Source organism: Bradyrhizobium sp. KB893862 SZCCT0404 (genome assembly GCF_018130885.1).
Taxonomy (GTDB): Bacteria; Pseudomonadota; Alphaproteobacteria; order Rhizobiales; family Xanthobacteraceae; genus Bradyrhizobium; species Bradyrhizobium stylosanthis.
This window is the reverse complement of record NZ_JAFCLT010000002.1, coordinates 1-57671: the sequence shown is the minus strand read 5'-3', so window position 1 is coordinate 57671 and position 57671 is coordinate 1. Positions and strand designations below refer to the sequence as shown.

At 66.4% G+C, this 57671-nt stretch carries 44 protein-coding genes (1 of these 44 running past the window's edge); 25 read left to right on the top strand and 19 right to left on the bottom strand.

Annotated features, from left to right (window positions below):
• From mctP to JQ617_RS09105, 3 genes are all read left to right on the top strand, one after another.
• On the top strand, positions 1 to 588 hold the final stretch of the coding sequence (mctP, locus tag JQ617_RS09115) for a monocarboxylate uptake permease MctP (RefSeq protein WP_212026039.1). Its footprint begins 903 nt before the window's first position; only the last 588 of its 1491 coding nucleotides appear in the window; its start codon lies beyond the left edge, outside the window; the stop codon is at positions 586 to 588.
• A gap of 146 nt (positions 589 to 734) precedes the next feature.
• Positions 735 to 4277, top strand: a complete 3543-nt coding sequence (locus JQ617_RS09110; protein WP_212026038.1) for a hybrid sensor histidine kinase/response regulator — start codon at positions 735 to 737, stop codon at positions 4275 to 4277.
• Positions 4274 to 4927 (top strand): response regulator, encoded by a 654-nt coding sequence (locus tag JQ617_RS09105; RefSeq protein ID WP_212026790.1) that lies wholly within the window; start codon positions 4274 to 4276, stop codon positions 4925 to 4927. Before JQ617_RS09110 ends, JQ617_RS09105 begins: the two co-directional genes overlap by 4 nt.
• A 72-nt stretch (positions 4928 to 4999) precedes the next feature.
• Here the strand turns inward: JQ617_RS09105 and JQ617_RS09100 are convergent, their stop codons facing one another.
• On the bottom strand, positions 5000 to 10714 hold the full coding sequence (locus tag JQ617_RS09100) for an apolipoprotein A-IV repeat region-like domain-containing protein (protein ID WP_212026037.1): 5715 nt from the start codon (positions 10712 to 10714) through the stop codon (positions 5000 to 5002).
• Positions 10715 to 11110: 396 nt separating this feature from the next.
• Between JQ617_RS09100 and JQ617_RS09095 the strand changes: the two genes are divergently transcribed.
• Together JQ617_RS09095 and JQ617_RS09090 are read left to right on the top strand one after the other, a co-directional pair.
• Positions 11111 to 11485 (top strand): Hpt domain-containing protein, encoded by a 375-nt coding sequence (locus JQ617_RS09095; protein ID WP_212026036.1) that lies wholly within the window; start codon positions 11111 to 11113, stop codon positions 11483 to 11485.
• Positions 11486 to 11658: 173 nt separating this feature from the next.
• Entirely contained in the window at positions 11659 to 11979 is a 321-nt protein-coding gene (locus JQ617_RS09090; RefSeq protein WP_063687913.1) for a 2Fe-2S iron-sulfur cluster-binding protein, read from the top strand.
• Between the two features lie 15 nt (positions 11980 to 11994).
• Here JQ617_RS09090 and JQ617_RS09085 read toward each other — a convergent pair whose 3' ends face one another.
• Positions 11995 to 12462, bottom strand: coding sequence for an acyl-CoA thioesterase (locus JQ617_RS09085; protein ID WP_025037433.1), 468 nt, complete (start codon positions 12460 to 12462; stop codon positions 11995 to 11997).
• A 182-nt stretch (positions 12463 to 12644) separates the two neighbouring features.
• Between JQ617_RS09085 and JQ617_RS09080 the strand changes: the two genes are divergently transcribed.
• Both JQ617_RS09080 and JQ617_RS09075 read left to right on the top strand, forming a co-directional pair.
• Entirely contained in the window at positions 12645 to 13673 is a 1029-nt protein-coding gene (locus JQ617_RS09080) for an NAD(P)/FAD-dependent oxidoreductase (RefSeq protein WP_145661274.1), read from the top strand.
• A gap of 126 nt (positions 13674 to 13799) precedes the next feature.
• Positions 13800 to 14414: a DUF2147 domain-containing protein gene (locus JQ617_RS09075; RefSeq protein ID WP_212026035.1), complete on the top strand. Its 615-nt coding sequence runs from the start codon at positions 13800 to 13802 to the stop codon at positions 14412 to 14414.
• A 201-nt stretch (positions 14415 to 14615) separates the two neighbouring features.
• Here the strand turns inward: JQ617_RS09075 and JQ617_RS09070 are convergent, their stop codons facing one another.
• Positions 14616 to 15743: a hypothetical protein gene (locus JQ617_RS09070; RefSeq protein ID WP_249156907.1), complete on the bottom strand. Its 1128-nt coding sequence runs from the start codon at positions 15741 to 15743 to the stop codon at positions 14616 to 14618.
• Between the two features lie 363 nt (positions 15744 to 16106).
• Between JQ617_RS09070 and JQ617_RS09065 the strand changes: the two genes are divergently transcribed.
• Positions 16107 to 16463, top strand: a complete 357-nt coding sequence (locus tag JQ617_RS09065) for a hypothetical protein (protein WP_212026033.1) — start codon at positions 16107 to 16109, stop codon at positions 16461 to 16463.
• A gap of 91 nt (positions 16464 to 16554) precedes the next feature.
• Here JQ617_RS09065 and JQ617_RS09060 read toward each other — a convergent pair whose 3' ends face one another.
• The 3 genes from JQ617_RS09060 to JQ617_RS09050 form a co-directional block, all read right to left on the bottom strand.
• Entirely contained in the window at positions 16555 to 16824 is a 270-nt protein-coding gene (locus JQ617_RS09060) for a hypothetical protein (protein ID WP_212026032.1), read from the bottom strand.
• Between the two features lie 190 nt (positions 16825 to 17014).
• The gene (locus tag JQ617_RS09055; protein ID WP_212026031.1) at positions 17015 to 18379 is read right to left on the bottom strand and encodes a sensor histidine kinase; all 1365 of its coding nucleotides are present in this window, start codon (positions 18377 to 18379) and stop codon (positions 17015 to 17017) included.
• Complete coding sequence (locus JQ617_RS09050; protein ID WP_212026030.1) at positions 18376 to 19056, bottom strand: response regulator transcription factor; 681 nt, start codon at positions 19054 to 19056, stop codon at positions 18376 to 18378. Before JQ617_RS09050 ends, JQ617_RS09055 begins: the two co-directional genes overlap by 4 nt.
• 339 nt (positions 19057 to 19395) lie before the next feature.
• On the opposite strand from JQ617_RS09050, the gene JQ617_RS09045 reads away from it, so the two are divergent.
• Both JQ617_RS09045 and JQ617_RS09040 read left to right on the top strand, forming a co-directional pair.
• Positions 19396 to 20283 carry a MipA/OmpV family protein gene (locus JQ617_RS09045; RefSeq protein ID WP_212026029.1) on the top strand — a complete coding sequence of 296 codons (888 nt, stop codon included), beginning with the start codon at positions 19396 to 19398 and terminating at the stop codon, positions 20281 to 20283.
• Positions 20284 to 20289: 6 nt separating this feature from the next.
• A complete protein-coding gene (locus tag JQ617_RS09040; protein ID WP_212026028.1) occupies positions 20290 to 21030 on the top strand; it encodes a hypothetical protein in 741 nt (246 codons plus the stop codon).
• A gap of 12 nt (positions 21031 to 21042) precedes the next feature.
• On the opposite strand, the gene garD is transcribed toward JQ617_RS09040, so the two are convergent.
• From garD to JQ617_RS09000, 8 genes are all read right to left on the bottom strand, one after another.
• A complete protein-coding gene (gene garD, locus JQ617_RS09035; protein WP_212026027.1) occupies positions 21043 to 22584 on the bottom strand; it encodes a galactarate dehydratase in 1542 nt (513 codons plus the stop codon).
• A 150-nt stretch (positions 22585 to 22734) separates the two neighbouring features.
• Complete coding sequence (locus tag JQ617_RS09030; RefSeq protein WP_212026026.1) at positions 22735 to 24183, bottom strand: aldehyde dehydrogenase family protein; 1449 nt, start codon at positions 24181 to 24183, stop codon at positions 22735 to 22737.
• An 82-nt stretch (positions 24184 to 24265) separates the two neighbouring features.
• Positions 24266 to 25609 carry a glucarate dehydratase gene (gudD, locus tag JQ617_RS09025; protein WP_212026025.1) on the bottom strand — a complete coding sequence of 448 codons (1344 nt, stop codon included), beginning with the start codon at positions 25607 to 25609 and terminating at the stop codon, positions 24266 to 24268.
• Between the two features lie 26 nt (positions 25610 to 25635).
• Positions 25636 to 26580, bottom strand: coding sequence for a 5-dehydro-4-deoxyglucarate dehydratase (kdgD, locus tag JQ617_RS09020; protein WP_212026024.1), 945 nt, complete (start codon positions 26578 to 26580; stop codon positions 25636 to 25638).
• 130 nt (positions 26581 to 26710) lie between these two features.
• The gene (locus tag JQ617_RS09015; RefSeq protein WP_212026023.1) at positions 26711 to 27616 is read right to left on the bottom strand and encodes a LysR family transcriptional regulator; all 906 of its coding nucleotides are present in this window, start codon (positions 27614 to 27616) and stop codon (positions 26711 to 26713) included.
• A gap of 124 nt (positions 27617 to 27740) precedes the next feature.
• Entirely contained in the window at positions 27741 to 29093 is a 1353-nt protein-coding gene (locus JQ617_RS09010; protein WP_212026789.1) for an MFS transporter, read from the bottom strand.
• Between the two features lie 329 nt (positions 29094 to 29422).
• Positions 29423 to 31369, bottom strand: coding sequence for an SGNH/GDSL hydrolase family protein (locus JQ617_RS09005; protein ID WP_212026022.1), 1947 nt, complete (start codon positions 31367 to 31369; stop codon positions 29423 to 29425).
• Between the two features lie 100 nt (positions 31370 to 31469).
• Positions 31470 to 32552, bottom strand: coding sequence for a lysylphosphatidylglycerol synthase transmembrane domain-containing protein (locus JQ617_RS09000; RefSeq protein WP_212026021.1), 1083 nt, complete (start codon positions 32550 to 32552; stop codon positions 31470 to 31472).
• 428 nt (positions 32553 to 32980) lie between these two features.
• On the opposite strand from JQ617_RS09000, the gene JQ617_RS08995 reads away from it, so the two are divergent.
• The 3 genes from JQ617_RS08995 (at position 32981) to JQ617_RS08985 (ending at position 37560) form a co-directional block, all read left to right on the top strand.
• Positions 32981 to 33487: a YciE/YciF ferroxidase family protein gene (locus JQ617_RS08995; RefSeq protein WP_212026020.1), complete on the top strand. Its 507-nt coding sequence runs from the start codon at positions 32981 to 32983 to the stop codon at positions 33485 to 33487.
• A 150-nt stretch (positions 33488 to 33637) separates the two neighbouring features.
• The gene (locus JQ617_RS08990) at positions 33638 to 35047 is read left to right on the top strand and encodes an MFS transporter (RefSeq protein WP_212026019.1); all 1410 of its coding nucleotides are present in this window, start codon (positions 33638 to 33640) and stop codon (positions 35045 to 35047) included.
• A 113-nt stretch (positions 35048 to 35160) separates the two neighbouring features.
• Positions 35161 to 37560, top strand: coding sequence for a bifunctional diguanylate cyclase/phosphodiesterase (locus JQ617_RS08985; RefSeq protein ID WP_212026018.1), 2400 nt, complete (start codon positions 35161 to 35163; stop codon positions 37558 to 37560).
• 4 nt (positions 37561 to 37564) lie between these two features.
• Here the strand turns inward: JQ617_RS08985 and JQ617_RS08980 are convergent, their stop codons facing one another.
• Entirely contained in the window at positions 37565 to 37999 is a 435-nt protein-coding gene (locus JQ617_RS08980) for a hypothetical protein (RefSeq protein WP_063687881.1), read from the bottom strand.
• Between the two features lie 64 nt (positions 38000 to 38063).
• On the opposite strand from JQ617_RS08980, the gene JQ617_RS08975 reads away from it, so the two are divergent.
• A complete protein-coding gene (locus JQ617_RS08975) occupies positions 38064 to 38645 on the top strand; it encodes a hypothetical protein (RefSeq protein ID WP_212026017.1) in 582 nt (193 codons plus the stop codon).
• Between the two features lie 13 nt (positions 38646 to 38658).
• Here JQ617_RS08975 and JQ617_RS08970 read toward each other — a convergent pair whose 3' ends face one another.
• On the bottom strand, positions 38659 to 40002 hold the full coding sequence (locus JQ617_RS08970; protein ID WP_212026016.1) for an aminotransferase-like domain-containing protein: 1344 nt from the start codon (positions 40000 to 40002) through the stop codon (positions 38659 to 38661).
• A 186-nt stretch (positions 40003 to 40188) separates the two neighbouring features.
• On the opposite strand from JQ617_RS08970, the gene JQ617_RS08965 reads away from it, so the two are divergent.
• Positions 40189 to 40422 carry a DUF1127 domain-containing protein gene (locus JQ617_RS08965; protein ID WP_063687875.1) on the top strand — a complete coding sequence of 78 codons (234 nt, stop codon included), beginning with the start codon at positions 40189 to 40191 and terminating at the stop codon, positions 40420 to 40422.
• A gap of 1244 nt (positions 40423 to 41666) precedes the next feature.
• Here JQ617_RS08965 and JQ617_RS08960 read toward each other — a convergent pair.
• On the bottom strand, positions 41667 to 42092 hold the full coding sequence (locus JQ617_RS08960; RefSeq protein WP_063687873.1) for a universal stress protein: 426 nt from the start codon (positions 42090 to 42092) through the stop codon (positions 41667 to 41669).
• A gap of 56 nt (positions 42093 to 42148) precedes the next feature.
• Positions 42149 to 42685 carry a SixA phosphatase family protein gene (locus JQ617_RS08955; RefSeq protein ID WP_212026015.1) on the bottom strand — a complete coding sequence of 179 codons (537 nt, stop codon included), beginning with the start codon at positions 42683 to 42685 and terminating at the stop codon, positions 42149 to 42151.
• Positions 42686 to 42899: 214 nt separating this feature from the next.
• Between JQ617_RS08955 and JQ617_RS08950 the strand changes: the two genes are divergently transcribed.
• From JQ617_RS08950 to JQ617_RS08910, 9 genes are all read left to right on the top strand, one after another.
• Positions 42900 to 44369 carry an NAD(P)/FAD-dependent oxidoreductase gene (locus tag JQ617_RS08950; protein ID WP_212026014.1) on the top strand — a complete coding sequence of 490 codons (1470 nt, stop codon included), beginning with the start codon at positions 42900 to 42902 and terminating at the stop codon, positions 44367 to 44369.
• Between the two features lie 87 nt (positions 44370 to 44456).
• The gene (gene msrB, locus JQ617_RS08945; protein WP_063687867.1) at positions 44457 to 44969 is read left to right on the top strand and encodes a peptide-methionine (R)-S-oxide reductase MsrB; all 513 of its coding nucleotides are present in this window, start codon (positions 44457 to 44459) and stop codon (positions 44967 to 44969) included.
• Positions 44970 to 45260: 291 nt separating this feature from the next.
• Positions 45261 to 47537, top strand: coding sequence for a flagellar hook-basal body complex protein (locus JQ617_RS08940; RefSeq protein ID WP_212026013.1), 2277 nt, complete (start codon positions 45261 to 45263; stop codon positions 47535 to 47537).
• Positions 47538 to 47571: 34 nt separating this feature from the next.
• On the top strand, positions 47572 to 49455 hold the full coding sequence (gene flgK, locus JQ617_RS08935) for a flagellar hook-associated protein FlgK (protein ID WP_212026012.1): 1884 nt from the start codon (positions 47572 to 47574) through the stop codon (positions 49453 to 49455).
• 21 nt (positions 49456 to 49476) lie between these two features.
• Positions 49477 to 51360 (top strand): flagellin family protein, encoded by a 1884-nt coding sequence (locus JQ617_RS08930; protein WP_212026011.1) that lies wholly within the window; start codon positions 49477 to 49479, stop codon positions 51358 to 51360.
• 73 nt (positions 51361 to 51433) lie between these two features.
• Positions 51434 to 52216, top strand: coding sequence for a methylenetetrahydrofolate reductase (locus JQ617_RS08925; protein WP_212026010.1), 783 nt, complete (start codon positions 51434 to 51436; stop codon positions 52214 to 52216).
• A gap of 10 nt (positions 52217 to 52226) precedes the next feature.
• Entirely contained in the window at positions 52227 to 53852 is a 1626-nt protein-coding gene (locus JQ617_RS08920; protein WP_212026009.1) for a hypothetical protein, read from the top strand.
• A 1-nt stretch (position 53853) separates the two neighbouring features.
• A complete protein-coding gene (locus JQ617_RS08915; RefSeq protein WP_212026008.1) occupies positions 53854 to 55101 on the top strand; it encodes an ATP-grasp domain-containing protein in 1248 nt (415 codons plus the stop codon).
• Positions 55098 to 56594 (top strand): pyridoxal phosphate-dependent decarboxylase family protein, encoded by a 1497-nt coding sequence (locus JQ617_RS08910; protein ID WP_212026007.1) that lies wholly within the window; start codon positions 55098 to 55100, stop codon positions 56592 to 56594. Before JQ617_RS08915 ends, JQ617_RS08910 begins: the two co-directional genes overlap by 4 nt.
• 90 nt (positions 56595 to 56684) lie before the next feature.
• Here the strand turns inward: JQ617_RS08910 and flbT are convergent, their stop codons facing one another.
• On the bottom strand, positions 56685 to 57125 hold the full coding sequence (gene flbT, locus JQ617_RS08905) for a flagellar biosynthesis repressor FlbT (protein WP_212026006.1): 441 nt from the start codon (positions 57123 to 57125) through the stop codon (positions 56685 to 56687).
• 322 nt (positions 57126 to 57447) lie between these two features.
• Between flbT and JQ617_RS08900 the strand changes: the two genes are divergently transcribed.
• Positions 57448 to 57671: flagellin N-terminal helical domain-containing protein (locus JQ617_RS08900; RefSeq protein WP_473322076.1), on the top strand; the 224-nt coding region annotated here is incomplete at its 3' end.

The following is a 57671-nucleotide window of genomic DNA, read 5'->3' as shown; positions in this document are numbered from 1 at the left end:
CTCAAGCTCGCCAGCAACAACGACGTCGTGCCCGAGCTGTTCAAGACGCTGTTCCCGAGCTGGTTCGCGGGTTTTGCGTTCGCTGCGATTGCGATCGGCGCGCTGGTGCCGGCCGCCGTCATGAGCATCGGCGCGGCCAATCTGTTCACCCGCAATTTCTGGAAGGTGTGGGTCGATCCGAAGGTGACGCCGGCGGGTGAGGCGAAAGTGGCCAAGATCACCTCGATGCTGGTGAAGGTCGGCGCGCTGCTCGCCATCCTCCTGATGCCGACGCAGTTCGCGCTCGACCTGCAACTGCTCGGAGGCCTCTGGATCCTGCAGACGCTGCCGGCGCTGGTGTTCGGTCTCTATCTGAACTGGTTCTCGAGCACGGCGCTGCTGGCCGGCTGGGCGGTCGGCCTTGCGGGTGGATCGTGGCTCGCCTGGTCGGACGGGCTGAAGCCGCTGCACGGCATCGACTTCGGTGCCGGTCCGGTTGCGATCTACACAGGGCTCCTGGCGCTCGCGCTCAACATCGTGGTGGCCGTCGCGGTCAACCTGGTGGTCAAGCGCACGCCGCAGGAGCGGCTGTCCCGCGAAGCAGCCTGAGTGACTGCCATCGGCGGCCGGAGATCCTCCGGCCGCCGATCTCCTTCGGAATGAACGACCTTTCATGCGATTGAAAACGCTCTAGTATCCGCCCGCGCCCCGGCCGCTCGCCGCGGGCGGATCAGACGGTCTCGGGTGAGGATATCTTGCAGGCGTGGTTCGTTCTCGCGGTCGCGGCCGGCTATGTGACCACGCTGTTCCTGGTGGCCTGGTGGGGCGACCGGCGGAGCGCCGGCGGGCCGCTGGTCTCGCCGAGCTCCTGGACGGCCGCGATCAGCTATTGCCTGACGCTCGCGGTCTACAACACCTCGTGGAGCTTCTACGGATCGGTCGGGCGTGCCGCGACCAGCGGGCTGGACTTCGCCACGATCTATATCGGCCCGACCCTGGTGCTGCTGTTTGGCCAGCGTCTGCTGTCCAAGGTGATCGCGATCGCGAAGGCGCAGAACGTCACCTCGATCGCGGACTTCATCGCCGCCCGCTACGGCAAGAGCCAGGTGCTCGCGGCCTTCGTGACGCTCGCATCGCTGCTTGGCGTGCTTCCCTATATCGCGCTCCAGCTCAAGGCAGTCGGCAAGAGCTTCGACTATCTGATCCTGCAGCCCGAGCGGGCCGGCGGTGAGGCACTGCGGTTCTGGCAGGACTCGGCGTTCGGCGTGGCGGCGTCGATGGCGCTGTTTGCGATCGTGTTCGGCGTCCGGCATGTCCATGCCAGCGAGCATCACCGCGGCCTGATGCTTGCGATCGCGTTCGAGAGCGTCGTCAAGCTGGTCGCATTCCTGATCGTGGCGTTGTTCGTGCTGTTCGGACTATCAGGCGGGCCGGGCGCTCTGCTGTCGCAGTTCCAATCCGAGCCGCAACTGGCGGGAATCCTGACCTTCGATCCGGCGCAGCCGGTGTGGCCCGCGACGATCATCATCTCAGGCATAGCCTTCCTGTGCCTGCCTCAGGCTTTCCACGTCGCGGTCGTCGAGAACGAGAGCCCGAACCATACGCGCACCGCGGCCTGGCTCTATCCGGCCTATCTTGCGCTGTTCAGCCTGTTGATCCTGCCGATTGCAGCGGCCGGGCTCACCCGGTTCGGCGCGATGATGGATCCCGACACCTACGTCATCTCGCTGCCGATCGCAGCAGATGCGAGCACCGTCAGCCTGATTGCCTTCCTCGGCGGCCTGTCGGCGGCCACGGGCATGGTGATCATGACGTCCGTCGCGCTCAGCACCATGCTCTGCAACGACGTCATCATGCCGCTGCTGCTGCGCTCGCGCGTGTTTGGGCTGCGCGCGCAGAGCCGGCCGATGACGTCGGTGCTGGTCGCGGTGCGCCGGCTCTCCATCCTCGGCATCCTGCTGCTCGCCTATCTGATGCACCGCCTGGTCAACCAGTCCTATCCGCTCACCGTGATCGGCCTGCTGTCGTTCGTCGCGGTCGCGCAATTTGGTCCCGCATTCGTCGGCGGGCTGTTCTGGCCGCGCGCCAACAAGACCGGCGCCTCGATCGGCATTGCAGCCGGATTCTTCGTCTGGGCTTATACGCTGCTGCTTCCCTCGGCAGCGCCGCTGTGGCCCGGGATCGAGGAGATCGTTCGCCAGGGGCCGTGGCAACTCGCCTGGCTCAAGCCGAACGCGCTGTTCGGCCTCGAAGGGGTCGATCCGATCTCGCACGCCACGCTCTGGAGCCTCGGCGCCAATCTCGTCTGCTTCCTGATGTTCTCGGCGCTCGGACGGCAATCGACCGTCGAGCGCAACCAGGCCGCTGCGTTCGCCGACGGCGTCGTCCGCGAAGCGATCCCGAAGCTGTCGTCGCGCGTGGTGGTCCGGCTCGACGATCTCCGGGCGCTGGCGTTGCGTTTTGTCGGCGCCGAGCGCGGTGCCGCATCCTTTGACAGCTATCTTGCGGCTCGCGTCTCCGGCGCCGGGCCGCGCCTCGATCCGTCGGGGCTCGTCGATCTCGACTCGATCCGGTTCACCGAAAACCTGCTGGCCGGCGCGATCGGTGCGGCATCGGCGCGCGTGGTGATCGCAGCCTCGCTGGAAGGGCACTCGCTGTCGCGGCGGGCGGCGATGGCGATGCTTGACGAAGCCTCGGAGGCGCTGCGCTTCAACCGCAACCTGCTGCAGAGCACGCTGGAGAGCGTGCCGCAGGGCATTTGCGCGTTCGACGCCGAGTTCAACATCACGGCATGGAACGGACGCTTCATTGCGCTTCTGGACCTGCCGCCGGATTTCGTGCGCGTGGGGCTACCACTGGCGGAGCTCATCGCATTCAACGTCGAGCGCGGCGAATATGCCGCGTCCGAATTCGCCGCGCTCCTGGTCAATCGCGACGTCGCCACGCAGCGCTGGCCCTACCTGTACGAGCGCAAGCGGCCGGACGGCACGGTGCTCGAGATCGTCTACGATCGAGTCGCCGAGGGCGGCTATGTCTCGACCTATACCGACGTGACCGAGCGTCACCGCGCCGCGGAAGCCCTGCGGCGCGCCAATGAGGGGCTGGAGCTGCGCGTCCGCGAGCGGACCGAGGCGCTCGAACAAGCCAAAGCAGAAGCCGAGCAGGCCAATCTCGGCAAGACCCGTTTCCTGGCGGCGGCGAGCCACGATCTGCTGCAGCCGCTGAATGCCGCCCGTCTGTTTCTGTCCGCGCTCGACGAGAGCCTGAGTGCTTCCCCGCGCGCGGGCGACGCCGATAAGGAGCGGACCCTGGCCAGCAGCGCGGTCACTGCGCTACGCTCGACCGAACATGTGCTCGACAGGCTGCTCGACATTTCCTCCTACGATGCCGGCGCGGTTCGCGCCGAGATCTTCGACTTCCCGATTGCCGATCTCTTCGTGCAACTGAACGTCGAATTCTCGGCGATGGCACGCGAGCGCGATCTCGCCTTCCGCGTCGTCGATTGCCGCCTCGCGGTGTGCAGCGATCCGCATCTGTTGCGCCGGATCCTGCAGAACCTGCTGTCGAATGCGCTTCGCTACACGCCCGGGGGGCGCATCCTGCTCGGCTGCCGCAGGCGCGGCGGCGCGCTGCGCATCGAGGTCTGGGATACCGGCGTCGGGATCGCAGTGGTGGACCAGAAGCGCATCTTCGAGGAGTTTCAGCGCCTCGCGCCCGGGGCGGACAAGGGACTGGGTCTCGGGCTCGCGATCGTCGATCGCGTGTCGCGGCTGCTCGGCCATACCGTCGATGTGCGTTCACGGTCGGGACACGGCTCCTGCTTTGCCGTCACCGTACCGCTTGCGCGCGGACCCGGCAGGCCGCTTCGGCGCAGTCCGGCGATTGCCGCGCCCGCAGCAGCGGAACGACCTCTGACGATCCTGTGCCTGGACAATGATGCGACCATCCTCGATGGCCTCAAGGCGCTGCTTGGCGGCTGGGGGCATCGCGTGCTGGTCGCAGCAGATGCGGCCGCGGCGATGGCTGCGGCGGCGGTCGATGCGCCCGATGTCGTGCTGCTCGACTACCATCTCGATGGCGGCCGCAGCGGCTTGGACTTTCTCGACGATCTCAGGCAGAAGGCGGGACGCGAGGTCCGCGCCCTGGTCGTCACCGGCGATCGCAGCGAGGCGGTGCGCGAGGAGGCGAGGGCGCGCGGCTGCGAGATCCTGTCGAAGCCGGTCAAGCCGGCGGCTCTGCGGCGCTTCCTCGGCAGCGAAGCCTTGAGCCGGCAGTTCGGGAAACAGGAGAACCCCTGACAATGCGCATCCTGATCGGCGATGATCATCCGCTGGTGCAGGCCGCCTTGCGCAGCGCGCTGTCGGCTGTGTTGCCCGATCTCGACATCATTGCCTGCCAGTCGCTGGACGAGGCGATCGGCGTGCTGACGGCGCAGTCCAGCGAGATCGACCTGATTCTCTGGGACCTGACCATGCCGGGTATCCAGGGATTTGCCGCCCTGTTCATCCTGTCGGCGCAATTCCCGACGGTGCCGGTGGCGATCATCTCGGCCCGGCAGGACGCCACCACGATCCGCCGCGCCATTGCCTATGGCGCATCCGGCTACATCCCGAAATCGCTCGGCCTGCCCGAGATGGCGGAGGCGATCACGAAGATCCTTGCCGGCGAAATCTGGATGCCGCCCAATGTCGGCGGCCGCGGCTCGATCCAGAGCGCCGACGTCGAGCTCGCCGCGCGCATGGCCTCGCTGTCGGCGCAGCAGCTGCGCATTCTCGCGATGATCGTGGAGGGCAAGCTCAACAAGCAGATCGCGGGCGAGCTCGACATTGCCGAGCAGACCGTGAAGGGCCATGTCTCGACGATCCTGCGCAAGCTCGGCGTCGGCTCGCGCACCCAGGCCGCGGTCCTGGCCGAGCGGCTCTCGTTCGGCCAGCCCGGCGGCAATTGAGCGTTCCAGGTCCAAACGAAAACGGAGGCCGCGAGGCCTCCGTTTCCCTGTTCGTCAATCGCTATTGCCGTCTCACCCCAGCCGGCCCGCCGCGTGTGCGAGCAGCGTGTACACGAGACCCGTCTCCGAGGTCAGGTGGCCACGCAGCTCCTGCGGGCCGCGGCCGTCGCGGGCGACTTCGTCGAGCAGGCGCTCGAACTCGGCGACGTAGCGGTCGACCGTGCCCTTGAAGTTGCGGTCGGCGCGGTACTTGCGGGCGACCTCGTCAAAGGCCTTCTGGCCGGCGGGCGTGTAGAGGCGCTTGGTGAAGGCCTTGTTCTCGCCGCGCTGGTAGCGGTCCCACATCTCGGCGGCGAGGTTGCGGTCCATCAGCCGGCCGATGTCGAGCGACAGCGACTCCAGCGGATTGCCGCTACCCTGCGGGGCCTGCGGTTGCGGGGTGGGCGCCGGGCGTGCACGCGGAGCCTCGGGCCGGCCGGCCGGAGCGGCCTGGTTGGCGTCCGTGCGGTTCAGCAGGTCCGACAGCCAGCCATCGCGGCCCTGGTCGTTGCCGGGGGCGACCGGCGGCGCTTCGGTGCGGCGCGAGGTGGCGGGCATGCCGAGGTCCGGCGGCGGCAGCGTCGAGGCGCTGCCGGTGTCGCGCATGCGGGTCTCCGTGCCACGACCGCCGGCAGACGCCATCATCGGCTCTTCCTGGCGCTGGACGGCGACGGAAGCGCGGCCCGTCGTGCTGACGTCGAGGCCGCGGCCATGCTGGGCCACGATGCGGTTGAGCTCGGCGAGGGCCTCGATCTGGTCGACGATCACCTTGCGCATCTGCGCAGTGCTCTCGGCGGCCTCCTGCGGCATCTCGAGCACGCCGCGGCGCAGCTCGTTGCGGGTGGCTTCGAGCTCGTTGTGCATCTCGAAGGCCATCTGCTTCATGCTGGACACGAGGTTGGTGAACTTCTCGGTCGACTGCTTGAACATCGCATCCGCCTCGTCCGTGGTCTGGCGGTAGATGTCGTGCATCGCCTCGATGGTCTGGCGGTGCTCTTCCTCGGACGCCGACCGCACCGCCTCGAACTGGCGGGTGATCGCGGCAGATCCCGCACCGGCGGTCTCGGCGACGACGCGGGCGATGTCACGGGCACGCTCTTCGGCCGCGGCCAGCGATTCATCGAGCAGCCCGGTGAAGCGCGACAGCCGCTGGTCGAGATCGGCCGTGCGCAGGTCGATCGTGGTGACGAGCGATTCCAGCGCCTGCTTGCGCTCGGCGAGCGAGGCGGTGGTGTTCTTGTTGCTCTGCTCGACGACCTGGGCGGCGTCGACCAGGGCCTTGCCGTGCGCGTCGAACTGGGTCGACAGCTCGCCGAGGTCCTGGAGCGCCTTCGTGGTCTTGCTGTTGAAGACGTTGAGCTGGTCTTCCAGGTTCTGCGTCGCCGCGCCGTTGCGCGAGGTGACGTCGTTCATCGCCGAGACGAAGTCGGCGACACGCGTCACCAGCGCCCGCTCGAGCGAGTTGAGGTTGTCGTGCGCACCGGTCAGCACCTCCTGGAGGAGGATGTTGCCTTCGCGCAGGCGCTCGAACAGGGCGACCGTGTCGGTGCGCAGGATCTTGCTGGTCTCCTGCATCTCGGTGACGGCCGCGATCGAGACCTGGCGCGACTGGTCGATCGCGGAACGCGAGGCCTGCTCGAGGTCCTTGAGCGACTTGCCGACCGCGCTGGTGGCGATCTCGCTCGCCGCGTTGATGGTGCGGGCGACTTCGGAGCCGTTGCCCATCATGGTCTGCGAGAACGCATGGCCGCGCGTCTCGATCGACTTCAGCGCGTCGGAGGTGACGCGATCGATGTCGAGCGTGAGCTGGCTGGTCTTCGAGCCGATCGCGTCGACCAGGGCGCCGCGCTTGGAGTCGATCATGTTCGACAGGCGGTCGGCCTGCTGCTGCACATAGGTGACGATCTCGTCGGTCTTGCCGGTCATGGCCTGGCCGAAGCTGGAGCTGGCGGCGAGCACGGAGCGCTCGACGTCGGCCGAGCTCGATTTGACGCGCGAGCTCGCCTCGTTGGAGGCGGAGATCAGCGCGTTCTGGGCGTTCAGCGCGCTGGTCTGGATGTCGTTGGTCGCGTTCGTGGTGGCCGAGCTCAGCGCACGCTCGATCTCGGTCGAGATCGTGCGGATCTGGCTTGCGGCGTCCGCCGAGGTCGAGGTCAGCGAGGTCTGGGCCTCACGCGCGCTGTTCAGGATGGTCGAGGCGGTGTCGGCGCCGACCGCGGTCAGCGTGCGCTCGATGTCCGTAGTGAGCGACTTGATCTGGCTCGCAGCTTCCGTGGAGGAGGAGATCAGGGTGCCCTGGGCCTCGCGCACGCCGCTGGTGAGCGCCTCGATGGTGGCGCCGCCGGCGGTCGCCAGCGCGCGCTGCATCTCGGCCGCGAGCGAACGGACCTGGCCGGTCTGTTCGGCGGAGACGGCAAGAAGGGTGCTCTGGGCGTCGCGGGCGCTGGTGGTGATCGTCTCGGCGGTGGTCTGACCGACCTGCGAGAGCGAACGATGCACTTCGGCCGCGAGCGACTTGACCTGGCTTGCCGCATCCGTGGATGCCGTGACCAGCGTGCTCTGGGCTTCGCGGGCGCCGGCCATGATGCTCTCGGCCGTCGCGGTGCCTGCCATCGAGAGCGAGCGCTGCACGTCCGAGGACAGCGCCTTGATCTGGTTGGCAGTCTCGCTCGAGACCGCGACCAGCGCGCTCTGCGCATCGCGGGCGCCGGAGGTGATCGATTCCGCCGTCGTGGTGCCGGCCATCGAGAGCGAACGCTGCACGTCGGCGGTGAGCGTCTTGACGTGGTTGGCCGCGTCCGAGGACGCGGTGACGAGCGTGGTCTGCACCTCGCGGGCGCCGGCCAGGATCGAGGCTGCGGTTGCCGAACCCGCCGCGGACAGCGTGCGTTCGACGTCGGCCGCGAGGCCCTTGATCTGGGTGGACGCATCGCCCGAGGCGGCGACCAGGGTCGACTGCGCCTCGCGGGCGCTGGACAGGATCGAGTTCGCAGCGCCGGTGCCGACCGCGGTCAGCGCACGCTCGACCTCGGACGAGGTCATCTTGAGCTGGGCGTTGACGTCGGAGGAGACCGTCATCAGCGACTGCTGGGCGGTGCGCGCACCGGTCTGGATCGTCTCGCTGGTGTTGACGACGAGGTTGGTGAGCGAGCGCTCGGCGTCCTCGACATGCGAGCGGATCGCGGTCGAAATCATCTCGGCGCGGGACATCATGTCCTCGCTGGCCTGGCGGCCGCTGCTCTCGATCCGGCCGGCGACGGCCTCGACGCGCGAGCCGAGCAGGTCTTCGAACTGCGCGACGCGGACGTCGATGTCGTTGGCGACCGAGCCGACCTTGGTCTCGATGGCCTGCTGGATATCCTGGAAGCGCGCCGTGACCGTGTCGGTCAGGTGCGTGCTGCGGCCGTCGATCAGCTCGGTGACGCCGGTGATGCGGCGGTCGACCGCCTCGATCGCCTGCGCGGTGCCGTCGGTGATCGTCGAGGTCAGCAGCGTGAGGCGCGTGTCGATCGACTGCACGGCCTGCGAGGCGCCGTTGGTCACGGCGGTCGTCAGGTAGGTGAGGCGGGAGTCGATGGATTCGAGCGCCTGCGTGGCGCCGCCGTTGAGCGTCGTCGTGAGGTGGGTCAGGCGCGTGTCGATCGACTGGATGGTCTGCGACGCACCATCGGTCAGCGAGGTCGAGAGGTGGTTGAGGCGCGCATCGATGGTCTCGATGGCCTGCGAAGCGCCGTCGGTGAGGGACGACGTGAGGTGGGTGAGGCGGGAGTCGATCGACTGGATCGCCTGCGCGGCACCGTCGGTGAGGGAGGTCGCGAGCGTGTTGAGACGTCCGTCGATGGTCTCGGTGACGGACCTGGCACGGGTGTCGAACGACTGCTCCAGCGCGCCGACGCGGCCGCCGAGCTGCTCGTCGAAGGTCTTGATATGGCCTTCGATCGTGTTGTCGAGGCCGGCGATCTTGCCGTTCAGCGAGGCATCGAGGTTGGTGACGCGTTCGCCGATCGTGGTCTCGAACTCGACCAGGCGCTGGTCGAGAACGGCCGTGATCTGGCCGCCGTTCGAGGTGAGGCGGGTGTCGAAATTGTCGACATAGGTCTTCAGCGACTCGTGGATGTCCTGCGTGCGCTGGCCCATGCGATCGACGATCTCGCCGCCGAAAGTCTTCACGGTGCGGTCGAACTCGGAGATGTGGCGGGTGATCAGCGCGCCCAGCGTGCCGGAATCGCGCGCGAACTTCTCGACCAGCTCGGTGCCCTGGTTCTTCACCAGCTCGTCGAAGGCGCTCATCTGCAGCGACAGCGAGTCGTGCGCGGTCTCGGTCTGGCTGACGACCTTGGCGACGAGGGTGTTGACGGTGGCGTCGAGCGCCTCGCTGGCCTTGTCTCCGCTCGTCATGATGTGGTTGGCGAGGCGGCTGCCGGCGTCGTCGATCTTGGCCGAGAGGTCGTTGGAGCGCAGCTCGAGCTCGAGCAGCAGCGAGTCCGACGAGTTCTTCAGGCTGTCGTGCACCTGCTCGGTGCGCTCGGAGATGCCGTCGACGATCGCGGCGGAGCGCTGCTCGAACTCGCCGGTGATGCGGTCGATGCGCTCGTTCAGCATCTCGTGGACGCGGTCGGCGAGGTCGACGAACTCGTCGTGGACGTGGCCGGTCTTGAAGTTGAGGCTGGTGGTCAGCCGCTCGCTGGCATCGAGCACGGCGCGCGTGGTCTCGTTGCTGGCTTCCTCGAGGCGGTCGAGCAGGTCGCCGCCGCGCTCGCCGAGCGCCAGGATCATGTTGTCGCCGGCATTGCTCAGCGCGCTGGTGATGTGGGCGCCGCGCTCTTCCAGCGCGCCGGTGATGGACTTGGCGACCTCGTCGACGCGCGAGGCGATGGCGTCGGAGATCAGCGCGATGTCGTGGCGCAGGTCGATCTGCACGCCGGAGATGGCGCTGCGGACCTGCTCGGCCTGGCCGACCAGATTGTCGCGCTGGTGCGCGATGTCCTGGAGCAGGGCGCGGATGCGCACTTCGTTGTCGCTATAGGCGCGCTCGAGCGCCGCGACCTCGTTGGCGACCAGCGTCTCGAGCTCGCCGGCGCGCGCGATCGCGCGCTCGATGCCGTCGCCCATCGCCGCGACCTCGCGGCGGATGGCCTGGCCGACGGTGACCATGGAATCGGACGCCGAGCCTTCGGGCTCGGAGAAGCGGATCGCGACCTGCGCCATCGCCTGGGCGATCATGCGCATTTCCTGGCCGCGCCAGACGAGGCTTGCCAGGAAGTAGAACAGCATGATCGGCGCGAAGAACATCGCGATCAGGCCGGCGATGACGAGCACGCCGCCGCTCTGGCCCATGGCGGCCTGGATCGAGGGCAGGAAGCCGACGGTCAGCGCGGCGCAGGCGGCGAGCCAGACGCCGGCGAAGATGGTGGCGAAGGTATAGACGCTGCGGGCAGGGCGGCCCTTCTGAAGCGCCTGGAGCAGCTGGCCGATGGTCTCGCGGTCGTCATTGGCGGCGCGGCGCGTGGTGCGCGGCTCCTCGATCGTGTCGAACACGGTCGAGCGCTCGTTGGCGGCGGGGCGCGGCTCGAAGTCCGGCTCGTCGAACGCCGGGGGCGCGGGCGGCGCCACCTGCGGCGCCGTTTCGCCGCGCATCGACGCGTTGCGGCTGGTGTCCGCAGCGGTATCGCTGATGTTCAGGGCTTCCTGGATCGCAGAAAGCGCAACTTCTGTGGGGTCTTTGACCTTTTTGGGAGTGTTCGCCATGTTCAGTCCGAGCCCTCGTTACTAGTACACGCCCCCCGCGAGCCCTGCGCGCGACGCAAGCCCACAGACCGGATCATGCCGCTTATGCGGATCTCCGAGCCGTCCCCACCCGGACGGCTTGTCCGCCAATTTCCGCAACATCCTATTGGCAGAGCGTCGCGAATGAAATGCCCGCGATTAAGACATTCTTAATCATCGTTAACAGGATCGGGCCGTAACGCCTTAGCAATAAATGCAATTCTCCACCGAAGGCGGCCGATTGCGGCAACTTTTCGTCAATATGCGGGCGGATTTAGGTAAAACGGCCCAAACATTTCGTTAACCATTTTCATGCTTGGGTGGGGCGAACTCGCCGCCGGACCGGCGGAACCGTCGCGCGATGCCGGGGCCAGCGCCATGACGCCTGAACTGCAACGGATGGACTGGATGCCCTCGCCCCCGCTTGCGCCCGTCGACAGCCCGCTCGACCTCGACCACCTCTCCCGGATGACGCTCGGCGACACCGAGCTGGAGCAGGAAGTGCTCGCGATGTTCGCCGAACAGGCGGTTCGCCTGCTCGCGGCCATGACGGCCGTGCCGGCCGAGGCCGGGGCGCTCGCGCACAAGCTCAAGGGCTCGGCCCGCGGGATCGGCGCCTTTGCGGTGGCCGACGCCGCTGCCGGCCTCGAGACGGCGATCCGGACCGGCCATGATCGGCCGCATGCCCTGGCCGCGCTGAAAGAGGCGGTGGCTGAGGCCCGCGCCGCCATCGCCGCGATCCTGAAGCTTTAGGCAGGCCCCCGCAAATGTGGGGCCCCGCGCACTAGCCGTTTGATTTGACGGGTTTTCTGCACGCGCGGTGGGACCCACGCCGCTCGAAAACGCTATGGCGCCGGGCTAACCGACCCGTTATAGGACAGCCCAGACCCTCCTTCATTCCCAACATCGCGGCAGCACGAGCACACATGGCCAAGATTCACTTTGTCGACCACAAGGGCGAAACCCGTACGGTGGAAGTCGAGAACGGCGCAACCGTGATGGAAGCCGCCATCCGCAACAGCATCCCCGGCATCGAAGCCGAATGCGGCGGCGCCTGTGCCTGCGCGACCTGTCATGTCTATGTCGACGAAGCCTGGCGCGAGAAGGTCGGCAGCCCGACGCCGATGGAAGAGGACATGCTCGATTTCGGCTTCGACGTGCGCCCGAATTCGCGCCTGTCCTGCCAGATCAAGGTCTCCGACGAACTCGACGGGCTCGTCGTCGGAACGCCTGAACGTCAGGCCTGATCGTCCCCTAGGATACTAGATGCTCGGCGGCGCGACCTCGATGCCGCGCTTGTGCCAGGGTCTGAGCTTCTCGATCACCTCCGCGGTCAGCGGCGCGGGTCGCCGCGTCGCCTCGTCGAGCAGGACGCCCACCGACGTCGCCGACGCGATGCACGTCCCGTTCGAGAACACGACCTGCTCGAACGTCACCGAGGTCCGTCCCAGTTTCACGACGCCAAGGCCGAGCTCGATCGTGTTCGGCCAGTGCAGCTCCGCGCGAAAATGCATGTCGAGCCGCACCATGATCCAGGCGAGGCCCGGCGGGGTCAGCCCGTACTCGGGAAGCTTCATCAGCGTGACGCGGCCGGTCTCGAAATAGGTGGCGTAGACCGCGTTGTTGACGTGCTGGTTCGGGTCGAGGTCGCCGAAGCGGACGTTGTCGCTGAGCCGAAACGGAAAGTCCTCAAGGCGCGGCGTCGTATCGAGGCGGGCGGGTGCGTTCACCGATTGATCTCCGTCATATCCATCCTCGTTACAGCCCAGTTATTTTGGCCCGGCAAGTGGGCGTGGCCGCGGGGCGATCCCGCTTTTATGCCTTCCCTGATCCATCCGCGTTGGCTAGACAGGCAGGGTCACCTCTGCCCAACGGGCGCCGTCCAACCGATAACGATCGATAAAGAGACGACATGAGCGACGTGATCAAAACCGATGTGCTGATTATTGGCGCGGGCCCCTGCGGCCTGTTCGCCGCCTTCGAGCTTGGCCTTCTCGACATGAAGGCGCATTTCGTCGACATCCTCGACAAGGTCGGCGGCCAGTGCGCCGAGCTCTATCCGGAAAAGCCGATCTACGACATTCCCGGAATTCCGCAGGTGTCGGGGCAGGGGCTCACCGACGCACTGATGGAGCAGATCAAGCCGTTCCATCCGACCTTCCATCTCGGCGAGATGATCGAGACCGTGGAGAAGATCGGCGATCCCGGCTTTCGCTGCACCACGGATGCCGGCAAGGTGTTCGAATGCAAGGTGGTGGTGATCGCTGCCGGCGGCGGTTCGTTCCAGCCCAAGCGTCCGCCGGTGCCGGGCATCGAGGCCTATGAAGGCACCTCGGTGCACTACGCCGTGCGCAAGATGGAAACCTTCCGCGACAAGAACGTGCTGATCGTCGGCGGCGGCGATTCCGCGCTCGACTGGACGCTCAATTTGCATCCGCTGGCCAAGCGCATCACGCTGCTGCACCGTCGCGACGATTTCCGTGCCGCGCCCCACAGCGTCGAGCAGATGCGCGCGCTGGTCGCCGGCGGCAAGATGGATCTGCGGCTCGGTCAGGTCACCGGGCTCACCGGCGCCGACGGCCAGCTGACCGGCGCCACCGTCAAGGGCAACGACAACAATGTCAGCGACATTGCCTGCGACACCATGCTGCCGTTCTTCGGGCTGACCATGAAGCTCGGTCCGGTCGCGAACTGGGGCATTGCGCTCGAGAACAATCTGGTACCGGTCGAGACCAGCGCATTCGAGACCAACGTGCCGGGCATCTTCGCCATCGGCGACATCAACACCTATCCCGGCAAGATCAAGCTGATCCTGTGCGGCTTCCACGAGGGCGCGCTGATGTCGCAAAAAGCCCATCGTTATGTCTATCCGGAGAAGCGGCTCGTGTTCCAGTACACGACCTCGTCCTCCAGCCTGCAAAAGAAGCTCGGAGTCAACTGACACCGGGCGGCCGGGACGGCCATGCCCCATGTTTCTGGTGCTGGAACCGCCCGCGAAATCGCCGTAGTCTGCGGCCATTCCAAAAGGCGGCTTGGCAAAGGCGTTTGGCTCAGCAAGGTGATGATTATGCGAACTCTTTTTTCCGGCTTCCGGCTGCTGCCCGTCCTCGCGCTGTTGCTCGGCGCGGTGAGTCCGGCTGCGGCGCAAATCCCGGCTGCGACCTCGGCTCAGCCAACCGCCGCCGGGCTCTGGCAGAAGGTCGAAGACGGCAAGACCGTGGGATGGTTCCTCTTCATCGATCACAACGGCATCTTCGAAGGCGTGATCGCAAAAACCTTTCCGCGCCCCGGCGACGATCCGAACGAGGCGTGCACGAAATGCACCGACGATCGCAAGAACCAGCCGGTGCTCGGGCTCTCCTTCATCCGCGACATGAAGCGCGACGGCTTGAAGTATGACGGCGGCAACGTCGTCAATCCGCGCGACGGCAACATCTGGAAGGCGAAGATGAGTGTGAGCCCGGATGGCCAGACCCTGACCATGCGCGGCTTCCTCGGCATTTCACTGTTCGGCAAGGACGAGACCTGGACGCGCCTGCCCGACGCCAACATCGCCCAGGTCGATCCCGCCATCGTCGCGAAATATCTGCCGGCGCAGGCGACAGCCGCGACGACGAAGCCGGCGCCCGCGCCCGCAGCCAAGAAGGGCGGCGCGATGATGGCGCCGGCGCCGAAGCAGTAGGGACTTCGCGCGGCATCGTTGTAGCCGCAGCGGTAGCCTCGCACACTGCTGTCATTCCCCGCGCAGGCGGGGAATCCAGTACGCCGCGGCTTCTCCGTATCCTCGCATCGTCTCTGGAATACTGGATCGCCCGATCAAGTCGGGCGATGACAGCCGCGTGTGTGGCTCGTGCGTGCCTCGATCTTACGGGCTATGAGACCGTCAATACGTCTTTGCGATCTTGCACGGCGCATAGAAGGTGCCGCTGCCCGCAACGACGCGCTCGAGGCACTGCCGGGGATCGGTGATGTCGCCGTCGACCTGGAAATAATAGGCCTGCGGTCCGAGGCTCAGGACGTAATGTCCCGGCGGAAGCTCGAGCTCGGAATCGCCGCCGTGGATCTCGTACATCTCGGCCTTCCCCGGAATCGGCGCGACGCGGAAGGGATAGGAGAAGTTGCGGATGACGCCGGCATTGTCTCCGCCGCTGAGCGCCCGTCCTGCGGCCTCGCTCGAAAACTCCCTGGCGATCTTCGCGACGACCCGGACCTCGACGCGCTCGGGCACCACGCTGGCGATGTCGCGGCGGAACACGATGAACTTGACGCGGCCGTTCGGCAGATGCGGCTTGTCGGGCTTCCTGAACTCCGGCGAGATCGCAACGCGGATGTCCGGTGCCATCACGCCGGTCGCAATCAGCTCGGCCAGCGACTTGTCGTCGATCAGGGCGTAGACGCCGTAATCGGTTGGAAGCACGCGCGTCGGGGCGGGGGCTTGCGTCACCATTTCCGGTTTCGCGACCGCGACCGTCGTCTCCGGCCTTGGCGCGACCTGCGCGATCTCATGGGACTGGGACGTGATCAGCCGGCGCAGTGCTGCGATATTGTCCCGTTGCGAGACGATCAGGATCACGGCGCCGGCGGCGAGCAGGATCGCCGCGGTGCGCTTGATCACCGGCAGGAGCGGGCCCGAGACCGCAGGCGGCTTGCTGCGTGATGTTTCGATCCCCGAGCGCAGAACGGTGGCATCGCCGGACATCAGAACGCCGCCGGCCTCAGCCATCCTGGGCGAGGCGAGCTGATGTTGCGGCAAGCGCTGCAGCTCTCCCGCTTCACGCGAGAACTTCTCGACTTCCTGGATTGCGACCTCGAGCGCCTGCTTCATCTGGTCGATGTTCTTGGCGTCGGCGTAGGTGAACTGCTCCTGCAGCTTGTAGCGGGCCAGATCGTAGACCATCTGCCGCCGGGCTTCGGCGTCGTCCTTCACCGTCTCGAGCATGCGCGAAATCACCAGCGCAAACTGCACCTGGTTTGCTGGCAGATCGGTCGCGTCCTGCTGGCCAGGGAGCAACTCTCTCGAACTCATAGCGCCGACGGTCCAATGCCAGTCACGCCGTCACCTGATTTCTCAATCGAAACAGCCGGTTAAAGGATGCGATGCGGGTCGCGGCCCTGTTCGTACACGTTGAGATGCGACAAGGAAAGCCTCGAAAATAGCCGCGTCAAATCGCCGGCGCGGCACGCATGCAGGCCTGCGCAATCGTGGGCAAGTGCGTGCGGCAGTAGTTCCCCGGAATGCGCGTTGGCGCCCGATTTGCATAGCTGTCGCAAAGCTGCTGGGGGAACGAGTCGCCGCCGCCGCGCATGTTCCACTGCGCGGAGCGCGGGCGGCATGGTCCCCCGCGGCGACGATCTCGATCCGCGGGAACACGACATGAGACTTGCAAGACCATGTGCGGCGCTGCTGCTCGGCGTGGCGGCGCTGCTCACCACTTCAGCGCTGGCGCGCGATGACGGGCGCTACGCCAACTCGCCGCTCAAACCGTGGTTCGAGAGCCTTCACAGCGAGTACGGACAATGCTGCTCGGATGCCGACGGCTATGTCGTCGCCGACGTCGATTGGGAATCCGACAAGGGGCGCTATCGCGTGCAGCTCGACGGTGAATGGGTGGTGGTGCCGGAGGGGGCCGTGATCACCGTGCCGAACAAGATCGGCCGCACCATGGTGTGGAAGCACTATATCGACGGCCATCCGCGCGTGCGCTGCTTCACGCCGGGCAGCATGACGTAAAGGCGCGAGGGCGTTCTTCCGTGAACCAAGACGTCGATGGCCGGGCAAGCCCGGCCATGACGTGTGATCGTTATCGAGGAATGATGGAAGCCTAGCGCGCTTCGCTCTGCGCGTTCGCGCTCGCGAGCCGCTTCACGCGCGGCGACAGCACCGACACCTGCGCGGGCGAGGCGGGCATGCCGGCGACGATCATCGTGGGCGCGGTCGACTGCTCTTCGACGCCGGCGCCGCCGAGCACCTGGACCTGCGTCGTCGAGATCGGAAACGACTGCACCTCGTAAGAGGGAAGCTCGCCGGCGAACGCGCTGGCCGAGCTGGCAATCATGGCACCGGCAACGGCAATCAATGAAAGAACGCGCATTGGAAAATCTCCGTGAAAGATGTCAATCGGAGGTTTGGTCGCGTCGATGCCGGGGCAGGTTCGCTCGTATGCGAACATTCCTGTTGCCTCCAGCGCATATATTGGTTGCTTGGTGCGAAGGCGTGAAACGCGGACGAAGTTTTTCGCGCCAATGTTTCCGGACGGTTTCGCGCGAGCCCGTTTGCGCGGCTCAGTGCTCTTGCAGATCGAGCTGCGGAGATCCGGCCGCCGCGGCGGCCTCGGGGAAGCTCAGGCGCATCGTCGTGCCGCAGCCGGGATCCGAGGAGACGATGAGCTCGCCGCCATGGGCCGCCATGATCTCGCGGACGATCGACAGGCCGAGACCCGCGCCGCCGCCTGCGGTGTTGCCGGTCTGGAACGGCTCCAGCAGCTTGCGTTCCGCGCCGTCGGGCAGGCCTGCGCCGTCATCCTCGACCGCGATGCTGCCGCGGCCGAGCGTGACGACAACGCGCCGTGCGCCGTGGGCGTGGATGAGCGCGTTGCCGACGAGATTGGCGAGCGCGCTGCGAATGGCGGCGTCGACGCCTTGCACCAGGAGTGGCCCTTCGTCGGCACGCTCCAGCGCCAGCTCGATGCCGGCGTCCAGCGCCGACGGGCCGAAATCGGCCAGCACGTCCAGCGCGATTGCGGCAAGGTCGATCGGCCGCTTCGCGATCGCATGATTCTGCAGGCGTGCGAGATCTAGCATGGCGGAGACCAGCGATGTCAGGCGGCGGACGTCGCGCACCAGCTCGGCCTTCAGGGCCGGATCGGGCACGTCGTCGATCTTCGCGCGCAGCAGCGTGAGCGGCGTGCGGAGCTGATGGGCTGCATTGCCGAGAAAGCGGCGCTGCATCCTGATATAGGCGTCGATCTCGCCGAAGGCGCGGTTCAGCGCCTTGACCAGAGGCTTCAGCTCGCGCGGAACTTCGGACAGGGAGATCAGACCTTGCGGCGCCGATGGATCGATCGCGAGCGCGCGAAGTGCCACCCGCTCGATGCCGCGTGAGACGAAACGCGCGGCCAGCGCCGCGCCGACGGCAACGGTGGCGGCAAAGGCCAGCGCCAGCAGCGCGATCGAAAAGACGCTGCGGACGAGAAAGTTTCTCGCCATCCGGCCGAAGCGGACTTGAGGCTCGCCGACCATCATCGCAAGCTGCACCGGTCCTCTTTGCATGACGGCGAGGCAGAAGGTGCTCTTCTGGTCGAGCGTGTTGAAGACCGACGAGCCGACCGGGCCGCGATAGGGAAACACGAACGGGAGCGCCGGCCGGCGCTCGCTGCCGTACTCGCTGACCATGTCGCCCGAGGACACGACGTACCAGAGGTTCGGGCTGTCCGCCTTCAGCTCTTCGAGGGCGCGCGTCGGGCGAACGTTGAGGGTTTGCCCTTCGATCTCGGTGGCGCGGTCGAGAACGGCAGCCACGACCCGGCAGGCCCTGAACTCGCGCTCCTCCATCGGATAGCGCCAGATGAAGAGACCGAGCATGATCAGGAAGATCGTGGTCGCGGCGATGCCGAGCGACAGCGCGAAGGTCCGGGCGATCGAGGTCATCGCGGCGTTGCCAGCCGCAGGATGTAACCGATGCCGCGCATGCTGCGGATTTCCACGTCGCCGCCGAACGTCGCCAGCTTCTTCCTCAGGCGCGAGACCTGCGCTTCGAGCGTGTTGGATTCGATCTCGTCGTCGAAACCGTAGATCTCCTCGATCAGCGCGGCGCGGGTGATGACGCGGTCGCGTCGCATCAGCAATGCGCCCAGGATCAGCGCCTCGCGCCGGCGCAGCAGGATCTTCCTGTCGGCGACCACGACCTCGTTGCTGCCGAGATGCAGCTCGACATTGCCGAGCGACAGGACCGAGGGCGCCAGCAGGCGGGGCCGGCGCAGCACGGCGCGCACCCGCGCGATCAATTCCTGCGGCTCGAACGGCTTGCCGAGATAGTCGTCGGCGCCGCCGTTGAGACCGTCGACGACGTCCTCCGTGGCGTCCTTGGACGTCAGCATGATGATGGCGGGGCGATCCGGTGACCGGCTCAGCGCGGTGACGACCTCGAGCGCGTCGCCATCGGGCAGCATGCGGTCGACGATCGCGAGATCATATTTGAAATTGTCCAACGCCTGACGGGCGTCGGCAATCGAGCCGACGAGGTCGACGACCCCATGCAATTGTCCGAGGAGGCGGCTGACATAGGCGCCGATCTGCGGTTCGTCTTCGATCACGAGCGAGCGCACGCGGGTCGTCCTCGACTCTCTTGGGGCACAAGCCCCGACGTTGACGCTTCCTGGCCGAAGTCCGGCGGTTCGGTTTGTGCGCGGGTTCCCTTTAAGGCAGCGAGCTTGGCGAATAAAAGGCAGGAACGCAGGGGTTGAACGGCATGCGCGCGCAAAACTTCTCCGCGTGAACGCGCGTCCGGCAATGTTCGGGCAATGTTGGTCGCGGCAGCGCACCCGGCGCGGAATGTCGCAGGGGCGTTTCATCGTTGCAATCTTGGGGCAATTTTGCCGGGCCACATGCTGGGCTCCAAACCACATGAGTCGATCAGGCCGGCGAGGCCGATCCGGGGCCCTGCAATGAAGAATTTCGACGAAGCCGCTCTCCGCCTCTCGGTGAATGCGCGGTGGACGACCGCCAGTCTTGCCGCACTCGGTGCGATCATGGCGACAGCACAATCCGCATCGGCGCAGACTGCGTTCACGCTGCCGGCTCCGCCATTCGAGCTGCCGATGCTGCCGTCGCCGTCGGGAAACTGGACCGTGATGGTCGGCATCGGCGGCGAATACACGCCTGACTTCGTGGGATCGAAGAACAGCAAGTTTCGCCCGATTCCGATCTTCACCATCCGCCGCGCCGGGTCGGTCGACCAGTTTCGCGGGCCGCGCGACAGCGCCAGCATTGCGCTGCTCGACGTCGGCAATTTTCGCGCCGGTCCCGCGTTCAAATACGTCTCGTCGCGCAAGAGCGACAAGTATGCCGAGCTGACTGGCCTCGGCGACGTCAAGGCCGCCTACGAGCTCGGCGGCTTCGTCGAATATTATCCGGTCGACTGGCTGCGCCTGCGCAGCGAATTACGCCAGGGCATGGGTGGCCACACCGGCACGGTGGCGGACGTTTCCGCCGACGTCATCGTGCCGCTGATCCAGCGGCTGACGATCTCGGCCGGCCCACGCTTCACCTGGAAGAGCACCAAGGCGACCGCACCCTATTTCGGCGTTGATGCCGTGCAGGCGCTGGCGTCGGGGCTGCCGACATATGACGCCAAAGGCGGCGCGCATTCGGTCGGCTTCGGCAGCCAGATCTCCTACCGCATCAATCCGCAATGGGAGGTCCATGCCTATGTCGAGTACGAGAAGCTGCTCGGCGATGCCGCGGACAGCCCGCTGGTCAAGCAGCGAGGATCGTCGAACCAGACGACCGTCGGCATCGGCGCGTCCTATTCCTTCGACTTCAGGATTCGTTGAGCCGTCATGCGTCGCATAGCTGTATTATGGATCGGCTTCGCGATCGCGACCGCCGTCCTCGGCGCCGCCGCCGCGTTCGAAACGCGGGCGAGCCGGTTGCAGGCGATCAAGACCGTCGGCATCGTCTCGGCCATCGGCGAGGAGATGAGCCTGACGCAGGCCGGCCTGACCGGACTTGGCAACACCGCGCAAAGTCTCCCGATCGGCGCTTGGGGGCTGGACGAGCTGATCGTCCAGCAGGCGACGAAGTTGCTGGGCGGTCGCTTTCGCGTGCAGCCGGTGACCTACAGGCGCGCGGCGTTCGCTGCCATCAGGGATTCGGCGGTGACGCCGGTCAACCTGCTGCGCAGCGATCCGTTCAAGGAGCTGGTCCGCAGCGATGTCGCGCCGCAGGGGCTGGACGCCTACATCGTCATTACCCGCGCGAGATCGAAGCTCGGCAACGGCCGCAACGTTGAAGGTGTCGGGCTTGCCGAATACCGCACGCTGCTTGCGGATTACGGCCTGGTCCACGCCCTCTATGAGGTGCGCGTGATCGACGGCAAATCGTTCGACGTGATCGAGAAGCGGGCGGCCGCGCCGCTCGACAACACGGGGACGCTGCGGATCGCGGGGCCGAGCGGGCCGGTCGACGAGACGTTCGGCGGTGCGGCTTCCGGCGAGCGGCTGCGCGCGGCAGTCGCGGACCTGATCGCCCGCAGCCTTCCGGTCACGCTCGGCGACATGCACCTGATCGAGGGCCAGTGAGGCCCCCCGGCGTCAGGTCACTGGCGCCGGATTGAACAGCGTCAGATCGTTGTGGATGCCCCAGCGGTCCGACCAGGGCTTGGTGCGGCCGGAGGCGACGTCGAGGATCAGGCGGAACAGGTCCCAGCCGCATTCTTCGATGGTCTTCTCGCCGGTGGCGATGCTGCCTGAATCGAAATCGATCAGGTCCTTCCAGCGCCGCGCGAGCTCGCTGCGGGTCGCGACCTTGATCACGGGGGCGGCGGCAAGGCCGTAGGGCGTGCCGCGGCCGGTGGTGAACACCTGCAGCGTCATGCCGGAAGCGAGCTGCAGCGTGCCGCAGATGAAGTCGCTTGCCGGCGTCGCCGCGAACAGCATGCCCTTCTGCGTCGCCTTCTCGCCGGGCGAGAGCACGCCGGTGATGGCGCTCGACCCGGACTTGACGATCGAGCCGAGTGACTTCTCGACGATGTTGGCAAGGCCGCCCTTCTTGTTGCCGGGCGTGGTGTTGGCGCTGCGGTCGGCGCCGCCGCGTGCCAGATAGGAATCGTACCAGGCCATCTCGCGCACCAGCGCGCGGCCGACATCCTCGTTGATGGCGCGGCGGGTGAGGAGCTGGATGGCGTCGCGCACTTCCGTGACTTCCGAGAACATCACGGTGGCGCCGGCGCGCACCAGCAAGTCCGCGGCGAAGCCGACGGCGGGATTGGCGGTGACGCCGGAGAAGGCGTCGCTGCCGCCGCATTGCAGACCGATCACGAGATCGGAGGCAGGGCAGGTCTCGCGCTTGCGGCTGTTGAGCACCTTCAGGCGCGCTTCCGCCTGGGTCATGATCGCATCGACGATGGCGCCGAAGCCGTCGAAGGCTTCGTCCTGCATGCGCACGATGGCATCGCTCACGCCCTCCGGCACCAGCCGTTCGGGTGCCAGCTTCTCGCAACCGAGGCCGACGACCAGAATTTCGCCGCCGAAATTCGGGTTCAGCGCGAGGTTCTGCAGCGTGCGGATCGGCACCACGGCGTCAGGCGCGGTGATCGCGACGCCGCAGCCATAGGCATGGGTCAGCGGCACGACGTCGTCGACGTTGGGGTATTTCGGCAGCAGCTCGGCGCGGATGCGCTTCACGGCGTATTCCATCGTGCCCTTGACGCATTGCACGGAGGAGGAGATGCCGAGGATGTTCTTGGTGCCGACCGAGCCGTCCGGATTGCGGAAGCCCTCGAAGGTGAAACCTTCGAGCGGCGGCAGCGGCGCTGGCACGGCGGTGGAGATTTCGAGCTTGTCGAGGGCAGGGGCCTCCGGCATGCGGATGCGGGCCTCGTCGACCCATTCGCCGGCCAGGATCGGCGACAGCGCGTAGCCGATGATCTCGCCATAGCGGATGATCGGTGCGTCTTGCGCGATGTCGACCAGCGCCGTCTTGTGCCCTTGCGGCACGAAGGCGCGCAGCGTCAGCCCATCGGCAAAGCGGGAGCCGGCGGGAAGCCCGAAATCATTGACCACGATCGCGACATTGTCGCGCTCGTTGAGCTTGATGTAGCGGGGCTGCTCTTTCGCTGCGACGTCCTGGTCCATGGGAGGACTCCCGATTGTGGTCTTGTAGGGTGGGTTAGCCGAAGGCGTAACCCACCAAGGTCTCTATCCGCAGATGTAGAAGAGGTGGGTTACGCCGGCGGACTGCGCTTCGCGCAGCCGCGGGCTAACCCACCCTACGAAGTCAGCCTATCAACCCGGGAAGGTATAGGCCGTCTTCACGGTCGTGTAGAACTCGCGGGCATAGGAGCCCTGCTCGCGGGCGCCGTAGCTCGAACCCTTCCGGCCGCCGAACGGCACGTGATAGTCGACGCCGGCGGTCGGCAGATTGACCATCACCATGCCGGACTCGCTGTTGCGCTTGTAGTGCGAGGCGTATTTCAGGCTGGTGGTGCAGATGCCCGAAGCGAGGCCGAACTCGGTGTCGTTGGAGATCGCCAGCGCCTCTTCGTAGTTCTTGGCACGAATGACGGCGGCGACCGGGCCAAAGATCTCCTCACGCGCGATGCGCATGTTGTTGTTGGCTTCGGTGAACAGCGCCGGCTGGAGATAATGGCCGGGGTTCTCGCGCTTGAGCAGCTCGCCGCCGAAGGCGAGCTTGGCGCCCTCGTCCTTGCCGATCTTGATGTAGCGCAGGTCCTGGTCGAGCTGGCTCTGGTCGACAACGGGGCCGATATGCACGCCGGCCTTGAGCGCGTCGTCCACCGACAGGCTGTTCAGGCGCTCGGCCATCGCCGCGACGAAGCGGTCGTGGATGCCTTCGGTGACGATCAGGCGGGACGAGGCGGTGCAGCGCTGGCCGGTCGAGAAATAGGCGCCGTTGACGGCGACCTCGACGGCGGTCTTGAGGTCGGCGTCGTCGAGCACGACCAGCGGGTTCTTGCCGCCCATCTCGAGCTGGAACTTCTTCATGGGGTTCGAGAGCACGCAGGCCTGCGCGATCTTGCGGCCGGTCTGCACCGAGCCGGTGAACGAGATCGCGGCCACATCCGGATGGTCGAGCAGGGTCTGGCCGACGACGGAGCCGGAGCCGACGACGAGATTGAACACGCCGGCGGGAATGCCGGAGCGGGTGATGATCTCGGACAGCGCATGCGCCGAGCCCGGCACCAGCTCAGCCGGCTTGAACACCACGGTGTTGCCGTAGCAGAGCGCGGGCGCGATCTTCCAGGCGGGGATCGCGATCGGGAAATTCCAGGGCGTGATCATGCCGACGACGCCGACCGGCTCGCGGGTGAGCTCGACGTCGAGGCCGGGACGCACCGAGGCACCCTTCTCGCCGATCAGGCGCAGCGCCTCGCCGGCGAAGAACGCGAAGATCTGGCCGGCGCGGGCGACTTCGCCGATGCCTTCCGGCAGCGTCTTGCCTTCCTCGCGGGCGAGCAGGCGGCCGAGCTCTTCCTTGCGGGCAAGGATTTCGAGGGAGATCTTGTTGAGCGCGTCGTAGCGCACCTGCGGGGTCGACTGCGCCCAGGCGGGGAAGGCGGCCTTGGCAGCGGCAATCGCCTTCTCGGTCTGCGCCTTGTCGGCCTTGGCATATTCGCCGACGAGATCGTTGGTGTTGGAGGGATTGATATTCTTGGTGACGCCGGAGCCGTCGACCCATTCGCCGCCGATGAAGTTTTTAAGGATCGCAGTCATCGTTTCCTCCAGAGAAGGTTTCATTTCCAGTTTGGCGTGATCCTTGCCGGAGAACCGGTGTCCACTTTCTTGGGATCACGTCCTAACGCACGAGGCAGGGACGCTTGTCGTCGAAGGTCCAGCCTGGGATCAGGTCCTGCATGGCCATAGCGTCATCCCGGGCACCAAGTCCATGCTTCTTGTAGAGCTCATGCGCGGCCTCGATGGCGGCGCGGTCGATCTCGATGCCGAGGCCCGGGCGATCCGGAACGGCGATCTTGCCGCCCCTGATCTGCAGCGGCTCCTTGGTCAGGGCCTGGCCGTCCTGCCAGATCCAGTGGGTGTCGATCGCGGTGACCTTGCCGGGGGCGGCGGCGCCGACATGGGTGAACATGGCGAGCGAGATGTCGAAATGGTTGTTGGAGTGCGAGCCCCAGGTCAGGCCGTTGTCACGGCAGGTCTGGGCGACGCGCACCGAGCCCTGCATGGTCCAGAAATGGGGATCGGCCAGCGGGATGTCCACCGCGCCGAGACGCAGCGCATGGGAGAGCTGCCGCCAGTCGGTGGCGATCATGTTGGTGGCGGTCGGCAGGCCCGTGGCGCGGCGGAACTCGGCCATGATCTCGCGGCCGGAGAAGCCGGCTTCGGCGCCGCAGGGGTCCTCGGCATAGGCGAGGATGCCGTGCATGTTCTTGCAGAGGCCGATCGCCTCGTCGAGCGACCAGGCGCCGTTCGGATCGAGCGTGACGCGTGCGTTGGGGAAGCGCTTTGCGATCGCGGTGACGGCCTCGATCTCCTGCTCGCCGCGGAGCACGCCGCCCTTGAGCTTGAAATCGGCGAAGCCGTAATGGTCGTGGGTGGCCTCGGCGAGCCGCACCACGGTCTCGGGCGTCATCGCCTCCTGATGGCGGAGGTTGAACCAGTCGGGCTTGCCGGTCTCGCCCGTGACGTAATCGAACTTCGATCTGCGACGATCGCCGACGAAGAAGAGGTAGCCGAGCGTCTCGACGCTCTTGCGCTGCTGGCCTTCGCCGAGCAGGGCGGCGACGGGCAGGTTGAGATGCTGGCCGAGCAGGTCGAGCAGCGCGGATTCGATCGCGGTGACCGCGTGGATCATGACGCGGAGGTCGAAGGTCTGCTTGCCGCGGCCGCCCGCGTCGCGGTCGGCGAAGGCGGTGCGGACGTCGGCCAGGATGTTGTTCATCGCGCCGACGGTCTTGCCGATCACGAGATCCCGGGCGTCCTGCAGCGTTTGCCAGATCTTCTGGCCGCCCGGCACCTCGCCGACGCCGGTGTGGCCGGCATTGTCGGTGAGGATGACGATGTTGCGGGTGAAGAACGGCGCATGCGCGCCGCTCAAATTCAGGAGCATGCTGTCGCGGCCTGCGACCGGGATCACCTGCATCGCCGTGACGATCGGTGCACCGGCGATATCAGTCTGGGCCATCGCATGCTCCTCCCGGTTGTGTGCTTCTATTCTGCAGCCTGTTGTGACGATCGTGCGGCGGGCAGCTTCTTGACCAGCGCGGCCAGCTCCGCGACCTCCTGCTCGGTGAGATCGGTCAGCGGCGGGCGGACCGGGCCGGAATCGCGGCCGATCACCTTCATGCCGGCCTTGATGATCGAGACCGCGTAGCCCTTCTTGCGGTTGCGGATCGCGATCAGCGGCAGGATGAAATCCTTCAGGCCGGCGTGGATCGCCGCATGGTCGCGCTTGCGCACGGCGGCGTAGAAGCTGGTGGCGAATTCCGGCACGAAGTTGAACACGGCCGAGGAGTAGGTCGTCACGCCCATGTCGAGATAGGGCAGGGCGAAGGTTTCCGCGGTCGGCAGGCCGCCGACATAGGTCAGGCGATCGCCGAGCTTGGTGTAGACGCGGGTCATCAGCTCGATGTCGCCGATGCCGTCCTTGTAGCCGACGAGGTTCGGGCAGCGCTCGGCAAGGCGCGCGAGCGTGTCGGGCTGGAGAATGGCGTTGTCGCGGTTGTAGACGATGACGCCGATCTTCACGGCGGCGCAGACCGCCTCGACATGGGCGGCAAGGCCTTCCTGCTCGGAATGGGTGAGATAGGGCGGCAGCAGCAGGAGGCCGTCGGCGCCGGCCTTTTCCGCGCCGATCGCGATCTCGCGGGCGATCGCGGTGCCGTAGCCGGTACCGGCGAGCACGGGCACCCGGCCCTTGGTCTCCTCGACGGCGACCTTCACGACTTCAGGAACCTCGGTCGCCGTCAGCGAGAAGAACTCGCCGGTGCCGCCGGCGGCGAACAGGCCTGCGACGTCATAACCGCACAGCCAGTCCATGTTGGCGCGATAGGTCGCCTCGTCGAAGGAGTAGTCAGCCCTGAACGGCGTGACGGGGAAGGACAGGAGGCCCGATCCGATCTTCTGGGCCATTTCCTGCGGGGTCATCTTGCTCATGGGCGCGGCTCCCTTATTGCGTGTTGTGGAGGACGCGGGCCGAAAGCCTGCACGTCCATGCGCCGTTGTTTAGGCAACCGTTCGATGCGCGTCCAAGCCAAAGCCTATATCGACCGATGCGGATTGAGCATCAATCCTCAGCGATCTCCGCGGAGGACAATTCGCCAGCGATTTTGACCAGCGCGGCCAGCAGCGGATCCTCGTTGTCGCGGCGCCAGACCATGAACAGCTCGACCGGCACGCGGTTGCGCAGCTTCAGCGGGCGCAGCCGTACGTCGGAGATCTTCAGGCTCGCGGCGGCGGCCGGCACGATGGCGAGGCCGAGGCCGGCGCGGACCATGGCGAGGATCGAGTGGATCTGGCTGAGATGCTGCACGTAGCGCGGCAGCACGTCGGCGCGGGTGAACAGCGCCACCAGCAGGTCGTGGAAGTAGCGGCTCTCATAGGGCGAATACATCACGAAGGGCTGGTCGTCGAAATCCTTGATGGTGATGCTCTCGGCGTTCGCCAGCGGGTGCTTCTTCGGGATCGCGGCGAGCAGGGGCTCGGCGACGACGCGGCGGCTGGTCAGCTCGGGCCGCGCGATCGGCGGCCGGAGCAGGCCGGCGTCGATCTGGCCCGAGGTCAGCGCCTCGAACTGGTCGCCGGACACCATCTCCTTCAGGGAGAAATCCACCTCCGGCAGCTTGGCCCGGCAGGCCGCGACGAGCTCGGGCAGGAAGCCGTAGGCGGCAGCGGCGGTGAAGCCGATCTTCAGCGACCCGGTCTTGCCGAGCGCGATGCGGCGGGCGACCTGCGAGGCGCTTTCGGCGAGCTTGAGGATGCGCCGTGCCTCCGGCAGGAAGCTGCGTCCCGCCGGCGTCAGGCGCACCGAGCGGCTGGTGCGCTCCAGCAGCGGCGCATCGATGATGTGCTCGAGCACCTGGATCTGCCGCGACAGCGGCGGCTGGGTCATGTTGAGCCGCGCCGCGGCGCGGCCGAAATGCAATTCCTCCGCCACCGTGACGAAACAGCGGAGCTGGTTGAGGTCGAACATCGATACATGCCTTAGATGGATAAGGCGTTTCCCCGGCACTTCTAGCATCGATCACCCCCAAAACAAAGACGGCGGCTTTTGAGGGCCGCCGTTGAGTTGCCTGGTCAAGCTCCCATGGGAGCCCTCAGGAGGAACGTTTGAGCACCACCCGCTCGATCTTGCCGACCACGACGAGATAGGCGAAGGCGGCCACCAGCGCGTTGGCGCCGACGAACACCAGCGCACCGTTGAAGGAGCCGGTCGCGGCCAGGATGTAGCCGATCACGATCGGGGTGGTGATCGAGGAGAGGTTGCCGAAAGTGTTGAACAGACCGCCGGAGACGCCGCCGGCTTCCTTCGGCGAGGTGTCGGAGACCACGGCCCAGCCGAGCGCGCCGATGCCCTTGCCGAAGAAGGCGAGCGCCATGAAGCCGACCACCATCGCCTGTCCGTCGACATAGTTGCAGGCGATGATCGACATCGACAGCAGCATGCCGCCGACGATCGGGATCTTGCGCGCCATGGTCAGCGAGCCGGTCCGGCGCAGGATGGCGTCGGAGATGATGCCGCCGAGCACGCCGCCGATGAAGCCGCACAGCGCCGGCAGCGTCGCGACGAAGCCGGCCTGCAGGATCGACAGGCCGCGCTCCTTGACGAGGTAGACCGGAAACCAGGTCAGGAAGAAATAGGTCAGCGTGTTGATGCAGTACTGGCCGAGATAGACGCCGAGCATCATGCGGTTGGAGAGCAGCTGGCGGATGTGGTCCCAGCCGGAGCCGGCCTCGGGCGCACGCGCGCGCAGCGCATCGTCCCTGGGCGCGTCGAGATCGACCAGCGCGCCGCCCTCCTTGATGTAGTCGAACTCCGCCTCGTTGATCGAGGGATGCTCCTTCGGGCCGTAGATGGTCTTGAGCCAGACGAGGCCCATGACGACGCCGAGCGCGCCCATCACGAAGAACACGAAGCGCCAGCCGTAGCTGTGCGCGATCCAGCCCATCAGCGGCGCGAAGATCACGGTTGCGAAATACTGCCCCGAATTGAAGAAGGCCGACGCGGTGCCGCGCTCATTGCCGGGAAACCACGCCGCGACGATGCGCGCATTGGCCGGGAAGGACGGCGCTTCTGCGACGCCGACGAGCAGGCGAAGCACGAACAGCACGGCGACGGCGGCGCCGGCGCTGAGGAAGCCGACCCAGCCCTGCATCAGGGTGAACAGCGACCAGACGATGATGCTGAAAGCATAGACGACGCGCGAGCCGTAGCGGTCGAGCAGCCAGCCGCCCGGCACCTGCGCCGCGACATAGGACCAGCCGAAGGCCGAGAAGATCCAGCCCATCGCGACGGGATCGAGATGCAGCTCCTTGGAGAGCGCGGGACCCGCGATCGAAAGCGTGGCGCGATCGGCATAATTCACGGTGGTGACCAGGAACAACATGGTCACGATGAACAGCCTGACGCGAGACCTTCTCACGTCCGCTGCGGACACCACTGCGCTCATCATGCGCCTCCTTAGAACTCGAAATGTTTCCTCGAGGCGAGTCCTAGAGGCGCGTGCGGCAAGGTGTCCAAGTTCAAGGCAGTATCGATCAATGCCGTTTTTGGATTGATGGAACGGCAGGTGCGGGGAACGAAGGGCGGTGATGGCGAATGCGGGAGTGTAGTTGTGGCGCCGCGCTACACCACGCACGCCGCTGTCATTCCCCGCGAAGGCGGGGAATCCAGTACGCCGCGGCTTTTCGATTCAAGCAGGATCGTCACGGCGTACTGGATCGCCCGATCAAGTCGGGCGATGACACCGAGAGTGGAGCAACGACGGCGGGCTTGGCCTTACTGCCTTGCGCTCGGCAGCAGCTGCGGCAGGAAACCGCTTGTCACGCCCGGCGGCACGGCATCGAGGCCGAGCACCGCGCTTGCCGCCGGCAATGCCGCGTCCGCCATCGCGGCGTGACCTTCGGCGCTCGGATGCACGGCGCCGCCGTAGACGGCGGAGAGCACGCCCCAGGTGGCATCGTGGATGTCGGTCGGCTGGCTCGCGGCGGGCAGGCCTTGCGGATAGGTCATCGCCGCGAAGTAGCTGTCGTTGGCGTCGCGGATCCAGCGCGCACGCGGCAGGTAGGCGCGGTATTCGGACGCGCCGCGGCCGCACAGCATCGGCTGGCTCGCCGCGCTCACGATGTCAGGGTTGAAGCTCTGGCCGTTCTCGGCAAAGCAGGCGCGGTCGAATTCCGGATCATTGCCCGAATGCGCGCAAAAACCGTGATCGGCGAACGCGGCCTGGTGCGCATCGACGAAGGTCATGCGGTCGGCTTCGGGATCGCGGCACAGCGCGCCGCGGGTGCAGGTGGCAAGGCCCTTCAGCTGCGGCAGGAATTCGGTGTCGACGAAGGTCGAGACGCGCGCGAGGCGCTGCGGATCGGCGTTGAACGAGGGATGGATGTCGAAGCCGGCGCGGCCGCCGCGGCAGGGCACGCCGCCGTCGGCGAGCGCCGGATTGGCGTAGGACACATAGACCACATGCGAGAGATCGCCGCCGACCAGCGGCTTCAGCGCCTCGCGCAGCTTGACGAAGTTTTGGGGCAGCTCGCGCGCCAGCGCGTCACGGGAATCGTCGACGCTCGCCATCACGCCGGAGCGGCGGAACAGCGCGCGCTCGGTCGCGGTCTCGACGATGACGTCGGCGACGAGGCCGGAGAAATAGACGTCGTTGGCGCCGACCGAGAGCAGCACGAGATCGAGCGTGCGGTCGGGCTGGCGCTTCTTGGCCGCGGTGAGCGCTTCCTTCAGCTCGGCGACCTGCGCGTTGACGCTGGTATTGCAGACGCCGGTCTTGCCGGGCGGGCATTCGCGGGCGCGCTGCGAGCCGAGCAGCCCGTCGCCGATGCTGGCGCCGGTGCAGGCGAGCGGCAGGAACGTCACTGCGATATGAGTGTAGCGCACGGCGAGCGCCAGCGCGGTGCGGGCCTGGTAGCTGTACAGCGAGCGATGGCAGGGCGCGTTGAACCACTGCGCGCTGTAGTGCTGCCAGTTGGCGAGCGTGTCCGGCGCCTCGCAGGCCCGGCCGCCCTTGTAGCCGGCGCGGCTCGGCCGGTAATACTGGGCGCCGGCGGTGCCGAGATAGGAGCGGAAGCAGAAGCCTTCGTCCGACAACGCCAGCGGCCGGTCCGGATTGCCTTCGCCGGAAGCGATGCTGTCGCCGAGGCCGGCGACGAAGATGTCGCGGACCTGGATCTCGGTCTGGACGCGCTGGGTCGGATCGGAGCCCGAGGAGACGTCGACGGTTGCGACCGTCTGCTTGCCGTAGCGGACGCGCAGGTTGACCGGCTCGGCGCAGTCGAAGGTCGAGGCCTGCGGTCCGTCGCCGTCGTCGAACGACCAGGCGCAGGTGGCGCCGACCGGCACCGCGCCGGTCAGGCGCACGGTCACGGGATGGTCGATGGGGGTGATGTAGTTCTCTTTGACGTTGTCGCGGGTGCAGGGCTGGTTGACCCGGCCCTGGAGGTCGATGCAGAGCCGGTTGACCATGTTGCGGGCCCAGCCGCGGCCCTCGCTCTGGAGCTCCAGCGACTGCTCGGCGGCGAGAATGTTGCGGTTACGCGCGTTCTCGACATGGAGCAGGAAGTCGCGCTCCTCGCGGAACAGGCGGAAGCGATTGCGCACCTCCCAGCTGATCTGCAGGCTCCCGTCCTGCGCGGCGGCGCGCTCGGGCAAGGCGGACAGAACGCCGGCAAGCAGCACGGCGCCTGCGGAGAGGGTACGAAGGACTACTGAGATCATGGCCCGCGTCTTCAACGGCAAAGTTGAGGCGGAAATAAGAGAGGATTGCGCCTCCGCCCGCAACCTTTGACTGATGATCCTGCGGGCCGCTCCCGGCGGTTCAGCGCTTGCTGGCCTGCCGCAGCGACCGCTCGCGCTCCATCGGCGTCACCTGCTTCGGCAGGTTGGCCTGGGCGCAGGCTTCCGCCAGCCGCCGCCGCTCCTGCCAGGGCTCGACCACGTTCATCCAGAGCTCGCGCGTGCCCATGATGGAGATGGCGAGGCCGAACGGGATCACGAAATAGAGAATGCGGAACACCAGCAGCGTCGCCAGGAGCTGCTCGCGGCCGAATTCGGGCAGCGCCAGCAGCATGGCGACGTCGAACACGCCGATCGAGCCGGGGGCATGGCTGGCGAAGCCGATCAGCGTCGCCAGGATGAACACCACCGCCAGCGACATGAAGTCGATCGGCGGATTGGCCGGCATCAGCAGATACATCGCCGTGGCGCAGAAGCCGAGGTCGACCACGCCGATCAGGATCTGAACCAGCGTCAGCGGCGCCGAGGGCAGCGCCACCTTCCAGCCCTTCTGGCCGAGCTCGCGGCGCTTCTCGCCCATGCAGAGCCAGACCAGATAGGCGGCAATCGAGGCGAGGCCGCCGATCCCGATCAGCCGGTTGATCGAGGACGGGAGCTGATCCATCGAGGAGGCGGCATCCGGATGGATGACCATGCCGATCGAGAGCACGAAGATGTTACCGAGCCAGAAGGTCAGGCCCGACAGGAAGCAGATCTTGGCAACGTCGATCGCGTTCAGCCCGTAGTCCGAATAGATCCGGAAACGGATCGCGCCGCCGGTGAAGACGGTTGCGCCGATATTGTGGCCGATCGAATAGGACGTGAAGCTCGAGAGTGCTGCGATGCGATAGGGCACATGCTTCTTGCCGATCGTTCGCAGTGCAAAAAAGTCATAGAACGTCAGCGTGCAGAACGCGAAGACGACGCAGAGCGCGGCCAACCCGATATTGGCGCGGGGAATCTCGGTCAACGCGGTCAGGATGACGCCGGTATCGATGTGCTTGAGCGTGCGCACAAGCGTCGTGATCGCGAAGGCGATGATGAAGACGCTCGCGGCAACACCGAGCCGTCGCCAGCCGATCCATCTCTTGAAGCCGCGCTTCAGCGCGGGCAGCAGTCCGTGCATTCATCCTCCCGGCGGGGGGCAAGACCGACCCGGCCGGGCATTGGCCAGTCGGGTGCGATCGTTGCCGAAGACAGGCGTCGATCGCTAGATATGATCCAGCTCATTTAAGGCAAAAACGGTGTCTTGTGCAGCCCTTGACAAGGATAGGTTCTGCGCCAGACCCGCTACTTTTGTCATATGCGGTTCACATCGCACGCGCGTTAAGCATATGAGTCGGCAGATAGGTCCGGATCGTCCATTCTCATGCCGGCACGGTTTCATATCGTGTCGCCGCCGGCATTGTTCCAGCTCAAGCGTTGCGGGCTTTTTAGGAACGTCGATCCCGGGCGTCCGTTAGCGCCCCATCAGCAATCGAACATGGCGGAATAAGCGGCTTTTCCTGCAAGCCGGCGCCTCCGTGTTCCCGAAACCCCAAGAGGATCGGATCGATGGGACTGTTCACAAAAGACATCAAGACCATGAACGACCTGTTCGTGCACCAGCTCCAGGACATCTATTACGCCGAGCAGCAGCTCACCAAGGCGTTGCCGAAAATGGCGGCCAAGGCCACCGATCCGCAGCTGAAACAGGGCTTTTTGACGCACCTCGAAGAAACCAGGCAGCACGTCGCCCGCCTGGAGGAAGTGTTCAAGATGCACGGCGCGCAGGTGAAGGCGGTCGACTGTCCGGCGATCGACGGCATCATCGAGGAGGCCGAGGAGACCGCGGGCGAAGTCGCCGACAAGGCGGTGCTGGACGCGGCCCTGATCAATGCGGCGCAGGCCGCCGAACATTACGAAATTGTACGCTACGGCAGCCTGATCGCCTGGGCCAAGCAGCTCGGCCGCAACGACTGCGCCACCGTGCTCGCCAAGACGCTCGAGGAGGAGAAGGCGACCGACAAAAAGCTGACGACGCTTGCCGAGAGCAAGGTGAATTTGCGCGCGGCGAGCTGAGCAACGAAAGCGCTTCCCCTCCCCACAAGGGGAGAGGGGAAGCGCACCGGTTGACGAGTTCGCGCATGCGCATCCATCATTCGGTCATTCTCGAAGCATGACAACGGACTGAAGGCCTATATTCGCATGGGGCTGCAATCGAGGTGCAGCATGCGAGCCAACACCCTCAGATATCAATCTCTCGGCGGCGAAGCCGGCGCACACCGTGCCGGATCGCGTCTTGCGACTTCGCTGACGCTGGCGGCGATGAGCCTCGGCTATGGCGTGGTGCAGCTCGACGTCACCATCGTCAACACCGCGCTCGATGCGATGGGCAAAACCCTCGGGGGCGGCGTTGCCGAGCTGCAATGGGTGGTCAGCGCCTACACCATCGCCTTTGCCGCCTTCATCCTGACGGCCGGCGCGCTCGGCGACCGGATCGGCGCCAAGCGCGTCTTCATGGCGGGATTTGCCATCTTCACCGCGGCCTCGCTCGCCTGCGCGCTGTCGCCCAATGCCGTCGTGCTGATCGCGGCGCGACTGGTCCAGGGGCTGGCGGCGGCGATCCTGGTGCCGAATTCGCTGGCGCTGCTCAACCATGCCTATGCGGACGATCGCGCGCGCGGCCGCGCCGTCGCGGTCTGGGCCGCGGGCGCCAGCCTGGCGCTCACCGCGGGTCCCTTCGTCGGCGGCGCGCTGATCACGCTGGTCGGCTGGCGCGCGATCTTCCTGGTCAACCTGCCGATCGGGCTCATCGGTCTCTGGCTGAGCTGGCGTTATGCGACCGAGACCACGCGGGCGCGTTCGCGCGAGATCGATCTGCCCGGCCAGCTCGCGGCGATCGGCGCGCTCGGCGCGCTGGCCGGTGCGATCATCGAGGGCGGCGCGCTTGGCTGGGGACATCCCGCCGTGGTCTTCGCCTTCGCGTCGGCCCTGATCCTGGCCGTGCTGTTCGTCTGGCGGGAGAGCCGCGCCGTGCAGCCGATGCTGCCGCTGTCGCTGTTCGGTCACCGCTTGTTTACGCTGACGACGATCGTCGGCCTGCTCGTCAACGTCGCCATCTATGGCCTGATCTTCGTGCTCAGCCTCTACTTCCAGCGGATCAACGGGCTGTCGGCGTGGTGGACGGGGCTCGCCTTCGTGCCGATGATGGGGGCGGTGCTGCCGGTCAACCTGCTGGCCCCGGTTCTCGCCGAGCGCATCGGCGCGTGCCCGACCATCGTCGCCGGCGCCTGCATTTCGGCGCTCGGCTGTCTCGGCCTGCTGTGGATCGAGGCCGATACGCATTATTTGATGATCTGCGGGCAGATGATCGCGATCAGCGGCGGGCTAGGGCTGCTGGTGCCGCCGCTCACCTCGACCCTGCTGGGCAGCGTCGAGAAGGCGCGCTCGGGCATCGCGGCCGGGGTCCTGAACGCGACGCGGCAGACCGGCAGCGTGCTCGGCGTCGCATTGTTCGGCGCGCTGGTGGCCTCCGAGGGGGCCTTCATGGCCGGGCTGCACGCCTCGCTGGCGGTATCGGCAGCCGTGTTGCTGCTCGCCGCTGCCGTGATCGGGATCGGCGCGCCTTCGCGGGGATGAACAATCCGAGCGAATGAACACATCTCCCGTTCACCATTCCCGGAGCCGGAACATAGCCGGTTACCGATCGTCCACCTCTGTCGGTTTGAAGTGCGGGTTGATAGGGGCCCGCAATGTATCAAGTTCTTTACTGTCTCACCGACGAGCATGATTGGCGACTGGTCGCACTGGGCGGCGCGGTGTGCCTGCTCGCGAGCGCCGCGGCGATCAGCCTGTTTCACCGGGCCCGCGCCACGCAGGGCCCGGGACGCCTCGCCTGGATCAGCCTGGATGCGGCCGTCAGCGGGTGCGGCGTCTGGGCGACGCATTTCATCGCGATGCTGGCCTATGGGCCGGGCGGCGCTGGCGCCTACAACATCCCCATCACGATTCTCTCGCTGATCCTTGCGATCTCGATCACCTTCGTGGGCTTGAGCGTTGCGGTCTCGTCCGTGCGCCCGGTCTGGATCGTCGTCGGTGGTGCCATCGTCGGCGGCGGCGTTGCCGCGATGCATTACACTGGCATGGCGGCGCTGGAGATGCCGGCCCGCGTGGACTGGGTCGGAAGCACGGTGACCGCCTCGGTGCTGCTCGGAGCCGTCTTTGCGGCGCTTGCGCTGTTCGTCGCCGCGCGGCGCGACGATCTCTCCCATGCACTGGGCGCGACCGTCCTGCTGACGCTGGCCATCGTTGCGCATCATTTCACCGCGATGGGCGCGGTGCTGCTGACGCCGGACCCGACGCTCGCGATCAGCGGGCTGTCGATCCCGCCGGCATCGATGTCCTTCCTCACGGCCAGTGCCGCGGTCGCGATCATCGCGATCGCGCTCGTCGCCGCGCTGCTCGACCGCCGCGCCAAGGGCGAACTGGGACGCCAGCAACTGGTGCTGGACTCCGCGCTCGAGAACATGTCGCAAGGGCTGTGCATGTTCGATGCCGAGGGCAAGATCATCCTGTTCAACGAGCGCTACGCCTCGATGCTCCGCCGCACCGACATCGCGCTCACCGGCCGCCTGCTGGTTGAGGTGCTCAGGGAAGAGCAGGCCAAGGGCCAGTGGCAGGGCGATGCGGACGAATTCTTCGCGCGCCTCATTGCCGACGCGCGCGAGGGCCGCACCACGACCGACGTCGTCAACCGGTTCGGCCGCTCGATCCGGGTCGTCAACCAGCCGATGCAGGGCGGAGGCTGGGTCGCGACCTTCGAGGACATCACCGAATGGCTGGAGGCACAGGCCAAGATCTCGCACATGGCGCGCCATGACGCCTTGACCGGCCTGCCGAACCGCGTGCTGTTCCACGAGCAGCTCGAGCAGGGACTGCACCGCGCGAAGTCGGACGACCAGCTCGCGGTGCTCTGCCTCGATCTCGATCACTTCAAGGACATCAACGATTCGCTCGGCCATCCCATCGGCGATGCGCTGCTCAAGGAGGTCGGTCGCAGGCTCAAGGCTGCCGTCGGCGACGGTGACACTGTGGCGCGGCTCGGCGGCGACGAATTCGCCGTGGTCCAGATCGGACGTTCCGAGGAAGCCGCCGCGCGGTCGCTGGCCGGCCGTCTCGTCGAAGTGATCTCGGCGCCTTACGAGATCGACGACCATCAGATCGTCATCGGGGTCTCGATCGGCATCTCGCTGTCGCCGCAGGACGGCAGCAATCCGGACGAGCTGCTGAAAAACGCCGACCTCGCCCTGTACCGCGCCAAGGCGGACGGCCGCGGCACCTATCGTTTCTTCGAGACCGGCATGGATGCCCGCGCGCAGGCGCGGCGCCTCCTGGAAATGGATCTGCGTGCAGCGGTGCAACGCGACGAGTTCCAGGCGTACTACCAGCCGATCCGCGACGTCGCCAGCGGCCGTGTCGTCGCCTTCGAGGCGCTGCTGCGCTGGAATCATCCGCAGCGCGGCCTGATCGCGCCCATCAGCTTCATTCCGCTGGCCGAGGAGACCGGCCTCATCGTCCAGCTCGGCGAATTCGTGCTGCGCTCTGCCTGCACAGATGCAACCAGCTGGCCCGACGACATCGACGTCGCCGTCAATTTGTCGCCGGTGCAGTTCAAGAGCCCGAACCTGATCGCATCCGTGACCTCGGCGCTGGCCGCCTCCGGGCTGAGCGCGAACCGTCTCGAGCTCGAGATCACCGAATCCGTGCTGCTTCAGAACAGCGAGGCGACGCTGACCACGCTGCATGAGCTCCGCGCCATGGGCGTGCGAATCTCGCTCGACGATTTCGGCACCGGCTATTCGTCGCTGAGCTATCTGCGCAGCTTCCCGTTCGACAAGATCAAGATCGACCGCTCCTTCGTGTCGGAGCTGGCGACGCGCGAGGATTCCATGGCGATCATCCGCGCGGTGACCGGCCTTGGCCGCAGCCTCGGCATCGTCACCACGGCGGAAGGCGTCGAAAACGATGCGCAGCTCGAGCTGCTCCGGCGCGAGGGCTGCACCCAGGCGCAGGGCTACCTGTTCAGCAAGCCGCGGCCCGCTTCCGACGTCGCGATGATGCTGGAACGGCCACGGCTGCGCGCCTCGGCGTAAGCGATCAGCCGCGGCGCAGCGCGAAATGCGCGCCGCAGAATGCCATCACGGCGCCGAGGCAGAGGGCGGCAAGCCCGGCCAGCACGCCCGAGACGGTCGGGATCGGGCTCGGCGCCGAGGCCACCTGGCCGGCACCCGCAAGCAGCAGCACGCCGACCGCGATCAGGAATTGCCGCATGCGCTGCGGAATCTGGCCGGAGACGGCGCTCTGCATCAGGCTTGCGGTGAAATAGCCGCCGGAGAAGCCGACGGTTGCGATCAGCCACCACGCGATCGCCGCGCCCGCCGGAATGTACTCGTGCGCGTCGGAGCGCCAGAGGCCGCCGAGGTCGAGCCCGTAGCGCGCGCCCAGCATGTGCACCGCGAGCGCGAGCAGCACGCCGGAGATCATGGCGGCCCCGAGAATCAGGCGGCGCGGAAAAAAGGTCGTCTCAGCCATGTCCCGCTTGTAGGATGGGCGAGGGCGGCCGCGCAAGCGGATCGCGGACGGGATTGATTTCGAGATGCAGGTTTCCGGAGCCGGGGCGGCCACGAGCTACGCCTACAAGGCGTCGCTGATCGGCTCGGCGCATCGCTTCGAGCTGACCGAGGAGGGGCTGTCCTGGCACATCGCCGGACGGTCGGGCCTGTGGCGTTACGACGAGATCTCGGCGATCCGGCTGTCGTTCCGCCCGGTGTCGATGCAGCAGCACCGCTTTCGCGCCGATGTCAGCCACAAGGGCGGCGGCCGCATCGCCATCCTGTCGACGAGCTGGCAAACCGCGGCCCTGATGGCGCCGCAGGACAATGGCTTTCGCGATTTTCTCATCGAGCTCCATGCGCGGATGGCGAAGGCGGGCAGCCGTGCTGAATTGACCGCGGGCCTCGGCCGCAAGACCTATGCGGCGGTGCTGGCGTTCCTGGCGGTGCTGGCGGTTGCGATGGCGGGACTTCTGATCCGCGCGCTCATGATCGGCGAATTCGCCGGCGTGCTCTTCATCCTCGGCTTTGCCGCGCTGTTCGTCTGGCAGGTCGGCGGCTTCGTCCGCCGCAACCAGCCGCAGAGCTACAGCTTCGAACAGGTGCCGAGGGCCCTGCTGCCTTAGCTCTGGACGCGCGCTACTCCGTCGAGTCGAAATCCTCTTCCTTGGTGCCGAGCAGCGAGACGATCGTGCGCAGGCCGGAATCGAGCTGCTCGAGGGTAGGCGGGGCAAGGGCGAGGCGCACCGCGTTCGGTGCATGGCCATGGGCGACCGCAAAGGTCGATGACGGCGTCAGCGCGATGCCGCGCCGTGCGGCTGCGGCGACGAAGGTCTGCGAGCGCCAGTGCGGCGGCAGCGTCAGCCAGAGATGATAGGCGCGCATATCGGCCGCGATCTGGTAGCCGTTGAGCAGCCTTGCCGCGGTCTGCTGACGACGCGCGGCGTCAATGCGTTTGAGGCGCGTCAGCTCGGCGACGGTGCCGTCGGCCATCAGCCGCTGCCCGGAGGCGAGTGCGTGGCCCGAGGCGATCCAGCCGCCGGTGCGGACCGCGCTCATCACGCTTTCACGCAGGTGCGGCGGTGTCACGAGGATGCCGAGCGCGAGACCCGGTGCGACTTTCTTGGACAGGCTGTCGATCACGATGCAGCGGTCGGGCCCGAGCGCGGCCAGCGGCGTGTCGTCGGCGAGGAAGCCGTAGACGGTGTCCTCGATGATGGTGAGATCGAGCTTCTCGGCGACGCGCATGATGTCGGCGCGCCGCGTCGCGTTCATGGTGACGCCGAGCGGATTCTGGATGATGGGCTGCAGATACAGCGCCGACAGATGCGCCTCGCGATGCGCCTTCTGGATCGCGTCGGGCCGCGCGCCGTGCTCGTCCATGGGAATCGGGACCAGCGTGATGCCGAGCCGCGCGGCGATGCTCTTGACGTAAGGGTAGGTCAGCGCCTCGACGCCGCAGCGTCCGCCGGTCGGGACCAGCGCGGCGAGGGCGGCCGCGAGCGACTGCTTCCCGTTGGCGGTAAAGACGATGTGCTCGGCCTGCGGCGCAAAATCCTTGCGCGCGAGATAGGCCGCTGCCGCATTGCGCGCGCTCTTGGTGCCGGTGCTGGTCGAGACGCGCAGCGCGGATTCGAGCGCGTCGACACGCTCGAGCCCGGCGAGGCTCTTGGCGATCATCGCCCATTGCTGCGGCAATAACGGATAATTGACCTCGAAATCGATCCGAGCATCGCGCGGTTCGCTCAGCGCCTCGACCTCGCGCCGGATGTCGCCGGAGATGAATGTGCCGCGGCCGACTTCGCCGACCACGAGGCCGCGTCGGAGCAACTCCGTATAAACCCGGCTCGCGGTGGAGACCGCGATGCCGCGGTCATAGGCAAAATTGCGCTGCGGCGGCAGCCGGTCGCCGGGCCTTAACGTGCCGTTAGAGATATCCGAGGCAATGGCATCGGCAAGCTTCACGTACTCGAACTTGGACATTATTGCACCGAGAGCAATGTTTTACTTGCTCCGAGTAGTGTACTGGAGCATTTAAGTTCCATCAAGTTCCGCGATTGAGCCGAGGTGAGCGAGAGCAATCCGACGGCAAATGAGGTGCAGGCGCCCACAAGCGTCCGCGCCAACGGCAGCTGCTTCGCCGCGCGGGACATACGCCGGAGAAGAAACATGACCACCATCTCGCAAACTGCCGGGCGGAGTTTACGCCCCTCGTCGAGCGGATTTTTTGCCACGCTCGCCAACGCCGCCACCACGCTGTTCGACCGCCTGGAGCGCCGCTCCGCCGTCAAGACCCTGAACGAGCTCGACGACCGCGCCCTGCGCGACATCGGCATCAACCGCAGCCAGATCGAGGACGCGGTGTACGGGCAGTTCAAGACCGAGCTGTCGCGGTATCTGTAAGCCTTTGCTGAGCGAGCGCTGCTGCTCGCTCCCGTGTCCCGGACGCGCTGCAGCGTTTTTACGCTGCTGCGCAGAGCCGGGACCCAGCGGGCCGCACGGTTCGCTGCGACATGGGCCCCGGCTCTGCAACGCACCGCTGAAGGAGCGCTGCGTCCGGGGCACGAGAGCGGAGTTTTGGTGCAGGGCTCTCTCGACATCGTCATTGCGAGCGCAGCGAAGCAATCCAGAATGCCTGTGCAGAGGCAGTCTGGATTGCTTCGTCGCAAGGGCTCCTCGCAATGACGGCGCGTGGGTGGCAGCTCGTAGGATGGGTAGAGCGAAGCGAAACCCATCAACACTTCCGTCGTTGAAGCATGATGGGTTTCGCAAGTGCTCTACCCATCCTACGCCGCTGCAGACACGCCTTCGCGTTCTCGCGGCTGATTTAGCCCGAGCTTTGCCTTGTTGCGTCACCCCCGATGAAAGAGGGCGCAGGGAAGGCCGGGTGCCGGCCGGGCACCCACGGTCCACTGTGCGGAAGGCGGCAACAAGAATTTGCACAGCGGCATACAGGTGAAGCCAAACATCCGGCCTTCCCTGCGCAGTGGCTTTACGGCTTATGTCGTGCTCTCCCCGGGGAGCGATGCACTATTGCCCCCGTCGTCCCGCGAGATGGCTGATGCACGAGCCCGGTTGGGCCGCCACATCACCGCTGGGACTTGACGCACAGACCCCGGGCGTCAGGACCACACGATTTTGCCGTACGAGAGCCGCACCGGTCGTGTGCGCGACGTCCTTGCTCACGGTTGCCCGCCCTGCAAAACCCTTCGCGCCGATGTGACCCACGTCCACCGCCGCCCGGCCCGCGTTCGTGACGATCGCGATACGCCCCTCTTCCTTGGGCCGGGTTGCGGTGACGAATACGCCGTTTCCGAATTTCGGTAAAGTGGAATATTTTTGACGGTGCGCGTTGACCGAGCCTTTGTGTGTTTTGCCCGTCGGGCAACACACGGTCTTGTACCCCGGATGAGCGAAGCGATATCCGGGAGTTCGCGGCGCGAGCGGTCCCGGATTGCGCTTCGCTCCATCCGGGCTACAAGGCTGGTTCTCTCGTGTCCCGGACGCGCTGCTGCGCAGAGCCGGGACCCAGGACGCCTTGCATTCGGTGATGCAATGGGCCCCGGTTCTGCAGCGCATCACACCGGACGATGCTTCGCATCGCCGGGAGCGCCCGGGGCACGAGAGCGGAGTTTGTCGCGCCCCCCTCAGTGCCTCACCACCAGTACCGAGCATTTTGCGTAGCGCACCACGTGGCCGGCGTTGGAGCCGAGGAAATAGGTGCGCATCGCCGGCCGGTGCGAGGTCATCACGATGAGGTCGGCCTTCATGTGCACGGCTTCTTCCAGGATCTCGTGATAGATGCCGCCCTGGCGGACCACGCTGGAGATGCGCGCCGGCTCAATGCCGGATTCGCGTGCGACGATGGCGAGGGCTTCTTCCGAGGTCTGGCGCTGCTGCTCGTCGAAATCGGCCGGCACGTATTCGGCCAGCATCACCGGCGTCATCGGCAACACGTTGAGCAGCCGTATCGACCCGCTCCAGGTCTGCGACAGCGTTGCCGCGGTCGCGATCGCCGGCTTGGCGAGATCGGTGTCGGCGAGGTCGATGGGCACGAGGATGGACTTGAACATCTGCGCCTCCCTATTGACCAAGCTGGTCAACCGGTCGAGACGGGCGCCCGCGCGTCTCAGGCCGATCGAAGCAGCTTGGGGCTGACGAACAGCACCAGCTTGCCGCGGCGGTAGGCCACGTCGCCCCAATCCTTGACGTCAAAGTCGAAGATCGCAAGCCCCGCTGTGGGCAGGTTGTCGGAAAGCGCCTTGGCGCCGGCCGGATCGCCGCCGCCCATCAGCATCAGGGCGGCCTCGTGCATGCCGGGATTGTGGGCGACCAGCAGCAACTGCTTCGGGTTCGCCGGGGCGGTTGCAGTGCGAATGGAGTCGAGGATCTGCGCGGGATCGGCGCCGTAGAGTTCCGGCAGCACCTCGACCTGCGGCGCTGCGACACGGTCCTTCATCGCCTGCCAGGCGATGTCCCAGGTCTGCCGTGCGCGGACGGCATGCGACACCAGCACGGCATCGGGGAAGGGCGGGTGACTGGCGATCCAGTCGCCCATCCGGGCGGCATCCTTGTGGCCGCGGTCGTCGAGGCGGCGGTCCTGGTCACGGCCGCTCGGCGCGTCAGTCTCGGTCTTGGCGTGACGCAGCAGCATCAAACGGCGCATGGCATTCTCGAATCGTTCCACGTCAGGGATAATCTACAGACGCCCGTTGAGGACACAGACGCCCGTTGAGGACAAGGTGACAAGCGCCCGCACAGTCCTTTAGCGCGCGATCAGATTAGGGCAATCCACATCGCGCTTTAAATTCTTGTTTTTTGGGCATGATCTCCCGGAAAACCGCTGCACAGTTTTCCGGATCATGCTCTAAGAAAACGACATGAGCGAGACTTTCACAAGCGTGTCCCAGGAAGAAGCCGGCTTTCGCGAGCGCACGCGGCTGTCGTTCGATATCGACGCCGACATCTGCGTGATCGGGGCCGGGCTTGCGGGGCTCTCCATCGCGCTCGAGGCGGCCCGGCTCGGGGCCAGCGTCGCCGTGCTCGAGGGCCGCCATATCGGCTGGAACGCCTCCGGCAACCAGCTCGGCACCGTGATGCCGGGCTTTGCACTGCCGCTCGCCGAGCTGATCGAGCGCATCGGCTTCGAGGACGCCCGCGAATTGTGGGCGCTGTCGCGGGAGGGGGCCGAGTTCGTCCGCGCCAACGCCACCGAGGAGAACATGCCGGGCATCGCCCCGAGCGACGGCGTGCTGGAGGTCTCCAACGTCGATGCCGGCGACCGGCTGATCAGCCGGCTGCAGATGCTGAACGAGGATTTCGACACCGAGGTCGAGGGCTGGCAGGTCGATCGCGTCCGCGCGCTGCTCAGGACGGATCACTATTTCCACGGCGTGTATTATCCCAAAGCGTTCCAGGTCGACGGGCGCAAATACGTGCACGGCCTTGCAGCGCTGGCGCGGCGGGCAGGGGCCCGCATCTTCGAGGACACGCCGGTCGTCAGCATCGATCATTCCGGCATCCGCAAGCGCATCGTCACGCCGTCGGCGCGGCTGCGTGCGACCCATATCGTGCTGGCCGGCAACATCCATCTCGGCGCGCCGTTGCGGCGGCTGTCCGAGACGCTGCTGCCGGTCTCGCGCTACGCCGGCATCACCGCGCCGCTCGGCGAGCGCGTGCACGAGATCATCGGCTTCAAGGGGGCGGTGATGGATTCCGACGGGGTCGACCATTTCCGCATCGTCGATGGCGACCGCCTGATGTGGGAAAGCCCCGAGACCACCTGGGCCGCGCGTCCGCAGCGCTTTGCAGGCAGCGTCAAGCGGCGGATCCGCAGCATCTTCCCGCAGCTCGGCAATGTCGAGATCACCGACATGTTCGGCGGCGCCACCGGCCAGACCGTGCACGGCATGCCGCAGATCGGCCAGTTGCGCAAAGGCCTGTGGGTGGCGAGCGGTTTCGGGCGCCAGGGCATGAACACCTCGGCCATGGCCGGACAGCTCATCGCGCGCAGCATCCTGTGGGGCGACGAGCGTTGGAAGCTGTTCTCGCCGTTCGAGCTGGTCTGGGCGGGCGGCGCCACGGGCCGTGTCGCCGGCCAGCTGGTCGGGATCTGGGGCAGGGCGAGTTCCGCCGCCGCGGGCTCGCTTGCCCGCTACCGCGAGCGGACCAGGGTCAAGGATCGGGAGCGCGAGGCGCGTCTTGCCGAAGCCAACCGGGCCGCCGGCACCGGTCCGCGCCGTCCGCCGCCCGGCGTGCGGCCGCGGCCGCCGTCACCGCCGGCCCCGGCGGCCCAGAGCGTTCACGGGGAGACGGAACCGGCGCCGCGGGATGATGCCGTCTCGCAATAGACCCGCGAAAAATTCCGCCCGGAAGTGTAACGTCGGCCGTTAGAGCCCGTATCTCAGGGCGTGGACTCCCCGCGCACGGAGAATGAGATGTTTGACCGCCGCATCCTGCTTACGACTGTCGCCGGCCTGTTTGGCCTTTCGGCCTTCCGCTGGCTGACGGGATCCCCGGCCGCAGCCGGCGAAAAGGCCGCGGAAAAGTTCGAGGTGACCAAGACGGAGGCCGAGTGGCGTGCCCAGCTCACGCCGCAGCAATACGAGATCCTGCGCAATCACGGCACCGAGCGGCCGGGCTCCAGCCCGCTGCTCAAGGAGCACCGCAAGGGCGTGTTCGCCTGCGCCGGCTGCGACCTGCCGCTGTTCGCGTCCGACACCAAGTTCGAGAGCGGCACGGGCTGGCCGAGCTTCTACCAGCCGATCGAGGGCAATGTCGGCAAGACCGAGGACCGCACCTACGGCATGCTCCGCACCGAGGTGCATTGCCGGCGCTGCGGCGGCCATCTCGGCCATGTCTTCGACGACGGCCCGAAGCCGACCGGGCTGCGCTACTGCATCGACGGTTTCGGGCTGGTTTTCCACCCGGCGGCGGCCTCGGCGACGTAGCGGGTTGAGGCGTCATTCCGGAGCGATGCGTGAGCATCGAATCCGGAATCTCGAGGTTCTCAGGTGCGCAATGGCGCACCATAGTTCGATGCTTCGCAGCGCCCCGGAACGACAACTTTCCCCGGCAATAGTTGCCGGTCCCGGCAATTGTGCCCCGGTCATCGGACCGGGGCCTTTTTATTAAGTCATTGATTTCACGAGAATACCCGCATTGGCATAGCCCTTGCGACTGTCTCTTCCGACTGCGGCCATGGTCGACCGGCCGCCGAGATCGGATCTGGAGACAAAGTTATGGGTATCTTCGATGCAATGAACACCTCGGTGGGTGGCCTGCAGGCGCAGTCCTACGCGCTGCAGAACATTTCCGGCAACATCGCGAACTCATCCACCACCGGTTACAAGGGCATCGGCACCAGCTTCGTCGATCTCATCCCCGACTCCTCGGTGCCGAGCAAGCAGGTCGCGGGCGGCGTGACCGCCAACGCCAAGGCCACCATCACCACGCAAGGCACGATCTCCGGCTCCACCGTTGCCACCAACATGGCGATCACCGGCGACGGCTTCTTCTCGATCCAGAAGGCCACCGGCGTCGTCGACAACGTCCCGGTGTTCAGCGGCGTCACCTACTACACCCGCCGCGGCGACTTCCAGCTCAATGCCAACGGCAACCTGGTCAACGGCGCCGGCTATTATCTGATGGGCACCACGGTCGACCCGAAGACCGGCAATCCGACCGGCAACGTCGCGACCGTCCTGAAATTCCAGAACAACTTCATTCCGGCCCAGGCGACGACCTCGATCCAGTACGCCGCGAACCTGCCGAGCGTCCCGAACACGGCGGCGAGCTCGACCGCCGCGACCGGCACGCTGCTCGCGGCCGGCGGCCTGAACCCGTCCGATTTCGCCGCCAACCCGCTGATCATCGGCACGCCGCCGCCGCCCTATACGAATGCGACGGTCTCCGGCGCAGCGGCGACCGGCAATCTGCGCTCGGCCTATACGGCGACGACCGCGACCGGCACGGTGGCGCTGCTGGACAGCGCTTCGGCGGTGGCAACTGGCGCGACGTCACTTGATTCCGGCTCGGGCACGCATCTCAACACCAGTCTGCTCACCAACCTCGCCGGCAAGCAGTTGACGGTCAACGGCCGGATCATCAACTTCGACAACACCGTCTCGAACACTGCGACGGTCGCAGGCCCCCCAGTCGTCACCACGATCGGTCTGAAGTCGCCGACCACCTCGACGATGCAGGACGTCCTCAACGAGATCGCCGCAGGAGCGGGCGTTCCCGCCGCCAACGTGACGATCAACTCCAGCGGTAACATCCAGATCACATCGAGCACCACGGCCGACGTCACGATCGGCGGCACTGCGGCAGGCTTGCTCGGCGTCAGCAGCGTGACGCGCGGCGGCAACGTGCTGTCCACCCCTGCGATCACGAGTGGCACACAGCTCGGCGGCACCGCGCAGCCCGGCGGGGCGGAAGTCCTGTCGACGCCCTTCGTGGTCGGCAACACGATCCAGGTCAACGGCACGGGACCTGCCAATACGATCACCTTCGTGGCCTCCGGCGCGACCCCTCCGAACCAGATCAATATCACCGACTCCATCGCGACCCTGCTCACCCAGATCGACCAGCTCAGCGGCGCGAGCGGCTCCTCGATCAGCAACGGCGTGATCACGCTGAACACCGGTATTGCCAATCCCACCCTCACGGTGACCAGCAACAACAGCAGCGCCTTCGCTGCGCTCGGCTTCACCTCGTCCGTCTCCAAGAACCGCGGCGGCGGCGGCACAGCCGGCACCGGCGGCGTGATCGGCAACGACATCGCCACGTTCACCAAGGAATCGATCAGCGGCGGTGCGGTCACGGCCTACAACGCCGCCGGTACGCCGGTGAACCTGCAGCTGCGCTGGGCCAAGACCGACAGCGCCTCGCTGGGCACCGGCCATTCCGACACCTGGAACCTGTTCTACCAGACCGATCCGAATGCGACGGGTACGACGGTCGGCTGGGTCAATACCGGGCAAGCCTTCACCTTCGCCGCCGACGGCTCGCTGACCTCGCCGAGCACCTCGGGCGTCACCATCAACAATGTCACCGTCGGCGGTCAGTCGCTCGGCTCGCTCGCCTTCAACATCTCTCAGGGCGGCCTGACGCAATATGCCAGCACCAGCGGCGCGGTGACCATCAACACCATCACCCAGAACGGCTACGCCGCCGGCCAGCTCCGCTCGGTCGCCGTCAACAACAACGGCCTCGTGGTCGGCACCTTCTCCAACGGCCAGAACCTCGACCTCGCACAGGTGTCGCTGTCGCACTTCAACGGCACCAATTACCTGAAGGCGCTCGATGGCGGCGCTTATGCTGCGACCGAGCAGTCGGGCCCGGCGATCGACGGCGCTTCGGGCACCATCAGCGGCTCGTCGCTGGAAGGCTCGAACACCGACATCGCCGACGAATTCACCAAGCTGATCGTGACCCAGCAGGCCTACTCGGCCAATACCAAGGTGATCACGACCGCGAATTCGATGGTGCAGGACCTTCTGAACGTGTTGCGCTGATCGGCGCGTAACGTAACCAAAGGCGGCAAGTAACATGGGTTTGAGTTCAGCCCTCGCCAGTGCGATGAGCGGTCTGCGTGCCAACCAGGCCGCGCTCTCGATCGTCTCCTCGAACGTCGCGAATGCGCAGACGCCGGGCTACGTCGTCCAGACCGCGAACCAGATCGAGGTCACCACCGGCGATTTCGGCTCGACGGCGATGACGACCGGCGTCAGCCGGGAGCTCGACACCTATGTGCTGAACCAGCTGCGCACCGAGACCGGCGGCAGCGGCTACGCCGACCAGATGGCCAACATTCTGAAGCAGCTTCAGAATGTCTACGGCACGCCCGGCAACGACGGCACGCTCGAAAGCGCGCTGAACAAGTTCACCACGGCGCTGCAGGCGCTGTCGACGAGCTCCGGCGCATCGTCGGCGCAGACCGTCGCGCTGGGTGCGGCACAGGCGCTGGCGCAGCAGCTCAACGTCGCCACCAAGGGCGTTCAGTCGCTGCGCTCCAACGCCGAGCAGGATCTCGGCACCTCGGCGGCAGCCGCCAACGCGGCGATGCAGAAGGTCGCCGACATCAACACCAAGCTGCAGGGCCTGTCCGCCAACGACCCCTCGGCCGCGACGCTGATGGACCAGCGCGACCAGGCCATCAACACGCTGTCGAAATATGTCGACGTCCGCGTCACCACCGACGGCTCGAACCAGGCCAACATCTACACCACGACCGGCATCCAGCTGGTCGGCGCGGGGCTTGCCTCGCAATTCTCTTTTGCCTCCGCCGGTGCGCTGTCGGCGACCTCGCTCTACAACACCGACCCGGCCAAGTCCGGCGTCGGCGCCTTCAACATCGTGCTGCCGAACGGCTCGAAGGTCGACGTCGTCGCCAACAATGTGGTCTCGTCGGGCCAGATCGCCGCCGACCTCAAGCTGCGTGACCAGACGCTGGTGCAGGCGCAGACCCAGCTCGACCAGCTCGCCGCCACGATGTCGAGCGCGCTGTCGGACAAGACCACGGCCGGCAGCACGGTCTCAGGCCCGCCGGCCGGCTTCGACCTGGACCTTGCCGGCGCGCTGCCGGGCAACACAGCCAACATCACCTATACGGACGCGGCGACCAACACCCAGCGCCAGATCACGCTCGTCAACGTGACCGATCCGGCGGCGCTGCCGCTCCAGAACGCCACCAATGCCAATCCGATGCGGGTGGGCGTCAACTTCGCCGGCGGCATGGGCGCGATCGCCTCCGCGCTCAACACCGCGCTGGCGGGCTCGCATTTGTCGTTCTCCGCGGCACCGTTGCCGGCGACGCCCACGACGCTGCGGGTGACCGACGACAACAGCGGCCTTGCCAAAGTCAATTCGGCCTCGACCTCCAAGACGATCTCGTCGCTGGCCTCGGGCAGCCCGCAGCTGGCGGTGTTCACCGACGGCGGGCAGGCGCTCTATACCGGCGCGATCACGGCCTCGGGCTCGCAGATGACCGGCCTTGCCGGACGCATCGCCGTGAACACGCAGCTGGTCGCCGATCCCACGCGGCTGTCGGTCTACAACACCTCGCCGGTGACGCCCGCGGGCGACACCACGCGCTCGGACTATCTCTATTCGCAGCTCACCAATGCGGTGTTCTCCTATTCGCCGACGACCGGCCTCGGCTCGGCCAACCAGCCCTTCACCGGCAGCGTCTCGAACTATTTGCAGCAGTTCCTGAGCATCCAGGCCAACGCCTCGACCCAGGCCACCCAGCTGCAGCAGGGCCAGAGCGTCGTGGTCTCGACGCTGCAGGCCAAGTTCGACTCGACCTCCAAGGTCAATCTGGACTCGGAGATGTCGAACCTGATCCAGCTGCAGAATGCCTATGCCGCCAACGCCCACGTCATGTCGGTGGTGCAGAGCATGATGAACACGTTGATCCAGGCTCAAGTGTAACAAGTAGCAGGGCTCTGAAAGATGTCGATCAGCAGTATCAATTACTCGTCGTCGGTTCTCGGCTCGCAGATCCGCAACATCAATCAGCAGCTCACCGACCTGTCGACGCAGCTCTCGACCGGCAAGCTGTCGCAGAACTATTCCGGCATGGGCACCAACGAGGGCTTCGCGATCGCCTCGCGCGCGCAGCTCTCCAACATCTCCGCCTATACCGACACGATCACCAACGTGAACGTCAACATCAACCTCGCCAACACCGCGCTGCAGGCGCTGACGACGATCCGCAACACGGTGCAGACCGGCTCGGCCAACACCGCGCAGGATCTCAACGTCAACGGACAGACGATCGCGCAGAACACCGCCGCGGCGCAGTTCGGCTCGATGGTCGGCGTGCTCAACACGCAGTCGGGCAACCGCTATCTGTTCTCGGGAACGGCGGCCAACACGCAGTCGGTCGCGGACGCCGGCGACATCATCAACGGCACCACGACGCAGGCCGGCTTCAAGACCGTGATGGCGGAACGCCAGGCCGCCGACCTCGGGGCCAACGGCATGGGGCGGCTGGTGCAGACGCAGCCGACGCCGAGCTCGGTGCAGGTGTCGGAAGACGTCGCCGGCTCGCCGTTCGGGCTCAAGATCAAGGCGGTGTCCTCGACCCTGACCGGCGCGACCGTCACCGGCCCGAGCGGCTCGCCGGTGTCGTTCTCCGTCGATCTCAACGGCAACAATCCTGCCAATGGCGACAAGCTGAGCATCCAGTTCACGCTGCCGGACGGCACCACCGAGCAGATCGACCTGACCGCGTCCTCGGCGACGCCGACGCCGCTCGGCAGCTTCGCGATCGACGCGAGCGTGCCGGTCAATCCGAACAACACCGCGGCCAATCTCAACACGGCGCTGAACACGGCGATCAAGAAGCTCTCGAACACCTCGCTGGTGGCGGCCTCCGCCGTGACCGCCGGCGACAATTTCTTCAATACCGCGAGCTCCGCGATCGGTACGCCCAAGACCAGCCAGGCGGGCCCCCTCGTACCGATCAGCGGTGCGACGGCGCTGTCCGGCACGAGCCCCACGGACTCGATCTCGCCGGGCTTTGCCGCCGGCGACACCATCACCGTCAACGGCACCACGCTCAGCTTCGTCGCCTCGGGCGCGACCGGCAACCAGATCAACGTGACCGACAGCATCCAGACCCTGCTCAGCAAGGTCGACGCGATCACGGGGACGTCGAAGCCGTCGACCGTGCACGGCGGCGCGATCACCATCAACACCGACGATGCGGCGAGCCTGAGCATCACGAGTTCCAATCCCGCCGCGCTCGGCTCGCTCGGCTTCAGCGCGACGCCGGTGACCGCGACGCAGCCGCCGCTGCGCGTCGGCTCCTCGCCGGCGAGCTCGGCGACGACGCTGGTGAACGGCTCCGCCACGACAGTGAAATGGTACCTCGGCAATGACGGGCCGGGCTCGGCGCGCTCCACGGCGGTGGCGCGGGTCGACGATTCCGTCACGGTGCAGTACGGCGCGCAGGCCGACGAGGACGCGATCCGCCGGCAGCTGCAGGCGATCGCCGTGTTCGGGACGTTCTCGACCTCGCCGACCGGGCAGTATTCGGGCGGGCAGGTCTCGGCGCTGAGCCTGCGGGTGACGCAGGCGCTGACCCAGCAGCCCGGCCAGCAGCGCATCGAGGACATCCAGACCGACATCGCGATGGCCCAGAACACGATGAAGGATGCGAGCACGCGCCAGACCCAGGCCAAGGCGCAGCTCCAGAGCATCGTCGACCAGGCGGAATCGGCCTCGCCCGACCAGGTCGCGAGCGAGATCCTGGCGCTCCAGAACGCGTTGCAGGCGTCCTACCAGGTGACCTCGAACCTGGCGCAGCTCTCGCTCGTCAAGTTCCTGTAAGGATGCGTTAAGACGCCGTTAACCATGCCTGTTTACCTCTTGGTGAGGATTGCAAGCGGGGGCGGAGCGGGCGATGTCTGACAGAATGCAGCTGGTGGTGGCGACGCCTTGCTTCGGCGGGCAGGTGTCGAGCATCTACGCGAGCTCGATCTTCGCGCTCCAGCGCGCCGTACACGGCATGTCCAATCTCGAGCTCAAGGTGCTCCTGCGCGACGGCGACGCGCTGATCACGCGGGCGCGGGCCAATCTGGCCGCGATGTTCCTGGACGATCCCGACGCAACGCATTTCCTGTTCATCGACGCCGACATCGGCTTCAAGCCGGAGCAGGTGTTCCGCCTGATCGAATGCGGCGCCGACGTCGTCGCGGGCTGTTATCCGATCAAGCGGGTGAACTGGGACAAGGCAAGGCGGGCGGTCCAGTCCGGCCGCACCGACGTGCCGGCCGCCTCGCTCGACTACGTGCTGGAGATCGAGGATCCCGACCGCATCGTGGTGGTCAACGGCTTTACCCGCGTGCGCTACGCCGGCACCGGCTTCCTGATGATCCGCCGTCACGTGCTGGAGGCGATGTGCCGCCATCCGGACTATGCGAACCTGCAGTTCTTCCGCGAGCACTCGCACGATACGCTGGCCGCGAGCCAGAACCGGTTCGCGCTGTTCGAATGCATGATCGACCCCGCGACCGGCACCTATCTCTCCGAGGACTTCGCGTTCTGCAAGCGCTGGACCGATATCGGCGGGGAGATCTGGGCCGACATCCAGAGCTCGCTCGACCATGTCGGGCCGTCGGTGTTCCACGGCGACATCGCCTCGCAATTCGCGCCGGCGCCCGCGGCGGCGGCCGACGCGGCGTGAGCCATCCGGGATGAGCACCGGCGCATCCCGTCTGCCAGACATCGAGCGGGCGTCCGAGGGCGGCTCGCGCTATCGTCTGCGCGATCTCTTCACGCCGCTGGACACGCTGCTGGTCTCGGGCGGCGATCCGCGCCTGACGCTCGACGCCAGGGATCGCGTCAACGCCTATGGCTGCGCGGCCTCGCCGGAGCCGGAGATCTGGAATTTCGCCTCGTCGACCGCGTCCACGATCTCGCAGCTCGCCTACGACCGCGCTGCGCTGGCGCGCGAAGAGCTGATGCACAAATGCCTGTTCGACGAGGTCGAGGTCGCCTTCGACGCGCGCTGCGAGGGCATGCGCGAGGAGCTGCGCGGACATCTGCAGCTTTCGCCGCGTGTCGACATCGTGTTCTCGCCATCGGGCACCGACTCCCAGCTTCACGCGCTGTTCCTGGCGCGCGCGGTGCTCGGCGCCCCGCCGGTGACGATCGTGGTCGGTGCCGACCAGACCGGCAGCGGCACGGCCCATACCGCGGGCGGCCGCCATTTCAGCACGCTGACGGCGAGCGGCGTTGCAGTGCGCAAGGACGGTGCCGTGGTCGGGCTTGCCGGCGACAGCATCGCGGTGCCGCTGCTCGACGCCGCCGCACCCGGCATCGCGATGTGTGCGGACGCGGACGCTACAGTAATGCGTGCAGTCGAGGACAGCCTCGCGCAAGGCCGGTGCGTTCTCCTTCACATCATGGATTCGTCAAAACTCGGCTGGCGCGCGCCGAGTGCTGCCTGCCTCGATGAGATCGCGCGGCGCTGGCCGCGCAAGGTTCAGGTGGTCGTCGATGCCTGCCAGGCGCGGCTCGGCCGCCGCCGGCTGCGCTGCTATCTCGACCGCGGCTACATGGTGCTGATGACAGGCTCCAAATTCTTCGGCGGTCCCGCCTTCAGCGGCGCGCTGCTGGTGCCGAAGGGCCTGTCGCGGTCGATCGACCGGATCGGCGCGATCGCGCCGGGTATCTTCGACTATGCCGGCCGCTGCGACTGGCCGATGGCCTGGACGGCGCTGCGCTCGCGCTTCGAGCGCCGGCCGAATTTCGGCCAATGGCTGCGCTGGGAGGCCGCTCTTGCGGAGATCGGCAGCTATTATGCCGTGCCCGGCGCATTCCGCGCCAGGGCGCTCGCCGAGTTCGCCGCCGGCATCGACAGCATGATCGCGCTGTCGCCGTCGCTTCAAGCCGTTCCGAACCCATCGGTGCCGGCCGGCGCGGACGACGAGGAATTCGCGGCCGCCACGATCTTTCCATTCACGCTGCTCCGTGACGGGCAGCCGGTCTCGATCGCCGACATCAGCGCCGTGCATCGTGGTCTCGCGCGCGACATGAGCGAGGACATCGACGGCAGCGCGGCGGACCGGCAGGTCGCCGCGCAACGCTGCCTCGTCGGTCAGCCGGTCCGGCTCGAGCGGGCGGACGGCAACCCGCAAGGCGTGCTGCGGCTGTGCGTCGGCGCGCGGCTGGTGACGGAAGCCTGGTCGGCGGACGCCACGCAATCGCAACGCAATCTGCAACATATCCTCGATCGCATCGCCCATGTGCTGGTGAAGATCGAGCTGCTGCTCAACAGTGCCACGGCTGCGCCGCGGAAGTTTGTGCTCGAGGCCTAAGATGCTGCATCCCGATTCCGCGCCTGTCACCGCGCCAGCCTATTCCGACCGTATCGGCTTTGCGCAGTTGACGCGCCATGCCTTCGAGGGCGGCGACCTGCATCCGCTGCGCGAGCGGCTGCTGGCAAGGATCGAGCAAGGGACGGCGGAGGCAGGCGAAGGCCTCGATCTATCGCTGATCGCGCAGCTTCTCGGCGAGAAGGAAGCCGGCCTCGTGATCCAGACCGAGGTGCTCGCCTTCCATCAATTGTTTCGCACGCCTTGCGGGCTGCCGAAACCGCGCCTGCGCGTGCTCGCGCTCGCGGCCGATATCGACATGGGCGGCAACACTCCGATCGAGTTCCTGCTCGAAGGCTCCGACATCGAGCTGCTGACGCTCTATGTGATCAAGGGCGTCGGCCTGCCCGAGACATTGCCCGATCATGACGTGGCCATCGTGGTCGCCTCCGATTCAGAGGAATGCCGCGAGGCGCTGGCCGTCATCGCGCAGGCCGCGCCGCGCTGGCCGCGGCCGCTGCTCAATCGGCCCGAGCTCATCGGCAATCTCGATCGCGACAAGCTCTATCGGTTGCTGGCTGATATTCCCGGTCTCGATATTCCCGTGACAGCCAACGCGACCCGCGCGCAGTTGATGGCTCTCTCGGAGGGGCAGATCGCTTGCGCGGAGATCACGGGCGAGTTGCACTTTCCAATGATCGTGCGGCCGCGCGGCACGCATGCCGGCGTCGGGCTTGCGAAGATCGACGATGCGGCCGCGCTCAAAGCCTATCTTGCCGAGCGGCAGGAGCAGGACTTCTTCGTCGCCCGCTTCGTCAACTACGCGAGCCCCGACGGGCTCTTTCGCAAGATCCGGCTCACCATGGTCGACGGCAAGCCTTATGCCTGCCACATGGCGATCGCGGACCGTTGGGACATCTGGTATCTCAACGCCTACATGGCGTTCAGTGAAGAGAAGCGCGCTGAAGAAGCCATCTTCATGCAGGACTTCGATCATGACTTCGCGGCGCGTCACAAGGATGCGCTCGACGAGATGAGCAGGCGCGTCGGCCTCGACTATTTCATCGTCGACTGCGCCGAAAACCAGGATGGCGAGCTGCTGGTGTTCGAGGCCGACAACACCGCCGTCGTGCACAACATGGATCCGCCCGCCGTGTTTCCCTACAAGCCGCCGCAGATGCGCAAGATCTTTGCCGCGTTCACGGCGATGCTGTCGCGGCACGCAACGGCGGGTGCTGGGAGCGCGGCATGAACGAGATCATTCGCAACACGCAAGGCTCGCTCGCGCAGACGTCGCTCGATCCGCAGGACTGGAGCGAATTCCGCGCGCTCGCTCATCGCATGCTGGAGGAGGCGATCGACGGCATTGCCAACGTGCGTGCGCGCCCGGTCTGGCAGCCGATTCCCGATGAGGTCCGCGCGGCCATCAAGTCCGACGTGCCGCGCGAGGCAAGCGATCTCGCCGATGTCTATCGCGAGTTCGCCGAGCATGTCGCGCCTTACGCGACCGGCAACGTTCATCCCGGCTTCATGGGCTGGGTCCATGGCGGCGGCACTGCGGTCGGCATGCTCGCCGAGATGCTTGCCGCCGGCCTCAACGCCAATCTCGGCGGGCGCGACCACATGCCGATCGAGGTCGAGCGCCAGATCGTCGACTGGATGCGCCGCCTGTTCGCGTTCCCCGAGAGCGCGAGCGGCATCTTCGTCACGGGCACGTCGATGGCCAATCTGATGGCGGTGCTGGTGGCGCGTACATCTGCGCTCGGCATGCTGGCGCGGCAATACGGCATCGGCAATGACGGCGCGCTGCTCACGGCCTATACCTCGCAGGCCGCGCATGGCTGCGTCTCCCGGGCAATGGACATCGCGGGGCTCGGGACCGATGCGCTGCGCAAGATCGGCGTCGATGCCGATCATCGCATCGACGTCGCCGCGCTGCGCGCGCAGATCGCCGTCGACCGCGAGGTCGGTTTCAAGCCGTTCCTCGTCGTCGCTTCCGCCGGGACGGTCGATATCGGCGCGATCGACGATCTCAAGGCCGTCGCTGAGTTGTGCCGCGAGGAAGGAATCTGGTTTCACGTCGATGGCGCTTTTGGTGCGCTCGCGATGTTCTCTCCCGGACTCGCGCCATTGCTCGGCGGCATCGAGCTCGCCGACTCCATTGCGCTCGACTTCCACAAATGGGGACAGGTGCCCTATGACGCCGGCTTCCTGCTGGTGCGCGACGGCGAACGGCACCGGCAGGCGTTCGCGCAGCCGGCGGCCTATCTGAGCCGCGAGGCGAGGGGACTTGCGGCTGGCGCGGTGTGGCCCTGCGATCTCGGTCCCGACCTGTCGCGCGGCTTCCGGGCGTTGAAGACCTGGTTCACGCTGAAGACCTACGGCACCGACCGCTTGGGCACGGTGATCGCGCGAAGCTGCGCGCTGGCGAAATATCTGGAGACACGCGTGCTGGCCGAGCCGCGGCTGGAATTGCTGGCGCCGGTGAATCTCAACATCGTCTGCTTCCGCTATCGCACGGGCGATGCGGTCAACCGCGAGATCGTCGCCGACATTCAGGAGTCAGGAATCGCCGCGCCCTCGGGCACGACGCTGAACGGCAGGTTCGCGATCCGCGCCGCGATCGTCAATCACCGCACCAGCGAAACCGATATCGATGCGCTGGTCGCGGCCGTGCTGGAGTTCGGCGAACGGCGGAGCGGAGGCGTGATCGACGTCGAGGCGCCGCCGCTCGTGGCGCAATAGCGCGACGCAGGATTGAAAAACGACAACGGCCCCGGAGGCGATCCGGGGCCGTTGTCGTTTGCGGAGCCTGGTCGCCCGCGCGGACCGTTGTCAGGCGGCGGTGCTGACGTCGTCCTTGGCCGCTTCCACCTTGGGATGGGTGGCCTCGAACTGGCTGCGAAGCTTCTCTTCATAGGCGATCAGCTTGCGGGCCTCCTTCAGCGCCCGGTAGAGGTCGCCGTTCAGGATGTTGTTGTTGATGCCTTCGATGATCGGCCAGGAGCTCGGCACCGCGGTGACGATGTCGCGCACCAGGTTGAAATAGGTGCCGTGCTGGGTCTGCGGATCCGGCGAGATGTACATGAGCTGGACCGCCAGGTAGACGAGCTTGGCGGGCGTATCGGCGGTCTCGGGCGTGAGGATGTCGCGCTCGCGCAGGATCGGCACGTTCTCACCGTCGATCAGCAGACGAGCGCGCTGGTCCGTGTTGGTGATCACGGAATTGCCGACGATGATGCGTTCGTGCGGTTTGAGCTCGACCTTGAGAGCCATTGCCTGTTCTCCATCAACGCTTTCGTAACCGAGCGTGAGTTGCGGCGGATCAGGGTGCAATACTCCCTCAACATTAGTTAACGAGTTCTAAATCGCCGGCATTCGGGCGGAAAAGATCAATCATATCAACGTCGGATTTGCCTGGCGGCGCAGCGCCGGCGGCCGCTGGGCCGGCCGAATCACGCGCCGACTGCGCGAAAGCGCCGATTTCATTTCATGTTTCGTTAGAGGTCTCGGCGCCAGGGTCCGCCGGTCGCCGGATCCATCTCGATCCGAGCAGACGCGTAACAGTAGCGTCGTTTACCAGAAAGGTAACAGAGTTATGTCAGGTATCGTCCTCTCCTCGTCGGTTCGTCAGAACCTGCTGTCCCTCCAGTCCACCGCTGATCTTCTCGCCACCACGCAGAACCGTCTGTCGACCGGCAAGAGCGTCAATTCGGCCCTGGACAACCCCACCAACTTCTTCACGGCCCAGTCGCTCGACAACCGCGCCAGCGACATCAACAACCTGCTCGATGGCATCGCCAACGGCGTGCAGGTGCTGCA

Excerpts from the sequence above, each read along its gene's own strand:
- JQ617_RS09100 (WP_212026037.1), bottom strand. The coding sequence starts at position 10,714 with ATGGCGAACACTCCCAAAAAGGTCAAAGACCCCACAGAAGTTGCGCTT.
- JQ617_RS09095 (WP_212026036.1), top strand. The coding sequence starts at position 11,111 with ATGACGCCTGAACTGCAACGGATGGACTGGATGCCCTCGCCCCCGCTT.
- JQ617_RS09090 (WP_063687913.1), top strand. The coding sequence starts at position 11,659 with ATGGCCAAGATTCACTTTGTCGACCACAAGGGCGAAACCCGTACGGTG.
- JQ617_RS09080 (WP_145661274.1), top strand. The coding sequence starts at position 12,645 with ATGAGCGACGTGATCAAAACCGATGTGCTGATTATTGGCGCGGGCCCC.
- JQ617_RS09075 (WP_212026035.1), top strand. The coding sequence starts at position 13,800 with ATGCGAACTCTTTTTTCCGGCTTCCGGCTGCTGCCCGTCCTCGCGCTG.
- JQ617_RS09065 (WP_212026033.1), top strand. The coding sequence starts at position 16,107 with ATGAGACTTGCAAGACCATGTGCGGCGCTGCTGCTCGGCGTGGCGGCG.
- JQ617_RS09060 (WP_212026032.1), bottom strand. The coding sequence starts at position 16,824 with ATGCGCGTTCTTTCATTGATTGCCGTTGCCGGTGCCATGATTGCCAGC.
- JQ617_RS09055 (WP_212026031.1), bottom strand. The coding sequence starts at position 18,379 with ATGACCTCGATCGCCCGGACCTTCGCGCTGTCGCTCGGCATCGCCGCG.
- JQ617_RS09045 (WP_212026029.1), top strand. The coding sequence starts at position 19,396 with ATGAAGAATTTCGACGAAGCCGCTCTCCGCCTCTCGGTGAATGCGCGG.
- JQ617_RS09040 (WP_212026028.1), top strand. The coding sequence starts at position 20,290 with ATGCGTCGCATAGCTGTATTATGGATCGGCTTCGCGATCGCGACCGCC.
- garD (WP_212026027.1), bottom strand. The coding sequence starts at position 22,584 with ATGGACCAGGACGTCGCAGCGAAAGAGCAGCCCCGCTACATCAAGCTC.
- JQ617_RS09030 (WP_212026026.1), bottom strand. The coding sequence starts at position 24,183 with ATGACTGCGATCCTTAAAAACTTCATCGGCGGCGAATGGGTCGACGGC.
- gudD (WP_212026025.1), bottom strand. The coding sequence starts at position 25,609 with ATGGCCCAGACTGATATCGCCGGTGCACCGATCGTCACGGCGATGCAG.
- kdgD (WP_212026024.1), bottom strand. The coding sequence starts at position 26,580 with ATGAGCAAGATGACCCCGCAGGAAATGGCCCAGAAGATCGGATCGGGC.
- JQ617_RS09015 (WP_212026023.1), bottom strand. The coding sequence starts at position 27,616 with ATGTTCGACCTCAACCAGCTCCGCTGTTTCGTCACGGTGGCGGAGGAA.
- JQ617_RS09010 (WP_212026789.1), bottom strand. The coding sequence starts at position 29,093 with ATGAGCGCAGTGGTGTCCGCAGCGGACGTGAGAAGGTCTCGCGTCAGG.
- JQ617_RS09005 (WP_212026022.1), bottom strand. The coding sequence starts at position 31,369 with ATGATCTCAGTAGTCCTTCGTACCCTCTCCGCAGGCGCCGTGCTGCTT.
- JQ617_RS09000 (WP_212026021.1), bottom strand. The coding sequence starts at position 32,552 with ATGCACGGACTGCTGCCCGCGCTGAAGCGCGGCTTCAAGAGATGGATC.
- JQ617_RS08995 (WP_212026020.1), top strand. The coding sequence starts at position 32,981 with ATGGGACTGTTCACAAAAGACATCAAGACCATGAACGACCTGTTCGTG.
- JQ617_RS08990 (WP_212026019.1), top strand. The coding sequence starts at position 33,638 with ATGCGAGCCAACACCCTCAGATATCAATCTCTCGGCGGCGAAGCCGGC.
- JQ617_RS08985 (WP_212026018.1), top strand. The coding sequence starts at position 35,161 with ATGTATCAAGTTCTTTACTGTCTCACCGACGAGCATGATTGGCGACTG.
- JQ617_RS08980 (WP_063687881.1), bottom strand. The coding sequence starts at position 37,999 with ATGGCTGAGACGACCTTTTTTCCGCGCCGCCTGATTCTCGGGGCCGCC.
- JQ617_RS08975 (WP_212026017.1), top strand. The coding sequence starts at position 38,064 with ATGCAGGTTTCCGGAGCCGGGGCGGCCACGAGCTACGCCTACAAGGCG.
- JQ617_RS08970 (WP_212026016.1), bottom strand. The coding sequence starts at position 40,002 with ATGTCCAAGTTCGAGTACGTGAAGCTTGCCGATGCCATTGCCTCGGAT.
- JQ617_RS08965 (WP_063687875.1), top strand. The coding sequence starts at position 40,189 with ATGACCACCATCTCGCAAACTGCCGGGCGGAGTTTACGCCCCTCGTCG.
- JQ617_RS08960 (WP_063687873.1), bottom strand. The coding sequence starts at position 42,092 with ATGTTCAAGTCCATCCTCGTGCCCATCGACCTCGCCGACACCGATCTC.
- JQ617_RS08955 (WP_212026015.1), bottom strand. The coding sequence starts at position 42,685 with ATGCGCCGTTTGATGCTGCTGCGTCACGCCAAGACCGAGACTGACGCG.
- JQ617_RS08950 (WP_212026014.1), top strand. The coding sequence starts at position 42,900 with ATGAGCGAGACTTTCACAAGCGTGTCCCAGGAAGAAGCCGGCTTTCGC.
- msrB (WP_063687867.1), top strand. The coding sequence starts at position 44,457 with ATGTTTGACCGCCGCATCCTGCTTACGACTGTCGCCGGCCTGTTTGGC.
- JQ617_RS08940 (WP_212026013.1), top strand. The coding sequence starts at position 45,261 with ATGGGTATCTTCGATGCAATGAACACCTCGGTGGGTGGCCTGCAGGCG.
- flgK (WP_212026012.1), top strand. The coding sequence starts at position 47,572 with ATGGGTTTGAGTTCAGCCCTCGCCAGTGCGATGAGCGGTCTGCGTGCC.
- JQ617_RS08930 (WP_212026011.1), top strand. The coding sequence starts at position 49,477 with ATGTCGATCAGCAGTATCAATTACTCGTCGTCGGTTCTCGGCTCGCAG.
- JQ617_RS08925 (WP_212026010.1), top strand. The coding sequence starts at position 51,434 with ATGTCTGACAGAATGCAGCTGGTGGTGGCGACGCCTTGCTTCGGCGGG.
- JQ617_RS08920 (WP_212026009.1), top strand. The coding sequence starts at position 52,227 with ATGAGCACCGGCGCATCCCGTCTGCCAGACATCGAGCGGGCGTCCGAG.
- JQ617_RS08915 (WP_212026008.1), top strand. The coding sequence starts at position 53,854 with ATGCTGCATCCCGATTCCGCGCCTGTCACCGCGCCAGCCTATTCCGAC.
- JQ617_RS08910 (WP_212026007.1), top strand. The coding sequence starts at position 55,098 with ATGAACGAGATCATTCGCAACACGCAAGGCTCGCTCGCGCAGACGTCG.
- flbT (WP_212026006.1), bottom strand. The coding sequence starts at position 57,125 with ATGGCTCTCAAGGTCGAGCTCAAACCGCACGAACGCATCATCGTCGGC.